Source organism: Actinomadura montaniterrae (genome assembly GCF_008923365.1).
Lineage (GTDB): Bacteria > Actinomycetota > Actinomycetes > Streptosporangiales > Streptosporangiaceae > Spirillospora > Spirillospora montaniterrae.
This window is the reverse complement of sequence record NZ_WBMR01000072.1, coordinates 1-41,898: the sequence shown is the minus strand read 5'-3', so window position 1 is coordinate 41,898 and position 41,898 is coordinate 1. Positions and strand designations below refer to the sequence as shown.

General features: G+C 74.1%; 39 protein-coding genes and 1 riboswitch. Of the genes, 20 read left to right on the top strand and 19 right to left on the bottom strand.

All coding sequences use genetic code 11. From position 1 onward, the window contains the following. Positions 1 to 33: 33 nt before the first annotated feature. Positions 34 to 1,047, bottom strand: coding sequence for an AfsR/SARP family transcriptional regulator (locus tag F9B16_RS23760; RefSeq protein WP_151542321.1), 1,014 nt, complete (start codon positions 1,045 to 1,047; stop codon positions 34 to 36). A gap of 192 nt (positions 1,048 to 1,239) precedes the next feature. Here F9B16_RS23760 and trxA point away from each other — a divergent pair, with 192 nt between their 5' ends. Next, a complete protein-coding gene (gene trxA / locus F9B16_RS23755) occupies positions 1,240 to 1,605 on the top strand; it encodes a thioredoxin (protein WP_151542320.1) in 366 nt (121 codons plus the stop codon). A gap of 120 nt (positions 1,606 to 1,725) precedes the next feature. Next, complete coding sequence (locus tag F9B16_RS52840; protein ID WP_225991893.1) at positions 1,726 to 3,225, top strand: serine/threonine-protein kinase; 1,500 nt, start codon at positions 1,726 to 1,728, stop codon at positions 3,223 to 3,225. A gap of 15 nt (positions 3,226 to 3,240) precedes the next feature. On the opposite strand, the gene F9B16_RS23745 is transcribed toward F9B16_RS52840, so the two are convergent. Then, entirely contained in the window at positions 3,241 to 3,726 is a 486-nt protein-coding gene (locus F9B16_RS23745; protein ID WP_151542319.1) for a cupin domain-containing protein, read from the bottom strand. 35 nt (positions 3,727 to 3,761) lie between these two features. Then, positions 3,762 to 5,138, bottom strand: a complete 1,377-nt coding sequence (locus tag F9B16_RS23740) for an NADP-dependent succinic semialdehyde dehydrogenase (protein ID WP_192808959.1) — start codon at positions 5,136 to 5,138, stop codon at positions 3,762 to 3,764. A 248-nt stretch (positions 5,139 to 5,386) separates the two neighbouring features. Between F9B16_RS23740 and F9B16_RS23735 the strand changes: the two genes are divergently transcribed. Continuing rightward, entirely contained in the window at positions 5,387 to 6,658 is a 1,272-nt protein-coding gene (locus F9B16_RS23735) for an MFS transporter (RefSeq protein ID WP_151542317.1), read from the top strand. 21 nt (positions 6,659 to 6,679) lie between these two features. Here the strand turns inward: F9B16_RS23735 and F9B16_RS23730 are convergent, their stop codons facing one another. Beyond that, on the bottom strand, positions 6,680 to 7,669 hold the full coding sequence (locus tag F9B16_RS23730; protein ID WP_151542316.1) for a hypothetical protein: 990 nt from the start codon (positions 7,667 to 7,669) through the stop codon (positions 6,680 to 6,682). A gap of 53 nt (positions 7,670 to 7,722) precedes the next feature. Further along, the gene (locus F9B16_RS23725) at positions 7,723 to 8,529 is read right to left on the bottom strand and encodes an acyl-CoA thioesterase (RefSeq protein WP_151542315.1); all 807 of its coding nucleotides are present in this window, start codon (positions 8,527 to 8,529) and stop codon (positions 7,723 to 7,725) included. A 220-nt stretch (positions 8,530 to 8,749) separates the two neighbouring features. Here F9B16_RS23725 and pgi point away from each other — a divergent pair, with 220 nt between their 5' ends. Further along, positions 8,750 to 10,381 (top strand): glucose-6-phosphate isomerase, encoded by a 1,632-nt coding sequence (gene pgi, locus F9B16_RS23720; protein ID WP_151542314.1) that lies wholly within the window; start codon positions 8,750 to 8,752, stop codon positions 10,379 to 10,381. Between the two features lie 69 nt (positions 10,382 to 10,450). On the opposite strand, the gene F9B16_RS23715 is transcribed toward pgi, so the two are convergent. Next, positions 10,451 to 10,681 (bottom strand): EF-hand domain-containing protein, encoded by a 231-nt coding sequence (locus tag F9B16_RS23715; protein WP_151542313.1) that lies wholly within the window; start codon positions 10,679 to 10,681, stop codon positions 10,451 to 10,453. A gap of 49 nt (positions 10,682 to 10,730) precedes the next feature. Here F9B16_RS23715 and F9B16_RS23710 point away from each other — a divergent pair, with 49 nt between their 5' ends. Then, the gene (locus tag F9B16_RS23710; protein WP_151542312.1) at positions 10,731 to 11,267 is read left to right on the top strand and encodes a hypothetical protein; all 537 of its coding nucleotides are present in this window, start codon (positions 10,731 to 10,733) and stop codon (positions 11,265 to 11,267) included. A 36-nt stretch (positions 11,268 to 11,303) separates the two neighbouring features. Here F9B16_RS23710 and F9B16_RS23705 read toward each other — a convergent pair whose 3' ends face one another. From F9B16_RS23705 to F9B16_RS53660, 5 genes are all read right to left on the bottom strand, one after another. Further along, positions 11,304 to 12,047, bottom strand: coding sequence for a sugar isomerase domain-containing protein (locus tag F9B16_RS23705; protein WP_151542311.1), 744 nt, complete (start codon positions 12,045 to 12,047; stop codon positions 11,304 to 11,306). Then, positions 12,040 to 12,477, bottom strand: a complete 438-nt coding sequence (locus tag F9B16_RS23700; RefSeq protein ID WP_225991892.1) for a PTS sugar transporter subunit IIA — start codon at positions 12,475 to 12,477, stop codon at positions 12,040 to 12,042. The genes F9B16_RS23705 and F9B16_RS23700 overlap by 8 nt, the downstream gene beginning before the upstream one ends. Next, complete coding sequence (locus F9B16_RS23695; protein ID WP_192808958.1) at positions 12,474 to 12,776, bottom strand: PTS sugar transporter subunit IIB; 303 nt, start codon at positions 12,774 to 12,776, stop codon at positions 12,474 to 12,476. Before F9B16_RS23695 ends, F9B16_RS23700 begins: the two co-directional genes overlap by 4 nt. A 53-nt stretch (positions 12,777 to 12,829) precedes the next feature. Continuing rightward, on the bottom strand, positions 12,830 to 14,263 hold the full coding sequence (locus tag F9B16_RS23690) for a PTS ascorbate transporter subunit IIC (protein ID WP_151542309.1): 1,434 nt from the start codon (positions 14,261 to 14,263) through the stop codon (positions 12,830 to 12,832). A gap of 105 nt (positions 14,264 to 14,368) precedes the next feature. Next, the gene (locus F9B16_RS53660; protein WP_264159771.1) at positions 14,369 to 15,100 is read right to left on the bottom strand and encodes a GntR family transcriptional regulator; all 732 of its coding nucleotides are present in this window, start codon (positions 15,098 to 15,100) and stop codon (positions 14,369 to 14,371) included. 186 nt (positions 15,101 to 15,286) lie between these two features. On the opposite strand from F9B16_RS53660, the gene F9B16_RS23680 reads away from it, so the two are divergent. Beyond that, on the top strand, positions 15,287 to 16,654 hold the full coding sequence (locus tag F9B16_RS23680; protein WP_151542308.1) for a hypothetical protein: 1,368 nt from the start codon (positions 15,287 to 15,289) through the stop codon (positions 16,652 to 16,654). A gap of 150 nt (positions 16,655 to 16,804) precedes the next feature. Beyond that, positions 16,805 to 16,954, top strand: coding sequence for a hypothetical protein (locus F9B16_RS51095; RefSeq protein WP_192808957.1), 150 nt, complete (start codon positions 16,805 to 16,807; stop codon positions 16,952 to 16,954). On the opposite strand, the gene F9B16_RS23675 is transcribed toward F9B16_RS51095, so the two are convergent. Continuing rightward, positions 16,932 to 17,327 carry a peptidase inhibitor family I36 protein gene (locus F9B16_RS23675; RefSeq protein ID WP_151542307.1) on the bottom strand — a complete coding sequence of 132 codons (396 nt, stop codon included), beginning with the start codon at positions 17,325 to 17,327 and terminating at the stop codon, positions 16,932 to 16,934. The two genes, F9B16_RS51095 and F9B16_RS23675, sit on opposite strands and share 23 nt — an antisense overlap. A 280-nt stretch (positions 17,328 to 17,607) precedes the next feature. Between F9B16_RS23675 and F9B16_RS23670 the strand changes: the two genes are divergently transcribed. Genes F9B16_RS23670 through F9B16_RS23660 form a run of 3 tightly spaced genes read left to right on the top strand, consistent with a single transcriptional unit; the run spans position 17,608 to position 22,748 of the window. Then, positions 17,608 to 18,579 carry an ABC transporter ATP-binding protein gene (locus F9B16_RS23670; protein WP_151542306.1) on the top strand — a complete coding sequence of 324 codons (972 nt, stop codon included), beginning with the start codon at positions 17,608 to 17,610 and terminating at the stop codon, positions 18,577 to 18,579. Further along, positions 18,576 to 19,949, top strand: a complete 1,374-nt coding sequence (locus tag F9B16_RS23665) for an ABC transporter permease (RefSeq protein WP_151542305.1) — start codon at positions 18,576 to 18,578, stop codon at positions 19,947 to 19,949. Before F9B16_RS23670 ends, F9B16_RS23665 begins: the two co-directional genes overlap by 4 nt. Before the next feature lie 3 nt (positions 19,950 to 19,952). Then, a complete protein-coding gene (locus F9B16_RS23660; RefSeq protein ID WP_151542304.1) occupies positions 19,953 to 22,748 on the top strand; it encodes an alkaline phosphatase family protein in 2,796 nt (931 codons plus the stop codon). A gap of 82 nt (positions 22,749 to 22,830) precedes the next feature. On the opposite strand, the gene F9B16_RS23655 is transcribed toward F9B16_RS23660, so the two are convergent. Continuing rightward, positions 22,831 to 23,781 (bottom strand): AraC family transcriptional regulator, encoded by a 951-nt coding sequence (locus F9B16_RS23655; RefSeq protein ID WP_151542303.1) that lies wholly within the window; start codon positions 23,779 to 23,781, stop codon positions 22,831 to 22,833. Positions 23,782 to 23,870: 89 nt separating this feature from the next. Between F9B16_RS23655 and F9B16_RS23650 the strand changes: the two genes are divergently transcribed. Together F9B16_RS23650 and F9B16_RS23645 are read left to right on the top strand one after the other, a co-directional pair. Beyond that, a complete protein-coding gene (locus tag F9B16_RS23650; RefSeq protein ID WP_151542302.1) occupies positions 23,871 to 24,758 on the top strand; it encodes an NAD(P)H-binding protein in 888 nt (295 codons plus the stop codon). 96 nt (positions 24,759 to 24,854) lie between these two features. Beyond that, a complete protein-coding gene (locus tag F9B16_RS23645; RefSeq protein WP_151542301.1) occupies positions 24,855 to 25,691 on the top strand; it encodes a metallophosphoesterase family protein in 837 nt (278 codons plus the stop codon). 4 nt (positions 25,692 to 25,695) lie between these two features. Here F9B16_RS23645 and F9B16_RS23640 read toward each other — a convergent pair whose 3' ends face one another. Both F9B16_RS23640 and thiC read right to left on the bottom strand, forming a co-directional pair. Then, positions 25,696 to 26,349, bottom strand: coding sequence for a TetR/AcrR family transcriptional regulator (locus F9B16_RS23640; protein ID WP_151542300.1), 654 nt, complete (start codon positions 26,347 to 26,349; stop codon positions 25,696 to 25,698). A gap of 162 nt (positions 26,350 to 26,511) precedes the next feature. Further along, on the bottom strand, positions 26,512 to 28,236 hold the full coding sequence (thiC, locus tag F9B16_RS23635; protein ID WP_151542299.1) for a phosphomethylpyrimidine synthase ThiC: 1,725 nt from the start codon (positions 28,234 to 28,236) through the stop codon (positions 26,512 to 26,514). Further along, positions 28,232 to 28,345, bottom strand: a riboswitch (TPP riboswitch). (Overlaps the previous gene by 5 nt.) A gap of 90 nt (positions 28,346 to 28,435) precedes the next feature. On the opposite strand from thiC, the gene tsaA reads away from it, so the two are divergent. From tsaA to F9B16_RS23615, 4 genes are all read left to right on the top strand, one after another. After that, entirely contained in the window at positions 28,436 to 28,873 is a 438-nt protein-coding gene (gene tsaA / locus F9B16_RS23630) for a tRNA (N6-threonylcarbamoyladenosine(37)-N6)-methyltransferase TrmO (RefSeq protein WP_225991891.1), read from the top strand. 77 nt (positions 28,874 to 28,950) lie between these two features. Next, complete coding sequence (gdhA, locus tag F9B16_RS23625; RefSeq protein WP_151542298.1) at positions 28,951 to 30,327, top strand: NADP-specific glutamate dehydrogenase; 1,377 nt, start codon at positions 28,951 to 28,953, stop codon at positions 30,325 to 30,327. Positions 30,328 to 30,466: 139 nt separating this feature from the next. Then, positions 30,467 to 31,033 carry a dihydrofolate reductase family protein gene (locus F9B16_RS23620; RefSeq protein WP_151542297.1) on the top strand — a complete coding sequence of 189 codons (567 nt, stop codon included), beginning with the start codon at positions 30,467 to 30,469 and terminating at the stop codon, positions 31,031 to 31,033. Between the two features lie 148 nt (positions 31,034 to 31,181). Further along, positions 31,182 to 32,426 (top strand): sensor histidine kinase, encoded by a 1,245-nt coding sequence (locus F9B16_RS23615; protein WP_225991894.1) that lies wholly within the window; start codon positions 31,182 to 31,184, stop codon positions 32,424 to 32,426. Here the strand turns inward: F9B16_RS23615 and F9B16_RS23610 are convergent. Next, positions 32,413 to 32,946: an NUDIX hydrolase gene (locus F9B16_RS23610; RefSeq protein ID WP_151542295.1), complete on the bottom strand. Its 534-nt coding sequence runs from the start codon at positions 32,944 to 32,946 to the stop codon at positions 32,413 to 32,415. The genes F9B16_RS23615 and F9B16_RS23610 overlap by 14 nt on opposite strands. 135 nt (positions 32,947 to 33,081) lie before the next feature. Here F9B16_RS23610 and F9B16_RS23605 point away from each other — a divergent pair, with 135 nt between their 5' ends. Continuing rightward, positions 33,082 to 33,753 (top strand): CDP-alcohol phosphatidyltransferase family protein, encoded by a 672-nt coding sequence (locus tag F9B16_RS23605; protein WP_318839255.1) that lies wholly within the window; start codon positions 33,082 to 33,084, stop codon positions 33,751 to 33,753. Next, on the top strand, positions 33,750 to 36,248 hold the full coding sequence (locus F9B16_RS23600) for a mannose-1-phosphate guanyltransferase (protein ID WP_151542294.1): 2,499 nt from the start codon (positions 33,750 to 33,752) through the stop codon (positions 36,246 to 36,248). The genes F9B16_RS23605 and F9B16_RS23600 overlap by 4 nt, the downstream gene beginning before the upstream one ends. 29 nt (positions 36,249 to 36,277) lie before the next feature. Here F9B16_RS23600 and F9B16_RS23595 read toward each other — a convergent pair whose 3' ends face one another. From F9B16_RS23595 to F9B16_RS23585, 3 genes are all read right to left on the bottom strand, one after another. Beyond that, positions 36,278 to 37,714 carry an aminotransferase class V-fold PLP-dependent enzyme gene (locus F9B16_RS23595; protein ID WP_225991890.1) on the bottom strand — a complete coding sequence of 479 codons (1,437 nt, stop codon included), beginning with the start codon at positions 37,712 to 37,714 and terminating at the stop codon, positions 36,278 to 36,280. Positions 37,715 to 37,797: 83 nt separating this feature from the next. Next, positions 37,798 to 39,447 carry an ABC transporter ATP-binding protein/permease gene (locus F9B16_RS23590; protein WP_225991889.1) on the bottom strand — a complete coding sequence of 550 codons (1,650 nt, stop codon included), beginning with the start codon at positions 39,445 to 39,447 and terminating at the stop codon, positions 37,798 to 37,800. 105 nt (positions 39,448 to 39,552) lie between these two features. Next, positions 39,553 to 40,893 (bottom strand): aminotransferase-like domain-containing protein, encoded by a 1,341-nt coding sequence (locus F9B16_RS23585; RefSeq protein WP_151542292.1) that lies wholly within the window; start codon positions 40,891 to 40,893, stop codon positions 39,553 to 39,555. 73 nt (positions 40,894 to 40,966) lie between these two features. On the opposite strand from F9B16_RS23585, the gene F9B16_RS23580 reads away from it, so the two are divergent. Next, the gene (locus F9B16_RS23580; protein ID WP_151542291.1) at positions 40,967 to 41,611 is read left to right on the top strand and encodes a LysE family translocator; all 645 of its coding nucleotides are present in this window, start codon (positions 40,967 to 40,969) and stop codon (positions 41,609 to 41,611) included. A gap of 49 nt (positions 41,612 to 41,660) precedes the next feature. After that, positions 41,661 to 41,898 (top strand): hypothetical protein (locus F9B16_RS23575; RefSeq protein WP_225991888.1); only part of this gene is annotated, 238 nt, incomplete at its 3' end.

Sequence of the window (41,898 nt, the reverse complement as noted above, 5' to 3'; positions counted from 1 at the left end):
GGCGCCCGGCCCACGTCCGGGCCGGGCGCCGCGTCAGCGTGCGTCCAGGGCGCGCAGCAGCTCGCCGGCCGCGTCGTCGAGCGCGGCGATGAGCCGGCGGCCGGCGAGGATGCTGTGGCACAGCGCGGCCCGCTCGGCGTCCGCCGCCGGCAGGTCCGCGTCCAGCGCCCGCATGAACCGCTCGAGGATCTCCGCCGGGCGCGCGGGCGGCGCGAGCGCCGGGTCGCCCGCGAGGATCGCCCGCTGCAGCTCCCGCAGGCCCGGGCCGGGGTCCAGGCCCGCCTCCTCGGCCAGCACGCGGCGCGCGTCGCCGAACGCGCGCAGCGCGTCCGCCCGCCGCCCGGACCGGTACAGCGCCGTCATCAGCCGCGCCCACAGCTCCTCGCGCAGCGGGTGCCGCGCCGTCAGCGCGGACAGCTCCGGCACGAGCGCCGCGTGCCGGCCGAGCCGCAGCTCCGCGTCGATCCGGTCGCGCAGCGCCCCGAACCGGGCCTCGGCGAGCCGCTGCGCCTCGGCCCGCACCAGCGGGACGTCCGGCACGCCCGCGTAGGCGTCCTCGCCGCGCCAGGCCACCGCCGCGTCGCGCAGCAGCCGGGCCGCGCGGGCGTCGTCGCCCTCCCGCGCCGCCGCGCCGCCCTCCCGGACGAGCCGCTCGAAGGCGTGCGCGTCCAGCTCGCCCGGCCGCACCCGCAGCAGGTAGCCCGGCCCCGTCCGCAGGATGCGGTCCGGGTCGCCGAGCGCGCGGCGCAGCCGGTGCACGTACGACTGGATGTTCTTCGTGGCCGACTTCGGGGGCTCCTCGCCCCACAGGCCGTCGACCAGCGTCTCCAGCGCCACGGGCCGGTTCGCGCCGCACAGCAGCGCCGCCAGCAGCCCGCGCGTCTTCGGGGTGCCGAGCGGGACGGGCCCGGCCGCGCCGCGCACCCGCAGCGCCCCGAGCACCTCGAAGCGGACGGCCGGCCGCGCCGCGCCCTCCGGGACGCCCGGTGCCCCCGTGGCGGTGATCCCCGCATCGCTCGCTCTTACCAGGACTCTTGTACCCGACATGAGCCGCCTTCCAGGACGGGATGAGCCTCGTCCCGGACCGTAATGAACACCGATTTCGTCTCGCTTACACGGCGCTCCGACAGGCCCGGACGGCCGTAATCGCCGGGCCGCCGCGCCCGCGCGCCCCGCGGGGAATCGCACCGCCCGGGCCGGTGTTGCCGTAGCCGTAAGGCCCCTGAGAGGAGAACGGTGATGGCAACGAAGGCCCTGACGCGCGAGACGTTCGACGAGACGGTCGGCGGCGACGGCATGGTGCTGGTCGACTTCTGGGCGTCCTGGTGCGGGCCGTGCCGCCAGTTCGCCCCGGTCTACGAGCGGGTGTCGGAGCGGCACCCCGACGTGGTGTTCACCAAGGTCGACACCGAGGCCGAGCAGGACCTCGCCGCGGCCTTCCAGATCAGCTCGATCCCGACGCTGATGGTCGTCCGGGACCGCGTGGTGCTGTACTCCCAGCCGGGCGCGCTGCCCGAGGAGGCCCTCGAGGACCTCATCGCGCAGGCCCGCGCCCTCGACATGGACGAGGTGCGGCGCGAGGCGGAGGCCCACAAGAGCGCCTGACCCGTTCCGGACCCGACCCGCGCGGGCCCGCCCATGGCCGCCATCGGACGCTTCGCGCCCGCGGCGGCCACAGGACGCCCGCGTTGTGCACCATGTGAGCAGGCGGCCGGGGGAGGCGACATGGTCAGGCGCGACGCGCCGCTCGGCCCGCTGGAGGCGGGCGACCCCGTCTCCACGGGGCCGTACACGCTCCTCGGCCGGCTCGGGTCGGGCTCCATGGGCCGCGTCTACCTGGGCCGTTCCGCGGCGGGGCGGCTCGTCGCGGTCAAGACGATCCGCGCCGAGCTGGCCCGCGAGGCCGACTTCCGCACCCGGTTCGCGCACGAGGCCGCGGCGGCCCGGCGGGTCAGCGGGGTCTACACCGCCTCGGTCGTGAACGCCGACCCGGACGCCGAGGTGCCCTGGCTGGCCACGGCGTACGTCCCGGCGCCCTCGCTGGAGCTGCTGGTCGCGGAGGCGGGGCCGCTGCCCGTCGCGGCGGTGCGGTGGCTGGCGGGCGGATGCGCGGAGGCGCTCGAGTCGATCCACGCGGCGGGCCTCGTCCACCGCGACCTCAAGCCGTCCAACGTGCTGGTGTGCGCCGACGGGCCGCGCGTCATCGACTTCGGGCTGGCGCACGCGCGGGAGCGGGCCCGGGTGACGCTCAGCCGCGTCGCGGTCGGCACCCCCGCGTTCATGGCGCCCGAGCAGGCGCAGGGGTCGCGGGTCGTGACGGCCGCGAGCGACGTCTACGCGCTCGGCGCGACCCTGCTGTACGCGGCGACCGGCCACGGCCCCTACCGGGGCGAGGGCGCGCTCGAGCTGATGGCGCAGCTCGCCACCCTGCCGCCCGACCTCTCCGGGCTCGCCGTCGAGCTGGAGACGCTGGTGCGCGGCTGCCTGGCGCGCGACCCGGCGCGGCGGCCGTCGCCCGGCGACGTGCTGGCGTCGGTGTCGGACTACCTGCGCCACGGGCGGGCCGAGCCGGGCCTGTCGGGGACGGCGCTGAACCTGGTCAGGGACTACGCCGAGGGGCCGCGGCTCCCGGTCGGCGAACCGGCCCCCGCCGGCCCCGCGCCGCGGCCGGAGGGCCCGGCGGCGGTCCCGGAGCGTCCGCCGGTGGTCATCGGAGGCGTGCGGGACGGCCGGTCGTCGGTCTCCTCCGCGCGGACGTTCTTCCGCGAGCCGCGCAACACGATCGCCTCGGTGAGCGCGATCGTGCTGATCGGCGTCGGCGCGCTGCTGGCCCGGACGTTCTGGTCGGGCGGCGGCTCGGCCGGGGCGGACCCCGCCGAGGGACGGCCCCCCGTCGGCCGGGCGGCGGAACCCCCGGCCCCGCTGGGCGGCGCCGGGGACCGTCCCACCGGGAATCCGAGGATCGTGGTCAACCAGCCGCAGGGCGACGGCGTGACGGTGTTCGTGGTCCACGGGACGGGCTGGCGGCCGGGGGACCAGGTCCAGGTGAGCCTGGACGCCTACGGCGCGCGTCCCGGCCCCGTCGTCGACCACATGGGCACCTTCAACTACGCGGTGAACCAGGCCCACGAGTTCGTCGCGGGACCGTTGCCGCTCGGCGTGCACACCTTCGCCGCCCGCACCGGCGGCGCCCCCGCCCGCACGACGTTCCGCGTCGTGCCCTGAGTCAGGAGCCGCGGCTCAGGAGCGGGCCTTGGTCCACTCGGGGCTGTCGAGGAAGTGGTTGTCGAACCGTTCCTGCGACTCCAGCAGCTCCTCCAGCGTCGCCTCGCCCCTGCCGAGCCGGCCGAGCAGCCGGAAGTACTCGAACCGCTCGACGCCCGGCGTGATGACGATCAGCAGGTCCGCGGTGCTGCCGGGCGGGGCGGCGAACGCGTGCGCCATCCCCGGCGGCACGACGACGAGGTCGCCCTCGCCGGCCTCCAGGACCTGCTCGCCGGCCAGGATCTGCGCGGTGCCGCCCAGCATGTAGAACAGCTCCGTGGACCCGGCGTGGTAGTGCGGCGTCGCGCCGTTCCCGCCCTCGGCCAGCGTCACCCGCTGCGTGCTGAGCGCGCCGCCGGTGCTGCTGGAGTCCGCGAGCAGCCGCACCGCCGCGGGCACGTCCCCGATGGTCTCGGCCTCGTCCCCGCGTACCACGACCGCGCCCGGCTCGATCTGCGTCATCGCGCCACCTCCGCGGCCAGCCTAGCCCTCGACGATCAAGCCGCCCACACGGTCTTGGCGTTGCAGAACGCGTGCATGCCCTGCGAGGACAGCTCCCGCCCGTACCCGGACCGCTTGACGCCGCCGAACGGCAGCTCCGGATACGACGTGGTCATCCCGTTCACGAAGACCTGCCCCGCGTCCAGCTCGCGGACGAACAGCTCCCGCTCGGCCGGGTCGCGCGTCCAGGCGTTGGACCCGAGGCCGAAGCCGGTGGCGTTGGCCAGCGCGATCGCCTCGTCCGCCCCGTCGACGCGGAACAGCGACGCCACCGGCCCGAAGACCTCCTCGTGGAACATCCGCATGTCCCGCGTCACCCCGCCGATCACCGTGGGCGGGTAGTACCAGCCGGGGCGGTCCGGGCGCTCGCCGCCGCACAGGACGGCCGCCCCCTTGCCGACCGCGTCCGCTACCAGCTCCTCGACGTCGGCGCGGCCCTGCTCGCTGACCAGGGGGCCGACGTCGGTGTCCTCGTCCATCGGGTCGCCGACCTTCAGGGCCCGCATGTTCTCCACGAACAGCCGCTCGAACTCGTCGGCGCAGCCGCCGTCGACGATGAACCGCTTGGCGGAGATGCAGCTCTGCCCGTTGTTCAGGCACCGGGAGGTGGCCGCCGCCTCCGCGGCCGCCGCGATGTCGGCCGACGGCATCACGACGAACGGGTCGCTGCCGCCGAGCTCCAGCACCGTCGGCTTGATCTCGTCGCCGGCGATCGCGGCGACGGACCGCCCCGCCGGTTCGCTGCCGGTCAGCGTGGCCGCCTTGACCCGCGGGTCGCGCAGCACCCGCTCGACCTTCGCCGACCCGATCAGCAGGGTCTGGAACGCGCCCTCGGGGAACCCGGCGCGGCGGAACAGGTCCTCCAGGAACAGCGCCGTCTGCGGGACGTTCGAGGAGTGCTTGAGCAGGCCCACGTTGCCAGCCATCAGCCCGGGCGCGGCGAACCGGATCACCTGCCAGAGCGGGAAGTTCCACGGCATCACCGCCAGCACCGGCCCGAGCGGCTGGTAGTGGACGTAGGCGTCGCGGGCGCCCACGGCCTCGGGATCGGCGGGGCGGTCGGCGAGGAACTCCGCGGCGTGCTCGGCGTAGTACCGGCACGCCTTCGCGCACTTCTGTGCCTCCGCGATCGCGGCCTTGAGGGTCTTGCCCATCTCGGTGGTGAGCATCGCGCCGATCTGCCCGGCCTCGTCGTCCAGGATCCGGGCGGCGGCGTTCATCCACTCCGCCCGCCGCCCGAGGTCGGTCGTGCGGTACGCGGCGAACGTCTCGGCGGCCCGTCCGATGCGCCGGTCGACCTCCTCGTCGGCCAGCTCGTCGAAGGTCTTCTCCACGTGCCCGGTCGCGGGGTTCGTGGTGGCGATCGTGGTCATGTCCGGATGCTCCCTGGGTGTCCGCGTGTCCCCCGGGACGTGCCCGTGCGCCCTCCCGGGAAACACGGCGCCCGGGCGGCCGCGCCGCGCCGGAACCCCCGTGCGGCGGGGGCTGCGGGCCAGTGTCCGTTTCCTGGTGCTGAGCTGGGCAAACGTGACATGCCTCATACACTTCTCTTGACCGGAACGTTCCACGGAACCGGTGGCGTTTAACCCCCTTTGACACTGCCTTTGAAGGGGAGAGGACCTTGGCGATCCCGGTGATGCTGCGCTCGATGCGCCATCACAACTACCGGCTGTGGGCCACCGCGGACTTCGTCTCGATCACCGGGACGTGGATGCAGGTCCTGGCGATGAACTGGCTCATCCTGTCCATCACCCACTCGGCCACCAGCGTCGGGCTCGGCCTGGTCCTGCAGGCGCTGCCGACCATGCTGCTCGGCCCGTGGGGCGGCGTGATCGCCGACCGGCTCCCCGCCCGCTACGTCGTCGCCGCCGGGCAGATCGCGCAGGCCGCGCTGTCGACCGTGCTCGCGGTGATCGCCGCTGGCGACCCGTCCGGCACCGGCGGCCTGTACGCGATCTCGCTGGCGTCCGGCATGGTCACCGCGATGACCTCGCCCGCGCTCGGCCGGTTCGGCGCCGAGGTCGTCGGCCCCGAGGACCTGTCCAACGGCCTGGCGCTCGGCTCGGTGCTGAGCTCCGGCGGCCGGATCCTCGGCATGAGCCTCGCCGGCGTGATCATCCCGCTGGCGGGCGTGCCCGGCGCGTTCGCCGCGAACGCGGTGAGCTTCCTCGGCGTGCTGCTGGCCATCGCGCTGATGCGCACGAAGGAGCTGCACGTGCTGCCGCCCGCGAAGCCGGGCGAGCGCGGCATCGTGGCCGGGTTCCGGTACGTCCTCGGCAACCCCCGGCTGCTGATCATGTTCGGGCTCGCCTTCGCGCTCGGCAGCCTCGGCCGCAACTACCAGGTGACGATGGCGGCGATGAGCGAGGGGCCGCTGCACGGCGGCGCCGGCGGCTACGGCGCCCTGTCGGTGCTCTTCGCCGTCGGGACCGTCCTCGGCGGCGTGTACGCCGCGTCCCGCACCCGGCTCCCGCTCCGGCTGCTGCTGATCACCGCGACGATCTGCTCCGCCGGCCAGCTGCTCAGCGGCTTCGCGCCGTCCCTGCCGCTGTTCGGCGCCGCGATGCTGCCGATCGCGGCCGGCGCCGTCGTCCTGGACACCACCGTCGCCACCCGCGTCCAGCTGGACAGCCCCGGCCACCTGCGCGGCCGCGTCATCGCCGCGCAGGGCATGGTCGGCGCCGCGTCCGGCGCGGTCGGCGGCCCCGCGCTCGGCGCGCTCTGCGACACCCTCGGGCCCCGCACCGCGCTCATGCTGGCCGGGACCGTCTGCCTGGCGGTCGCGCTCGCCGCCGCCTACGGCTTCGCCCGCGTCCGCCGCACCCGTCCGGCCACCGCCGCGACCGTCCCCGCCGCCGAGCCGTTCCCCGGCCTGGTCGCGGCCGAGGCCTGACCGGCCCGGCCGCCGGCCCGGTCACGGCGCCGCAGCCAGCCGGGCGCGCACGCCGGCGGCGGCGCGGAGCACGGCCTCCCATTCGGCGGGCGAGGCGTCGACCGGACGGTGCGCGGTGAAGAGCGGGTTCAGCTCGACCCGCCGCTCCCCGGCGACCTCGCGGGCGAAGTCGAGCATCCGCCGCGCCGGGTCGTCGCCGCGCCGCGCGCCGAGCGTGGCGACGACCTCGTCCAAGGCGGCGGCGAGGTCCGCGCCGGGAGCGGTGACCGCCCCGCCGCAGCGGGCGAGCTGCTCCTCGTAGCGGTCCTCCCAGAACTCCACGCGCCATCCCGGCCACAGCCCGCCGAGCGCGGGCACCAGGCCCTTGCAGGACCCCTGGATCCAGACGCCCGCCGTCCGTGCGCCGGTGTCCACGTGCAGGCCGCCGGACGGGATCTCCGGCAGGTCCAGCCGGGGGAGCCCCCCGGCGGGCAGCCGGTCCAGCAGGGCGGGGCCCTGCCAGGCGGTGTGCACGTACCACCCGAGCGGGTAGGCGACGCACCCCTCCGGCGTCCGGACGGTGAGGAGGTGGACCTCCCCGTCGAGGTCGGTGTCGGTCTCCGCCGGCAGGAGCCGCTCCTCCTCGTCGGGGGCGCGGACGGCCGACCGGTCGAGGCCGGCCGCCGCGGCGAGGTCGCCGATGCCGTCGTAGGCCCAGCGGACCGTCCAGCCCGGCCACATCGGCTCCAGCAGCGCCAGGAAGGCCCGCTTGCACGGCAGTTCCAGCATCAGCTGGTCGCCGTAGAACACCAGCCGCCGGGTCGTTCGGTCGACAACGGCACCGCCCTCGGCCCAGGCGTCGTTCATCCAGTCGCGCTCCGGGTCGTCGCAGCGGTGCTGCGCGGCGATGAACCGGGCGGCCGGGCCCGGGCCCGCGGCCAGGGCCGAGCACACCACGTCGGCTCCCCAGTGGGAGTAGTGCAGGCGTATGCCGCCGTTGTCGATCAGGACGAAGTTGGCGCGGGCACCCATGTGCGGTGACGGTACCGGCCACCGGCGTCGGTTTCCGGTGGTTTTCGCGGTGGTCAGCCGGTGGCGGGGCGGAGAAGGGCCTCCTGGGCGATGGACGCGACGAGCGTGCCGTCCGCCGTGTGGAGCGTTCCGCGCGCGAGGCCCCGCGCGCCGTGGTTCGTCACCGGCTCCACCGAGTAGAGCAGCCACTGGTCCACGCGCGGCGGACGGTGGAACCACATCGCGTGGTCCAGCGTGACGGCCGTGACGAGCCGCTTCGGGGAGCCGGGCGCGCGGGCGCTGCTCACCACCCCCATGTCGGACAGGTAGGCCAGCAGGCACGCGTGCAGCGCCGGGTCGTCGCCGACCGGCCGGTCCGCGCGGATCCAGAACGGGTGCGGCATCGGGAACTCGCCCTCGCCCGGCGGGTTAACCACGCGGATCTCGAACCCGATCGGATGCTTGAAGAACCCCGGCAGCGTCGGCTCCGGCAGACCCTCCGGAGCCGGCGTCCCGGACGGGCCGGGCGGCTGCCAGTCGAAGCCGTCCTCCGGGTCGTGGAACGAGGCGATCAGCTCCAGGATCGGCTTGCCGCCCTGGCTCGCGGTGACGTGCCGGGTGGAGAACGAGCGCCCGTCGCGGGTGCGGGCCACCTCGAACCGCAGCGGCTCCTCCGGGGCGCCCGGACGGATGAAGTAGGCGTGCAGCGAGTGCGGCGGCCGCCCGTCCGCGGTGCGGCAGGCGGCCCGCAGCGCCTGCCCGGCGACCTGGCCGCCGAACAGCCGGGGCCGTCCCACCGACGGGGAGTCCGCCACGAAGACGTCGCCGCCGAGCGCCGTCAGCTCGAACAGCCGCGCCATGTCCCGCGGGGCGTCGCCCATGAACCCTCCCCATGAACCGGTCCGGAGCCCGTCGGGCCGCGTACGGCGCCGACCTTATCCGCGCGGCCGGACGTATCGGTCATCCGGGTGGGAACACTCCGCGGTTGGGGAGAGCGGTGCGAGCGCCGCGCGCCGCCGACCTATGATCGCCGTGGGGGACGGCGGAGCGCCCGGGGGCCGTCGGCGCTCGCCCGGTCCCGCCGAGGAGATGAGAGAGGCAATGGCTGATATCACCGAGGCGCCCGAGTGGACGGCGCTGGCCGAGCACCAGGCGGCGCTGGCGGGCCGGAACCTGCGCGAGTTGTTCGCCGAGGACCCGGGGCGCGTCGAGCGCATGACCGTGACCGCCGGGGACCTCTGCCTGGACTACTCCAAGCACCGGGCGACCGCCGAGACGCTGGGGCTGCTCGTGGCGCTGGCGGAGCGGGCCGGGCTGCGCGACCGGATCGCGGCGATGTTCTCCGGGGAGCACATCAACGTCAGCGAGGACCGCGCCGTCCTGCACACCGCGCTGCGGCTGCCGCCGGGGGAGGCGCTGACGGTGGACGGCCAGGACGTCGCCGCCGACGTGCACGCCGTCCTGGACAGGATGTCCCGGTTCGCCGAACGCGTCCGCTCGGGGGAGTGGACCGGGTTCACCGGCAAGCGGATCACCACCGTCGTCAACATCGGCATCGGCGGCTCCGACCTCGGCCCCGCGATGGCCTACGAGGCGCTGCACGACTACGTGGACGCGGGGATCTCCTGCCGGTTCGTCTCCAACATCGACCCGGCCGACATCGTCGGCAAGCTCGCTGGGCTCGACGCCGAGCAGACGCTGTTCGTCATCAGCTCCAAGACGTTCGGCACCCTGGAGACCCTCACCAACGCCAAGGTCGCGCGGCAGTGGCTGATCGACGCCCTCGGCGACGGCAAGGCCGTCTCCCGGCACTTCGTCGCGGTGTCGACCAACGCCGAGCGCGTCGCGGACTTCGGCATCGACACCGACAACATGTTCGGGTTCTGGGACTGGGTCGGCGGCCGGTACTCCTTCGACGGCGCGATCGGCCTGTCGCTGATGATCGCGATCGGCGGCGAGGCGTTCCGGGAGATGCTGGCCGGCTTCCGCGTGATCGACGAGCACTTCCGCACCGCGCCGTTCGAGGCGAACATGCCGGTGCTGATGGGCCTGCTCGGCGTCTGGTACACCGACTTCTTCGGCGCGCAGACCCGCGCGGTGCTGCCCTACAGCCAGCGGCTGTCGCGCTTCCCCGCCTACCTCCAGCAGCTGACGATGGAGTCCAACGGCAAGTCGGTGCGGGCCGACGGCGCGCCGGTCGTGGCGCAGACCGGCGAGATCTTCTGGGGCGAGCCCGGCACCAACGGCCAGCACGCCTTCTACCAGCTGCTGCACCAGGGCACCCGGCTGGTCCCGGCCGACTTCATCGGGTTCGCCGAGCCGTTCGAGGACCGGGCGGGCATGCACGACCTGCTCACCGCGAACCTGCTCGCGCAGACGTCCGCGCTGGCGTTCGGCAAGACCGCCGACGAGATCGCCGCCGAGGGGACGCCCGCCGCGGTCGTGCCGCACAAGGTGATGCCGGGCAACCGGCCGACCAGCACGATCCTGGTCCCGAAGCTGACCCCGAAGACGCTCGGCGAGCTGGTCGCCCTCTACGAGCACATCGTGTTCGTCGAGGGGTCGATCTGGGGCATCGACTCCTTCGACCAGTGGGGCGTCGAGCTCGGCAAGGTGATGGCGCAGGACCTCGCGCCGGCGCTCACCTCCGAAGAGCCGCCTACGGACGCGCCCGACGCGTCCACCGCGGCGCTCGTCCGCAGGTACCGCGAGATGCGCGGCCGCCGGGTCTGACCGGCGCGAACGGAACGGGCCCGCCGGTACGCCCGGCGGGCCCGTTCCGTTTCCGTTCGCGGTCCGGGGTCAGGCCCAGCCCTGCTCCTCCAGGATGGCCCGGTACTCGGCGTAGGAGATGAACCCGTCGAGGTTGGCGTCGGCCTTCTCGAACCGGTCCTGCGTCTCCGCGCGCGTCCACGCGAGCCCGAGGTGCTCCAGGACGAGCGTGAACTCCATCAGGTCGAGCCGCTCGTCCTTGCCGAGGTCCGCCCTGGTGAACACGGCGAGAAGATCGTCCTCGGTCGGCCTGGTGGTCATCTCGCTCCTCTGAACTGGTCCGATATGCCCCGCATCATAGACTCCGGGCATGCGCCGATCGAGCAGCACCGTGGTCGTCGTGGCGGGGGAGCGGGCCGGGGACGTGGTCGCCGGGCTGGACGGGCTGCACAACGTCCGCGCCCTCGTCCGCGGCGACGCCCCGCACGCCGAGTTCGCCGCGCTGGTGGGCCGCGCCGGCGGCACCTACGTGGTGCACGACGACGACCCGCTCGCCGCCGTCCGGGACGCCTGGACCGCCTTCTTCGACGGGGTGTCCGCGCCCGGCCCGCTGGAGGTCGCCGTCGAGGAGGCCCTCGCCGCGCTGCGCGCGGACCGCGTCCAGCTCCCCGACTACTACGTCGTCCTCGACCCCGAGGAGCTGCCCGAGACGGTGCGGCACTGGTGGCTGGGCGTGCTGGCCGGCGCCGCGCCCGCCCGCGTCGTCCCGGCGCCGTCCTCGCCGCCGCGGGTCGCCGCCGAGCTCGGACGGCTGTCGCCCGGCCGCTGGTGGCCGGACGACCTGGCGTCCTGGCTGCAGGAGCTGCCTCGCACCGTCCCCGACCGCGCCGGCCTCCCCGCGGGCTAGCCGGCAGCGCGGGCGCCGCCCCTCACGCGCCGCCGGTCACTGGCCGCCGGTCAGTTCGGGGACGCGGTGCCGGTACCGCTCGATGAGCGCGGTGTTCCGCTCGTCGCCGCCCGGCACGTTCGCGCTCGTCCACCGGGGCGCCTCCACGCCGCGCGCGGCGGCGAGGTCGTCCAGGTCGGCGAGGATCCGCGACCACGCGTAGGCGGCGAGGATCGTGGAGACCGCGGCGGTCCGCGGCGCCTCCGGCGGGTGCAGGACGTCCCCGGGCGGCACCCGGGTGTCCACCACGATCGCGGCGTGGTCGGCGAGCACGGTCGCGGCCCGGGCGGCGGCGCCGCTCGCGGCACGGGCCGAGGTCACCGCGACCACCGGGACGTCCCGGGCCGCGCACTCCTCGGCGATCTCGACCGGGTACGGGTTGCTGCCGCTGGTGGAGAACACCACCGCGACGTCCGGAGGGGCGGGCGCGGCCTCCTTGACGACGGCCCGGCCGACGCCGGTGCGCCGTTCGGCGCGGGTGCTGCGGACGGCGTCGTCCAGCGGGAGCACGTCCGGCGCCCAGATCGGGCGGACCGCGGCGAGCCCGCCGGCCCGGTAGAACGTCTCGCACACCATCACCAGCGAATGCCCGGCCCCGGCGACGTGCACGATCCCGCCCGCCTGGACCGCGTCGAGGAGCAGCGCCGCCGCCGCGCCGATCGCCTCGCCGGAGGCGGCGTCGAGGTCGTCGAGCAGGGCCCGCACCCGGCCGGGGAGCCGCTGCCGCGCGGCGTCAGGCATCGGGCACGGCCTCCTTGAGGACGCCGGCGAGATCCTCGCGGCCGGGCGCGGCGCGCAGCCGGTCGGCCAGGCCGCCCGACAGCGACCGGGCCAGCGCGGAGAGCGTGCCGACGTGCGCGTCCGGGTCCGGCGTGCAGAACGCCAGCAGCAGGTCGACCGGGTCGTTGTCGGGATGCCCGAACTCCACCGGCGCGGCCAGCCGGGTCACGCCGACGCCGACGGCCAGCCCCCCGTCCTCGGGACGGGCGTGGACGAGCGCGAGGCCCTTGGCCAGCACGATGTACGGGCCGTGCTCCTCGACGACCCGCTCGCACGCCGCCGGGTAGCCGTCGCCCGCGGCGCCCGCGTCGACCAGCGCGGAGGCCGCCTCCCGGACGGCCTCGCGCCAGTCCCGCGCGGCGACGTCGTCGTTCGCGGCGATGACGGTCACGGCATCCACCCCTGCTCGGTCAGCCGCTCCTTCAGCTGCGCGGCCAGGCCGTCCTTGTCGAGGAAGTCGCTGATCGTGATGACGACGGGCGCGAGGTCGGCGATCTCGCCGGTGTGCATGCCCTGCCCGATCACCACGTCCGGGGACATGCCCCGCGCGGACGACACGTCGGTGTTCTCGACCCGGGCGTCCACGCCGAGCGCGCCGAGCGCGTCCTCGGCGGTCATCTTCAGCATCAGGCTGGAGCCCATCCCGACCCCGCATACCGCGAGGACCTCCAGCCGCCTGTCCAGTGCCATCTCGGTTCCCTCCGTTGTGGGTCGTTCACGCCTTCGCGGTCAGGCCTTCACGGTCAGGCCTTGGCGGTCGCCGCGTCGGCGGGCGCGGTCTCTGCCTCGACGGCCGCGCGGCGCCGGTCGGCGCGGCCGAGCAGCACCAGGGTGACCACGGTCGCGGCGAGCGCCACGACCGGCACGAGCCAGACCGAGCCCTTGCCGACGACCGGGTCCGTGGCCTTGAGCAGCCAGCCGATCGCGTACCAGTCGGGGTCGGCGAGCGTGGACAGCTCCGGCGCCGTCCGCTCGTACAGGCCCCAGGTGAAGCCCTGCCCGACCGCGAGGACCAGGCCGGAGATCACGCCGCCGAGGACGGCGCCGCGCCAGCCCGCCACGACGTTGCCGAAAAGCCCGGCCGCGCCGCCGACGAAGAACAGCATGATCATGGGCGGGGCGAGGGTGAACCAGCCGGCCGCCGCGGAGACCGCGAGGCAGGCCAGGAACACCACCGTGGACGTCACGAACCCGAGCATGACCGCGGTCGGCGCGACGGGGAAGACGGTCGGCGCGTCCAGCGCGGGCCGGGTGCCCGGGATGACCCGGTCGCTGAACCCCTTGAACGCCGGGACGATCTCGCCGAGGAACATCCGGACCCCGTACAGCAGGATCGCGATGCCGCCCGCGAACCGCAGCCCGACCAGCAGCCCCCACACCCATGGGGACAGCTTGTCGTCCATCTCGGCGGCCGCCCTGGTCACCACGCCGTGGTCGGCGAACGCGACCCCCAGCAGCATGATCACCGAGATGATCAGCGCGGTGCTGATGTTCACGTCCTTGAAGAACGACAGCTGCCGGGGCAGCGTCAGCTTCTCGGTGTCGTGCTTGTCGCGGCTGCCGAGCGGCCGGGCGGCGTAGCCGGTGATGAGGCAGGCCAGGGAGCTGGTGTGCGCGTACCCGAAGCGGTCGTCCGGCATGACGCGGCGCATCAGCGGCCGCATCCACAGCGGCTGCAGCGTCCAGTACGCGGCGACGAACCCGGCCCCGCACAGCACGAGCGTGAGCTGGTTCGCGCCCGGTGCGATCGTGACGAGCGACGCGACGGTGACCGTGCTGATCCAGAACATCAGGTGGCCGGTCAGGTACAGGTACCGGGCGGCGGGAAAGAGCCGCACGATGAGCACGTGCGCGAGGAACGCCACCGTGATCACGAGCGCGATCGTCCCGCCCTGCTTCGACAGGAAGTCGGTGAGCGAGTGGTCGGCCTTCGGCGGCGTCGTGCCCATCGCGCTCGCCAGCACCGTCTGGAAGCTGGCGAGCCCGCCGGTGAACACGTCGACGCCGATGAAAAGGATCACCACGCCGATCGTGGCGCGCAGCGCGCCCGCGACGACGTCCTCCGCCCGCTTGCGCTGCAGGATCAGCCCGGCGAGCGTGATGAGCCCGATCAGGATCGGGACCTGGCCGAAGACGTTGTTCGCCAGGAACGTGAGGATGTCCTTGATGACGCCCATGGTGAAGTCGCCTCACTTCTCAGGGTGGAACGTGCGCTGCGGCCCCCGCCAGCGCTGATGGACGGTCGTGCCCCGGCCGCGTTCGCAGGCGCGCCGGGGGAGCGGTCAGTGGGACGGGGGGCGGAGGTCGAGTTCGAGGCGGTACCGGTCGCCCCGGTAGAGGGACCGGACGTACTCCAGCGGCCGGCCGTCCTCGTCCCGCGTCACCCGCTCGAACAGGAACGCCGGCGTGTGCACCGGAACTCCCAGCTCGGCGGCCTCCTCCAGGGTGGTGACGGTCGGCTCGATCGTCTCGGTGCCCGACGCGATCACGATGCCGGCGCCGCGCAGCAGGTCGTAGAACGACCGGCCCTCCAGGACGTCCCGGCGCAGCCCGGGCATCAGCGCCCGGGGCAGGTAGAGCGTCTCGATCGCCATCGTGGCGCCGTCCGCCAGCCGCAGCCGCCGAATGGTAAACACCTCTTCGGTCGGCGGGAGGGCCAGCCGCCTGCCGATCCGCGCCCCCGCGGTCTCCGTGCGGAACGACAGCACGCGGCCGCCCGGCTTCATCCCCCGCCGGATCATGTCCTCGGTGAAGGAGGTCATGGTGAGCGGCACCGCGATCCGCGGTTCGGCCACGTAGGTGCCGCTTCCGTGCCGCCGTTCGAGCAGCCCTTCGGCGACGAGGCCGTCCACGGCCTGCCGTAACGTGGGCCGGGAGACGCCGAGGTCCTCGACCAGCCGGCGTTCGGACGGCAGCGCGTCACCGGGCTCCAGGTCCTCGAGCATGGCGAGCAGCTCGCGGCGGACCGCCTGCCGCTTCGTGTTCCCGCTACGGCCCTCACCGCCAGTCCGCACGTCTGCACCCTTCCATGGAACCGATCTCGTCGTCGCACACGCTACGTCCGATCATGGCGACTGGTCAATACCACTTTGTCGATGTTTGCCATGGCGGCGGGCGCGGCCCCGGCCTACCGTCACCGAAGATCGTCCTGACACCGGCCGAGCGCCGCGCCCGGGCGGCGCGGCGGGGGAGGCGGCGATATGAAGCGGCGCGTTCGTGCGGGCCTGGCGCTCGCGGTCCCGCTCGTCCTGTCCGTTCCGGCGGGCGCGGCGGCGGCCGGGGCGGGCACCGGCCCGCCGGGCGACCGGCCCGGCTGGCGCCTCGTCGCCGCGGAGACCTTCGACCGGCGGCTGGACGACACGCGGGTGCCGTGGAGGCCCGACGACGACGGGCCTGGCAGCCCGTACGACGTCGACATGTACGACAACGACGGCGCGTACTTCGCCACGGTGGGCGGCCCGGCGTTCCGGACGCAGCTCGCCAAGGTCCGCACGTACCGCAAGTCCTTCGCGTTCGGCCGGCGGGGCTGGCTCACCGCGGAACTGGCCGCCCGGGACCGCGACGGCGACGGCCGTCCCGACGGTGCGCCGACCCTCACGTCCGGTCACGGCGTGGCGAACCTCGACGAACCCGACTACCGCGGCGGCGTCGTCATCCGCTCGACGCGCGACCTGCCTTCCGAGTACCGCGTCGAGATGACGCTGCGCGGCCTCGACTTCGGCGGCGAGCGCAATGGCTCATGGGACTATCCCGACGGCCGGATCAACGGCTATGCGCCGGGAGGCTGCAAGACCGTCTTCCCGTGGGCGTCGGGCGGCGACTTCTCCAGGCCCGAATGCCAATGGGCCGACGCCCGCACCGACTCCAACGGCTTCTACTACATGTCGATCATGGATTACCGGCGGGTCGCGCCGCACAACAACATCTTCGTCCACGGCCACCGCAAGGTCGCTATGGACGGCTACAACAGGTACAAGTACACAGGCTCCGGGCTCAAATACTGCAACCCCGCCACCAGGCAGTACGAGCCGTACTCCGCCGGGACCGGAAACGGCGTCAACGCCATTTTCATGACCGACGACCGCCGGTATCCGTCCATGCCCGGCACCGAGTACCTGATGCAGAGCGAATGCGGCTTCGTCAAAGGCGGCGCGATCGTGTCGACGGTCGACCTGCGGCCGGAACTGCTGCCGCACAACCCGTACACCTTCGCGATCGAGCGGCGGAACGGGGCCTACACGATGGAGATGTCGGGCGTCTTCGCGCACGTGGGCCGGGCGACGTTCCGGTACACCCGGAAGTTCGTCCAGGACGGCGAGCCGATCTGGCACTACAACCAGAGGTCCGACGCCTACGACGGCCGCTACGACGCCGACTGGACCTGGAAGGGGCCCGGCGGCACCCTCGTCGACCGCGGTACCTGGCCCGCCGGCTCCGCCTATCCGGACCGGTTCATGATCGGCGACCCGCACATGAACTTCTACGAGGGCACGGCGAAGGTCGACGACATCCGCCTCTACACGCCGGAGAACCGTTCGGCCGTCCCGAGCGCAACGCCCGCCGGGTGAGCCTCTACCAACCGGATGCCCGGCGGGGCCGCCGACCTGCCGAGACCAAGTCGCGGAACAGGTGTTCTGCGGCATTCCTCCGGCGTTCACTCCGCGGCCGGGATCCGCTCCTACCGTGGGCCGTGCCGTCTCCGGAGGGAGAGGATCCCGATGCCGCGTCCCCGCCGGCTCCTCGCCGTGGTCGCCGCCGCCGGACTCGCCGGCCTGGCGATCGGATACTGGGCTCCGGGCCCCGAGGGGGCCGCGACGGCCCTCGCGTCGGTCCGGGCCGCCCGGTTCAGCAGGGCTTCAACGAGCTGATCTTGTAACCGAACTCGGTGGTGTTCCCCTTGGAGCCCACCAGCGGCTCGCGCGCGGCGGCGCGCTTGTCGCCCTTGTAATGGGCGTGCTCGTAGAGGCACCAGCGGCGCCCCGTGCGGTTCCACGCCGACAGGACGTGGTCGTTGAGCCCGCCCTCCAGCTCGCTGAGATCCCGCGCCTTGTGCGCGAAGGACAGGCGGGCTCCGCCGCCGTTCCTGTCGTGCCAGATGCACATCCGGCCGCGCGGGCAGGCGTCGTAGCCCGCCACCGACGGCGCCGCCACCGACGTCGACGCCGACGCCGTCACGACCGGCGCCCCCGCCACCAGCGCCGACGCCATGAGGACCAGTCCGGCCCGAGTTCCGACTCGCACACCCGCCGCCTTACGGCCACCCGATCATGACCCTGGAGAACGACTCGGTCACGGATCGTAGCTCGCCGGCCTGCCGGGCCACCGCCCGCGCCGCCACGGGTGAGACAGGTGTGGCCGGGGCGTGACGCCGGTCGCGCGCACGGGGCCCGGGCGCGGTCGCTGTTCGCACGGAGCGGCCCCGGGGGGTTCGCGATCATTCGCCCTCCGTTCGGCTGCGCGCCCCGTCGGCGCCACCCGCGATCTCTAAGTTCCTGCGGCGGCGTCTAAGACGGGAACCGACATGGGCAGAAGCAGGGCCGTCCGGGCTCGCGGCATCACGAAGTCGTTCGGCGAGGTGGTCGCGCTCGACGACGTCGATCTGGAGGTCGAGGCCGGGCAGGTGCACGGCCTGGTGGGCCCGAACGGCGCCGGCAAGACGACGCTGCTCGGCCTGCTGCTCGGCCTGGCGGTCGCGGACCGCGGCCGCCTGGAGATCCTCGGGACGCAGGTCGGCCGGACGCTCGCCGTCCCCGACGGCGTCGCGGGCTTCGTGGACGGGCCCGGCCTCTACCCCTCGCTCACCGCGCGGCAGAACCTCACCGCCCTCGCGAGGCTGCGCGGGCACGACTCCGCCGGCGGTGTCGGCGAGGCACTGGAGCAGGTGGGGCTCACCGACGTCGCGGACGACCGGGTGCGGGGCTTCTCGCTCGGGATGCGGCAGCGGCTCGGGCTGGCCGCCGCGCTGCTCACCCGGCCGCGGCTGCTCGTCATCGACGAGCCCGCCAACGGCCTCGACCCTGCGGGCAAGCGGCACGTGCACCGGGTCATCACCGGGCTCGCCGCGGACGGTGCCGCCGTCGTCATGTCCAGCCACCGGATGGACGACCTCGCCGCCCTCTGCCCGGAGGTCACGATCCTCTCGACCGGGCGGGTCGTGTTCTCGGGCCCGGTGAGCAAGCTCGCCGCCGAGGTCGGCGACCTCGACCACCGGCTGCGGACCTCCGACCCGGCGGCGGCCCGCGAGGTGGCGGAGGGGACGCCCGGCCTGCGGATCGTCCGCGGCCCGGGCGACGGCGCGGACGCCGGCGTGCTCGTCGTCCGCGGGCCGGTGGAGGCCCTCGACGACCTGGTGGTGCGGCTGGTCGGAGCCGGTGTCGCGGTGCGCGGGCTGGCGCCCGTGGTCCCGCCGCTGGAGGCCGCCTTCCTGGCGCTGACCGGGATCGGGACCGAGCCCGGGACCGGGCCCGGCGAGACCGAGGAGGACCCCCGATGACCGCCACCGCTGCCCCCGCCGGGCCCGCCGCTGACGAGGCCCGTCCCGCGCCGCTGCCGCGCGGCTACCGCTTCGAGCTGGTCAAGCTGCTGTCCCAGTGGCGGATCCGGCTGGTGCTCGCGGTGTGCTGGATCGGTCCAGCCGCGTTCGTGGCCGCGGTGAGCCTGCAGACCTCGCTCCCGGCCGACACGGTCTTCGGCCGCTGGATGCACGCGTCCGGCTGGGCGGGGTCGCTGGTGGTGCTGGGCTTCTCGTGCAGCTGGGCGCTGCCGCTGCTGACGTCGCTCGTCGCGGGCGACGTGTTCGCCGCCGAGGACCGGCTCGGCACCTGGCGCCACCTGCTCGTCGCGGTCCGCTCCCCGCGCCGGATCTTCGTGGCGAAGGCCCTCGCGAGCCTCACCGTGATCCTGGCGATGACCGCCGGGCTGGCCGCCTCGGGCATCGCCGGGGGGCTGGCCGCCGTCGGCGGCCACCCGCTCGCCGGCCTCGACGGCCACATGCTGTCCTCGGCGGACGCGGCCACGACGGTGCTGATCGCGTGGTGCTGCGCGCTCGCGCCGACGCTGGCGTTCGCGGCGGTCGGGCTGCTCGGCTCGGTGGCCCTCGGCCGCTCGCCGATGGGGCTGCTGATGCCCGCGCTCCTCGCCGTCGGGCTGCAGCTCGCGCAAATGCTCCCGCTGCCGGTCGCCGTGCGGATGGCCCTCCCCAGCGAGGCGTTCCTCGCCTGGCGCGGCTTGTTCACCGACCCCGCGCAGACCCGCCCGCTGCTCATCGGCGTCGCGGTCGGCCTTGTGTGGGCGGCCGCCGCGACCGCGCTGGCCTACCGGCTGTTCATGCGCCGCGACTTCACCGACCTGGCCTACGACGGGTCGGGGCGCCGCGTCACCGTGAGCGGGGTGCTGCCGCTGGCCGGCCTCACCGTCCTCACCGTCGCGGTGATCGCCTGGACGACCCCGGCGCACGGATCGGGGATCGAGCGGGTGAAGCTCGAGCGGTCCCTCGCCACCTCGTACGCGCACCTCTACCGGCTGCAGACCCGCGAGCTGCACCGTCCCGCCGTCACCGAGGCGCAGCTGAGGGCCACCGCGTCCTGCGACAAGGGCGGCGACCGCGTCGCCGACGAGGGGCCCGGCAACGACTGGCGGTGCGTCGTGACGTGGCACCTGCCCGGCGTGGCGTCCGCGGGCACCGCCATCTACCAGCTCGACGTCACCGCGGACGGGCGGTACGTCGCCGACGGCGACGGTCCGAAGGAGGTGAACGGCTACTTCCAGGTGCGCACCTCGAGCGGGGATGCGCCCAACCCCCTGTGGCAGTTCGACGGCGACGTCGATCTGCTCGCAAGCCCCGCCAGTGCTCAGAAGGGTTAGTCCATGCACGTCACACGTCAACGCCGGAGCCCCGCGGAGAACCGCTCCGGGGTGTTCCGGCGGCTCGGCGGCCGCCGGGTCCGGATCGTCGCGGCCGGTACGGCCGCGCTGGCCATCGCGGCGAGCGGAGGTGTCGCCTACGCGTCGACGCACGCGTTCGGCACCCACAAGGTCGGCGACACGACCGGCCTCGGCACGCTGCTCGCCAGCGACCAGTTCAACAAGCCGCTCGGCGACCGGCTGCTCGTCGACAACGGGAAGCTGCTGTCCTCGACGGTCAGCCCGGACGGCCGGTACCTCGCGGCCCTGACCACCGACCGGTCGATCGCCCTGACGATCGTCGACCTGAAGGACTACAAGGTCCTCCAGCAGGCGGGCACCGCCGCCGACGCGGACCTGAAGATCAGCAACAACAACGTCGGGCAGGAGGGGCCGACCTACTCCCCGGACGGCAGGACCCTCTGGATGCCGCAGGTCAACGGCTTCGACCGGTTCCCGGTGAACGCCGACGGCACCGTCGGCGCCCCGACGTTCGTCACGATCCCGAACGACGGCTCGAAGCACCCGCTGCCCGCCCAGGCGGTGTTCTCCGCCGACGGCGCCACCCTGTACACCGCCGTCAACGGCCAGAACCGCGTCGTCGCGCTGGACCCGGCCACGGGGACGATCAAGCAGAGCTGGACCGTCGGGAACGCTCCACGCGACCTCGCCCTGGTCGGCGGCAAGCTCTACGTCAGCAACGAGGGCGGGCGTCCCGCGAAGGACGGCGACCAGACGCTCAACTCCTACGGCACCCAGGTCCCCGCCGACCCGAAGACGGGCGCCGTCACCACCGGGACGGTCAGCGTCATCGACCTGGGCGGCTCGGGCGGCTCGGTCAAGTCGATCGACGTGGGGCTGCACCCGACCGCGCTGCACGCCGCGAACGGGGTGCTGTTCGTCGCCAACACCGGCAGCGACACCGTCTCCGTCGTCGACACCTCGAAGGACGCCGTCGTCCAGACCATCACGACCCAGCCCTGGCCCGGGGCCAAGGTCGGGTACGAGCCCGACGGCGTCACCCTCACCGCCGACGGCCGGCTGCTGGTCACCCTCGGCCGCGCCAACGCCCTCGCCGTCTACCGGTACAAGAGCCCCAAGGAGCCGGTCGGGTACGTCGGCCTGCTGCCGACGGACTACTTCCCGGAGAACGTGACGACCGTCGGCGGGCAGGTGGTCGTCACCAACCTGCGCGGCATCGGCGAGCGCGGCCCCACCCGCACCATCGACAAGGGCGCCGGCACGTCGCCGGCGACCGGCCACAACACCCACGACTCGACCGGCTCCCTGCTGCGGTTCAAGCTGCCGGACGACCGCATCGTCCGGGCCTACACCGCCAGGGTGTTCCAGCAGAACGGCTGGGACGCCGCGTCGCTGATCGGGCTGCGCACCGGCGGCCGGGCGAAGGCCGTGCCGGTCCCGGTCCGGCTCGGCGACCCGTCGACCATCAAGCACGTCTTCCTGCTCGTCAAGGAGAACCGCTCCTACGACCAGGTGTTCGGCGACGACAAGCGCGGCAACGGCGACCCGTCGCTCGCGCAGTTCGGCGAGAACGCGACGCCGAACCAGCACGCGCTGGCCCGCCAGTTCGGGCTGTACGACAACGCCTACGACGTCGGCACCAACTCCGCTGAGGGCCACAACTGGCTCATGCAGTCCGACAACCCGGAGTACACCGAGTCGGGCGCCGGCCTGTACACGCGCAGCTACGACACCGAGGACGACGCGCTCGGCCACCAGCGGTCCGGCACGCTGTGGAGCGGCGTCCAGGCGGCGGGCGGCAGCGTGAAGAACTACGGCGAGTTCCTGCAGTTCGAGACCAAGCCGTCCGGCGCGACCTGGCAGCAGTTCTACTGCGACGCGAGGACGATGGCGGACACCGGCCAGAACACGGCCATCAAGACCGACTCGTCGTCGCCGATCCCGTCGCTGAACGACGTGACGGCGCACGACTACCCGAAGTTCGACACCAACATCCCCGACATCTACCGGTACGAGATCTGGAAGCGCCACTTCGACGCCGAGGGCCCGGCCTCCCTCAACATGTTCTGGCTCTCCAGCGACCACACCGGCGGCGCGCCCAACCCGATCGCGCAGGTCGCCGACAACGACCTCGCGGTGGGCCGGATCGTCGACCACATCTCGCACAGCAAGTACTGGAAGGACAGCGCGATCTTCGTCATCGAGGACGACACCCAGGACGGGGTCGACCACGTCGACGGAGCGCGCGGACCGGTGCAGGTCATCAGCCCCTACGCCAACCACGGCAAGGTCGACAGCCACTACTACTCGCAGATCACGGTGGTCCGCACCATCGAGCAGATCCTCGGGGTCCGCCCGATGAACCAGAAGGACAGCGCGGCCACCCCGATGTACACCGCGTTCACCGGGCGGCCCGACTACACGCCGTTCACCGCCGTGCAGAACCGCGTCCCGCTGACCTACGGGCTCAAGACGCCCCCGGCCTGCGGCGACGACCCCGTCCCGACGGCGAAGGCGTCGCTGGCCCCGGCGCAGTCGCCGACCCCGGCGGTACCGGCGGGGGAGAAGGGCGTCGCGAACCTGTGGGACGCGTGGAACCGGCAGCAGCACCAGAACGACCAGAACCCGATGCCGGACCGCGCCAACCCCGACCAGATGGACCACTACACGTGGTACCTGACCCACGGGTTCACCAAGCCGTACCCGGGTGAGAAGAAGATCCTCACCCCGGCGGAGGTGCCCGGCCGCTACCTGCCGTCGCCGGACGCCGACGGCTGACCCGGACAGAACGCGCAGCACAGGCGGCCCGCCGGGGGACTCCCGGCGGGCCGCCGCGCGTCAGGCGGTGGTGGCGGGTGCGTCAGGCGGTGGTGGCGGTGGCGGCGCCCGAGCGGTACTCCTGCGGGCTCATCCCGTGCTCCCGCTTGAACGCGGTGCTGAGCGCGAACGCGGTGCCGTAGCCGACCTGCCGCGCGACGGCGTCGAGCGTGGCGTCGCTCTCGCGCAGCAGGTCGGCGGCCTGCGCCAGCCGGACCCCGGTCAGGTACGCCATCGGCGGCTCGCCGACGAGCTTGCCGAACCGCTGCGCGAGCGCGGCCCGGGAGACGCCGACCTTCGCGGCGAGGTCCGCGACCGTCCAGGGATGCGCGAGATCGTCGTGCAGCAGCCGCAGCGCGGGCCCGACGACCGGGTCGCCGTGCGCCCGGTACCAGCCGGGCTGCTCGGCCTCCGGGCGGGAGAACCAGGCGCGCAGCGTCTGGATCAGCAGCAGGTCCAGCAGCCGGTCGAGCACGACCTCCTGGCCCGGCTCGTCCTTGACGATCTCCTCGTCGAGCAGCCCGACCAGCGGCGACCGCCAGGTGTCGCCGCGCACGACCGCGAGCGGCGGCAGCGCGGCCAGCAGCCGCTGCGTGACGGCGCCGCGCGTCTCGTAGGTGCCGACGAGCATCACCGCCCGGCCGCCCGGGTCCGTCCCCCAGGCGCGCACGCCCAGGTCCATCGCCTCCGACAGGCTCGTCCCGTCCGGGGTGGTGCAGCGCTGGCCCGGGTGGATGACGATCTGCGGTTCGGTGGACGGGTCGTCCGCGACGACGTACGGGTCCGGGCCGCGGCAGATCACCAGGTCGCCGGCCCGGACGTGCACGGGCGCGCCCTTGTCGGGGATCACCCACGCCTCGTCGCGGACCACGGCCACCAGCGTCAGCGGTGCCTCGTCCTGGATCCGCATCGACCACGGCGGGTTCAGCATCGAGCGGATCATGAACGCTCCGTGCGCGCGGGGTCCGTCGAGGAGGTCGGTGAGGGCGTCCATGCGATCAGCGTAAAGGCGTGGACGCTCGCGTATGGAGTCCGGCTTCTCAACGATGTTGGACGAGAGGCCCCGGCGGTTGACTCGAGGGCATGACGAACACCACCACCACCAACACCATCACGAACACTCAGGCGATCAGCGCGGCGGGCACCGAGGAGGGCGGCCTCGTCCTCGTGCTCGGCGGGACGGGCAAGACCGGCCGCCGCGTCGTCGAGCGGCTGGAGGCCCTGGACGTCCCCGTCCGGATGGGCTCGCGGTCGGCCGACCCGCGCTTTGACTGGACCGACGAGACCACCTGGGCGCCCGTCCTGCACGGCGTCGAGGCGGTGTACCTGTCCTACTACCCCGACCTCGCCGCCCCCGGCGCGCCTGAGGCGATCGGCGCCTTCACCTCCGCGGCGGCGGCCGCCGGAGTGCGCCGGGTCGTGCTGCTTTCGGGACGCGGCGAGGAGGAGGCGCAGGCCTGCGAGCGGGTCGTTCAGGACTCAGGCATGGAGTGGACCGTCGTGCGGGCCGCGTGGTTCGCGCAGAACTTCAGCGAGGACTACCTGCTCGACCCGGTCCGGGCCGGCGAGGTCGTCCTGCCGGCCGGTGATGTGCCCGAGCCGTTCGCCGACGCCGACGACATCGCCGACGTGGCCGTCGCCGCCCTCACCTGCGACGGGCACGCCGGCGAGGTCTACGAGGTCACCGGCCCGCGCGCGCTCACCTTCGCCGAGGCGGTCGCCGAGATCGGCCGCGCCGCGGGACGCGAGATCGCCTACGTCCGGGTCGGCGCGGACGACTACGCGGCGGCGCTCGAGGAGCACGGCCTGCCCGGCGAGGTCATCGGCCTGCTGACGTACCTGTTCACCACCGTCCTGGACGGCCGCAACGCCGAACCGGCCGACGGCGTCCGCCGCGCCCTCGGCCGCGAGGCGCGCGACTTCGCCGCCTACGCCCGCGAGACCGCCGCCACCGGCATCTGGACGGCCTGAGCCCGCCCGCCGGCGCCCGGGACCCGATCCCCGGACCGCGGCCCGCGCTCGCCCGCCGAGCGTGGGCCGCGCCCGGCTTGCGCTTACGATCACTGGATGAGCGGTGTGTACGCGATCAGCGACCTGCACGTCGGATTCCCCGAGAACCGCGCCTTCGTCGAGGCGCTGAAGCCGGAGGCGCCGGGCGACTGGCTGATCGTGGCGGGCGACGTCGCCGAGAGGTTCGCCGACGTCGAGTGGGCCCTGGGCGTGCTGGCCGGGCGGTGGGAGCGCGTGCTGTGGGTCCCCGGCAACCACGAGCTCTGGACGGTCAAGAACGACCCGGTGGCGCTGCGCGGCGAGGCCCGCTACCGGCGGCTCGTCGACATGTGCCGCCGGCTCGGCGTGCTGACGCCCGAGGACCCGTACCCGGTCTGGGAGGGCGAGGACGGCCCGGTCACCGTCGCCCCGCTGTTCCTGCTGTACGACTACACGTTCCGGCCGGACGGCGCGTCCACCAAGGAGGAGGCGCTGGCGATCGCGCACGAGTCCGGAGTCGTCTGCACCGACGAGGTCTACCTGCACCCGGACCCGCACCCCACCCGGGACGCCTGGTGCGACGCCCGGATCGCCTACACCGAGGAGCGGCTCGCGGCCCTCGCCCCCGGCACCCGGACCGTCCTGGTCAACCACTGGCCGCTCGTCCGCGAGCCGACCCACGTGCTCTGGTACCCGGAGTTCGCGCAGTGGTGCGGGACCGAGCGCACCGCCGGCTGGCACTCCCGGTTCGGCGCCGTCGCCGTCGTGTACGGGCACCTGCACATCCCGCGGACGATCTGGACGGACGGCGTGCCGCACATCGAGGTGTCGGTCGGCTACCCGCGCGAATGGCGAAGGCACGGCGGCGAGCCGAAGGGACCGCGCCGCGTCCTCCCCGTCCCCGCCCGGTCCTGACGCCTCAGCCGGACGCGTCCGGCGCGCCGCCGGGCTCGCCGGAACCGCCGGGCACCATGCCGGGCGCGCCGGGGGCGATGCCGGACGCGCCGGGGGCGATGCCGGACGCGGCGAGGGAGAGCAGGCGATCGGCGGCGCCGGGCTCGCTCTCGGCGGCCATGGCGATCCCGCCGGCCAGCTTCAGCACGTCGAGGAACGCGGCCCCTTCGGGCGCCTCCCCGGCCTGCTGCGCGCGCGCGAAGAGCGCCTCGCCCGCGTCCCGCATCGCCCGGCACGACCGGAACGCCTTCGGTCGCTCGCCTTGCAGGGACACCAGGACGGACGGGGCCGTCCCCCGGAACTGCGTCACGGCGGCGACGAAGCCGTCCAGCCAGGTGAGGAGCGCCCGCCCGGGCTCCGGCGACGCCAGCAGCTCGCGGCCCCGCTCGGCGAGCGCGTCGTAGGCGTCGGCGAGCAGCGCCTCCAGGAGGTCCTGCCGGGTGGGGAAGTGGCGGTAGAGCGTCCCGACGCCGACGCCCGCGCGGCGGGCGACCCCCTCCAGCGAGGCGCCCGCGCCGTCGCGCAGGAACAGCTCGCGCGCGGCGGCGAGCAGCCGGGCGCGGTTGCGCCGGACGTCCGCGCGCGGCGCACGGGTGCGCGGCGTGTCGTCGCTGGTCACCTGGGTCCCCGGTCCTTCCTGACGCGTGCGCGACCGCGGCGTGCAGGGGATGGCCCGCGGTGTTGGAACGTTCCCTGAAGTCTAGTCGCACCGCGTCGCGCCGCCCCGGGCAGGCGGCCGCCGGACCCCCGGCCGGGGGTCCGGCGGCGGCGTGGCGGGCGGTCAGGAGCCGCCGGGGGCCAGTGGCAGGTAGACGCGCCCGCCCGCGGCCCGGAACTCCCCGGCCTTCTCCCGCATCCTGGCGGCGAGCGCCTCCTCCTCGGCCAGGCCGCGCTCGCCCGCGTACCGGCGGACGTCCCGGGTGATCTTCATCGAGCAGAAGTGCGGCCCGCACATCGAGCAGAAGTGCGCGGTCTTCGCGGGCGCCGCCGGGAGCGTCGCGTCATGGAACTCCCGCGCCGTGTCCGGGTCGAGCGCGAGGTTGAACTGGTCCTCCCAGCGGAAGTCGAACCGCGCGTCCGACAGCGCGTCGTCCCACGCCTGCGCGCCCGGGTGCCCCTTGGCGAGGTCGGCGGCGTGCGCGGCGATCTTGTAGGCGATCACGCCGGCCTTGACGTCGTCGCGGTCGGGCAGCCCGAGGTGCTCCTTCGGCGTGACGTAGCAGAGCATCGCGGTGCCGTGCCAGCCGATCATCGCGGCGCCGATCGCCGAGGTGATGTGGTCGTAGCCGGGCGCGATGTCGGTGGTCAGCGGTCCGAGCGTGTAGAACGGTGCGCCGCCGCACCACTCCTGCTGCAGGTCCACGTTCTCCTTGATCTTGTGCATCGGGACGTGGCCCGGGCCCTCGTTCATCACCTGGTTGTCGAACTCCGCCGCGATCCTCGTCAGCTCGCCCTGCGTGCGCAGCTCGGCGAACTGCGCCTCGTCGTTGGCGTCGGCGATGCAGCCCGGGCGCAACCCGTCGCCGAGCGACCAGGTGACGTCGTAGGCCGCGAAGATCTCGCACAGCTCGCGGAAGTGGGTGTACAGGAAGTTCTCCTCGTGGTGCGCCAGGCACCACGCCGCCATGATCGACCCGCCGCGCGAGACGATGCCGGTCTTGCGCCGCGCGGTCAGCGGCACGTAGGGCAGCAGCACGCCCGCGTGCACGGTCATGTAGTCGACGCCCTGCTCGGCCTGCTCGATCACGGTGTCGCGGAAGACCTCCCAGGTCAGCTCGGCCGGGTCGCCGCCGACCTTCTCCACCGCCTGGTAGAGCGGGACGGTCCCGACCGGCACCGGCGAGTTCCGCAGGATCCACTCGCGGGTGGTGTGGATGTCCTTCCCGGTCGACAGGTCCATGATCGTGTCGGCGCCCCAGCGCGTCGCCCAGGTCATCTTCTCGACCTCGTCCTCGATCGAGGACGCCACCGCCGAGTTGCCGATGTTCGCGTTCACCTTCACCAGGAAGTTCCGGCCGATGATCATCGGCTCGATCTCCGGGTGGTTGACGTTCGCGGGCAGCACCGCACGCCCCGCCGCCAGCTCGGCGCGCACGAACTCCGGCTCCACCCCCTCGCGCAGCGCCGCGAACTCCATCTCGGCGGTGATCTCCCCGCGCCGTGCGTACGCGCGCTGGGTCACCGCGCCGCCGCTCGACCGGCGCGGCCGGCGGGGGAGCAGCCCGTCGGAGAGGGGCGCGGAGCGGCGCCCGTCGTCCTCGGGACGCGCCGGCCGCCCCTCGTACGGCTCGGTGTCGCCGCGCTCGGCGATCCACCCCTCCCGCAGCGCGGGCAGGCCCCTGCGGACGTCGGTCTCGTGCTCGGGGTCGGTGTACGGCCCGGACGTGTCGTACAGGACGACGACGTCGCCGTTGGTCAGCGGAACCTCCCGCATGGGAACGCGCATCCCCGGGCGGGAGCCCTGGAGGTACGTCTTGCGGGCAGCTGGAACCACGGATTCGGTCATGACGACTCGATCTCTCCCTACGCCGGCATTACCCGGTCAGGTTCATGCGGTCAGCGGCCGTCCCAGCCGCTATCTCAGCCCGGTTCGCCGGGCCCCCGCGATCTGTCGTGCTCGACGGTAACCCGCCGCACCCCCGTTGCCGCAACCGCCGTCCATGGGTTAGAACGCGCCCGCGCGTCCGGGTTGAGAGGATCACGGCATGGAGAACCACGGCATGGCGAACCTCCGCGGTGACCTCGCGCTCAGGCCGGTCGGGCACGTGTCGTCGCCGCTCAAGGACCGGGCCTCCGCGCCCAAGCAGGGGACCGAGGGCGCCCCCGACGCGTGGCTGGTGTTCGAGCCGTCGTACCAGACGGCACTCGAAGGCCTCGCCGTCGGCGACCGGATCATCGTGCTGACCTGGCTGCACCAGGCGTCCCGGGACGTGCTCCGGACCCGGCCGCGCGACGACCCGCGCAACCCCGAGACCGGCGTGTTCGCGACCCGGTCCCCGGACCGGCCGAACCCGGTCGGCCTGCACCCGGTCGAGATCCTGCGGGTCACCGGGCGGCGGGTCCTGGTCCGCGGGCTGGAGGCGCTCGACGGCACGCCGGTGGTCGACGTCAAGCCCGTACTCAAGGGCGATACGGGAGCTTGACCGGCCCATGCGCCAGGCCGGGCCGGTCCACGTCCTAGAGTGGGAATGCATGATCACCGTCTGAGGAAGGACCCGGCATGCCCGTTTCCCCCCGGCCGCACAGCGCGACCGGCACGCAGAACGTGCTGGAGAGGACCTACGAGCGCGTCCTGGTCCGCGACCCGGGGGAGCCGGAATTCCACCAGGCCGTCCACGAGGTGCTGGAGTCGCTCGGCCCCGCGGTCGCCGGCCGTCCCGAGCTCGCCGGCCACGGGGTGCTGGAGCGGCTGGTCGAGCCCGAGCGGCAGATCGTGTTCCGGGTGCCGTGGACCGACGACTCCGGCGCGGTGCACGTCAACCGCGGCTTCCGGGTGGAGTTCAACAGCGCGCTCGGGCCGTACAAGGGCGGGCTGCGCTTCCACCCGTCGGTGAACCTCGGCATCGTCAAGTTCCTCGGCTTCGAGCAGATCTTCAAGAACGCGCTGACCGGGCTCGGCATCGGCGGCGGCAAGGGCGGCAGCGACTTCGACCCGCACGGCCGCTCGGACGCCGAGGTGATGCGGTTCTGCCAGTCGTTCATGACCGAGCTGCACCGCCACATCGGCGCCGACACCGACGTCCCGGCCGGGGACATCGGCGTCGGCGGCCGGGAGATCGGGTTCCTGTTCGGGCAGTACCGGCGGATCAGCAACCGCTGGGAGGCGGGCGTCCTCACCGGGAAGGGCCAGCCGTGGGGCGGCTCGGCGTGCCGGACGGAGGCCACCGGCTACGGGAACGTGCTGTTCACCGCCGAGATGCTCCGCAAGCGCGGCGAGGAGCTGGACGGCCAGACGGTCACCGTGTCCGGCTCCGGCAACGTCGCGATCTACAGCATCGAGAAGGCGCAGCAGCTCGGCGCCAACGTGATCACCGTGTCCGACTCGGGCGGCTACGTGGTCGACGAGAAGGGCATCGACCTCGAACTGCTCAAGCAGGTCAAGGAGGTCGAGCGGGGGCGGGTCGCCGACTACGCCGAGCGGCGCGGCGCGTCCGCCCGGTTCGTCCGGGGCGGCAGCGTCTGGGACGTGCCGGCCGACATCGCGCTGCCGTCCGCGACGCAGAACGAGCTGGACGTCCAGGCCGCGCGCATGCTGGTCCGCAACGGCGTGAAGGCCGTCTCCGAGGGCGCCAACATGCCCACCACGCCGGAGGCGGTCCACGTGCTGCAGGAGGCGGGCGTCGCGTTCGGCCCCGGCAAGGCCGCCAACGCCGGCGGCGTCGCGGTCAGCGCTCTGGAGATGCGGCAGAACGCCGGGCGGGAGATGTGGACGTTCCCGCAGGCCGAGGCGGAGCTCGCGGAGATCATGACGCGGATCCACAACACCTGCGACGAGACCTCCGAGCGCTACGGCGCGCCCGGCAACTACGTGGTGGGCGCCAACATCGCCGGGTTCGAGCGCGTCGCCGAGGCGATGCTCGCCCAGGGCCTCATCTGACCGAGGCTCATCTACAGGGGCTCATCTGACCGGGCCACCGGCGCGCCGCCGCCGCCCGCGCGGGCGGCGCGCCCGGGCCCGGCGGGAACGCCGTTCTGTCGGTGGCGGCCGCTAGCTTCCCGGGGGAGAGGGGGAGGCGATGAGGAAGATCATTGTGTCCATCACGACGTCCCTGGACGGGTACGTCGAGGGGCCGGGCCGCGAGATCGACTGGCACATGGTCGACGAGGAGCTGCACCGGCACTTCAACGACCGGCTCCGCGGCATGAGCGCGTTCATCTCCGGGCGCGTCACCTGGGAGCTGATGGCCGGGTACTGGCCGACCGCCGACGCCGACCCGGACAGCACCCCGGCGGAGCGCGACTTCGCCGGCGTCTGGCGCGAGATGCCGAAGATCGTCTTCTCCCGGACGCTGCCGAGCGCGGGATGGAACACCGAGATCAGGCGCGAGGTCGTCGCCGAGGAGATCCGCGAGCTCAAGGAGCGGCCGGGCGGCGACATGGTGCTCGGCGGCCCGGACCTGGCCGCCTCCTTCCGCGCCCTCGACCTGATCGACGAGTACAGCGTGTACGTCGACCCGATCCTGCTCGGCCGGGGCAAGCCGCTGTTCACGGACTTCGACCACCGGACGGCGCTGACCCTCGCCGAGACCAGGACGTTCGGCAACGGCGTCGTGCTGCTCCGCTACGAACGCGACAGAAGCTGACCGCGCGGGCGCCGCCTGACGCGGCGGTGCGAGAGCTTCGTGCAGGACGCGTACCGAGTGCGCGGGGCGCGCGGCGCTCGCCGTGCTCGCGGTGCGGGGGCGGATGCGCGCGGGCCGCGGAGTCGGGGAGGATGGGCACGTGCTGACGATGCCCCGGCCCGGCGCCACGACCCGCGACGCCCTGCTGACGACGGTGCTCGCCGCGGCGGCGGTCGCCGTGGCGCTCGCCTGGCCGGGCACGCGTCCGCTGGACGCCGGCGGCGTCCTGCTGCTGGCCGGCGCGCACGTGCCGCTCGCGCTGATCCGGCGCCGCCCGGGCCTCGCGCTCGTCGTGCTCGTCCTGCTGACGCTGCCGTACCACCTGCTGCAGTACCAGCACCACGCGCTGATCCCCGCCGAGGTGATCGCGCTGTTCGCCTACGCGGTGTTCGGCCGCCGGGTACGCGCGGTCCTCACCGTGGTGGGCGCCCTGCTGTCGGTCTGCGTGCTGATGATGGCGCTGCGCGCCGGGGGCGGCTCCGTCCGCGAGCAGATCGCCGTGATCGAGGCCGTGGTGTCGGTGGTGATCGCGGTGCAGGTCTTCCGGTCGCACCGGGCCCGGCTCGCGACGATCACCGAGCGGGCCGAGCGGGCCGAGCGCACCCGCGAGGAGGAGGCCCGCCGCCGGGTCGCCGAGGAGCGCCTGCGGATCGCCCGCGACCTGCACGACCTGCTCGCGCACAGCATCACCGTGATCGGCGTGCAGGCGGGCGCCGCCGCCCACCTGCTCGCCGGCGACCGGCCGCTCGACCGCGCCGAGCTGGCCGAGGCCCTCGGCTCGATCGCGGCGACCTGCCGCGAGGCCCGCACCGAGCTGCGCGGCACCCTGCAGGTGCTGCGCGGCACCGACGTCGGCGCGCCCGCCGAGCTGCCCGGCCCGGACGCGATCCCCGGCCTCGTCGACGCGGCCCGGTCCGCCGGCCTGGAGGTGACGCTGAGCGCGGAGGGCGCCGCCGCGCCGCCGCCGGAGATCGGCGTCGCCGCGTACCGGATCGTCCAGGAGGCCCTGACCAACGTTGTCAAGCACGCCGCCGCGCGGCGCGTCGCGGTGACCCTCGCCCGCGCGGACGGGAGCCTCGTCGTCCGCGTCGCCGACGACGGCCGGGGCCCCTCCGGCACCGGGCCGGACGGCTTCGGGATCCTCGGCATGATCGAGCGGGCGCGCAGCGTCGGCGGGACCCTGGACGCGGGCCCCGGCGAGGACGGCGGCTTCGTCGTCACCGCCGTCCTCCCGTCCGCCGGCGCCGAGTCCGGTGGCACGGCGCCCGGCGGCACGCCCGCCGACCCGGCGGGCGCCCCGCCCGACGCGCCTCCGGACGCGCCGCCCGGCCGGGAGCCGGTCAGCCCGCGCTGACCGACCGGGCGTACAGGAAGAGCAGGCCCGACAGCGTCGAGCCGGACCCGATCTCGCCGCGCGCCGCCAGCTCCGGGACCGACGCCAGCGGCACCCACTCGATCCGCTCCGCCTCCACGTCGGTCGGTTCGCCGACCCGTTCGGCGCCGTCCGCCCGGAAGACGTGGTGCACGCCGTCGTGCAGTCCCGGCGACGGGCGCACCGCCAGCAGGTGCTCCAGCGGCCCGGCGCGGTAGCCGGTCTCCTCGACCAGCTCGCGCGCCGCCGACTCGGCCGGGTCCTCGCCGTCCTCGACCCGCCCGCCCGGGATCTCCCAGCCCCAGGCGCCGGTGATGAACCGGTGCCGCCAGATCAGCAGCACGCGGCCCGCGCCGTCGACCGCCGCCACGCCCGCCGCGGGCCGCACCCGCACGAGATGGTGGTCGAAGCGCCGCCCGTCCGGCAGTTCCACGTCGGCCAGCCGCACGTCCATCCAGGGGCTGTCGTAGATCGATCTCTCGCCGTGCACCGTCCATCGCATGGCCGGACGCTATCGGGGGCTTTCAAACCCTTACCGGTAGGGTCAGGATCAAGGGGACGGCGCGGCCTCCGGGGGCGGACCCCCGGACCCCGGGGCCAACGCCCGGAGGGCGCTGTCAGGGAGGGGTGCGCAGCGGTGAGCACGGAGGCCGGCGGGGTGCCGGAGGCGGCGCGGGACCGGGTCTTCACGGTGCCGAACATGCTCAGCATGGCGCGGCTCGTCGGCGTCCCGTTCTTCCTGTGGCTGGTGCTCGTCGAGCAGGACTGGTGGGCGCTCGGGCTGCTGGTGTTCGCCGGCCTGTCGGACTGGCTGGACGGCAAGCTCGCGCGCGCGCTGAACCAGACCAGCAAGCTGGGCATGCTGCTGGACCCGGCCGCCGACCGGCTCTACATCTTCGCGACGCTGGTCGGCCTGACGATCCGCGACATCATCCCGCTGTGGCTGCTGGCCGCGCTGGTCGCGCGCGAGCTGGCGATCACCCCGATCGCGCCGATCGTGCGGCGGCTCGGGTACGGCGGGACGCTTCCCGTGCACTTCATCGGCAAGACGGGCACGCTGTGCCTGCTGTACGCCTTCCCGCTGCTGCTGCTGGGCGACCATGACGGGGCGGCGGGCACCGCGGCGAAGATCATCGGGTGGTCCTTCGCCATCTGGGGGACGGCGCTGTACTGGTGGGCGGCCGTCCTGTACTGGGCGCAGACGCGGCAACTGGTGCTGGCCGGCCGCGGCGCGCCACCCGACGGCGCGCCCGGTCCGGGCGCGCGGCCCCCGGCCGGCGAGCAGAAGGGAGCTGAGACCCCCCGATGAAGGCCGTCGTGATGGCGGGTGGCGAGGGGACGCGGCTGCGTCCGATGACCGCCAACCAGCCCAAGCCGCTGCTGCCGCTCGTCAACCGGCCGATCATGGAGCACGTGCTGCGGCTGCTGAAGCGGCACGGGTTCAGCGAGACCGTCGTCACGGTCCAGTTCCTGGCGGCGCTGATCCGCAACTACTTCGGGGACGGCGAGGAGCTCGGCATGTCGCTGAGCTACGCGACCGAGGAGGTGCCGCTCGGCACCGCGGGCAGCGTGAAGAACGCCGAGGCGGCGCTGCGCGACGACCGGTTCCTGGTGATCTCCGGGGACGCGCTGACCGACATCGACCTGACCGACATGGTGCGCTTCCACGAGCGCAACGGCGCCCTCGTCACCATCGGCCTCAAGCGGGTGCCGAACCCGCTGGAGTTCGGGATCATCATCGTGGACGACGAGGGCCGCGTGCAGCGGTTCCTGGAGAAGCCGACGTGGGGGCAGGTGTTCTCCGACACCGTCAACACCGGCATCTACGTGATGGAGCCGGAGGTGCTCGACCACGTCGCGGCGGGCGAGTCCGTCGACTGGTCGGGCGACGTGTTCCCCAAGCTGCTGGCCGAGGGCGCGCCGCTGTACGGGTACGTGGCGGACTGCTACTGGGAGGACGTCGGCACCCACGAGAGCTACCTGAAGGCGCAGGCCGACATGCTGTCCGGGCAGGTCGGCATCGAGCTGGACGGGTTCGAGATGTCGCCGGGCGTGTGGGTCGCCGAGGGCGCCGAGGTCGACGCGGAGGCCGTGCTGAAGGGCCCGCTGTACATCGGCGACTACGCGAAGGTCGAGGCGGGGGTCGAGCTGCGCGAGTACACGGTGCTCGGCAGCAACGTCGTGGTGAAGGAGGGCGCGTTCCTGCACCGCGCGATCGTCCACGACAACGTGTTCGTCGCGCCGTCGACGAACCTGCGCGGCTGCGTCGTCGGCAAGAACACCGACATCATGGCGGGCGCGCGCGTCGAGGAGGGCGCGATCGTCGGGGACGAGTGCGTCATCGAGGCGGAGGCGTACGTCTCCAGCGGCGTGAAGGTGTACCCGTTCAAGACGATCGAGGCGGGCGCGGTCGTCAACACGAGCGTGATCTGGGAGTCGCGCGGGCAGCGCAACCTGTTCGGGCCGCGCGGCGTGTCCGGGCTGGTCAACGTGGAGATCACGCCGGAGCTGGCGGTGCGGCTGGCCAGCGCGTACGCGACCACGCTGAAGAAGGGCACCACGGTCGTCACCGGCCGGGACGTCTCGCGCGCCGCGCGGACGCTCAAGCGCGCGGTGATCAGCGCGCTGACCGCCAGCGCGATCAACGTGCAGGACCTGGAGGCGACGCCGCTGACCGTCGCCCGGTTCGAGACGGGCCGGGAGGACTGCGCCGGCGGGATCTACATCCGCACGACGTACGGGGAGACCCAGGGCGTCGACATCATCTTCCTCGACCCGGACGGCGCGGACCTGTCGCAGGCCGCGCAGCGCAAGCTGGAGCGGGTGTTCGGGCGGCAGGAGTACCGGCGCGCGTTCCCCGGCGAGATCGCCGAGCTGACCTACCCGCCGCGCGTGGTGGAGACCTACACCCGCGACCTGCTGGACCGCATCGACATCAGCGGCGTCCGCGAGGCCGGGCTGAAGATCGTGCTGGACTGCGCGGGCGGCGTCGCGTCGCTGGTGCTGCCGAGCCTGCTCGGCCGGGTCGGGGTGGAGGTGCTGACCCGCAACAACGCGCTGGACGAGGCGAACCCGACCGAGACCCTGCCCGAGCGGATGCGCGACCTGGAGCGGCTCGGCGCGCTGGTGTCGTCGTCGCGGGCCGCGTTCGGCGTCCGGTTCGACCCGGTCGGCGAGCGGATCTCGCTGGTGGACGAGAACGGCGAGCTGGTCGCCGACGACCGGGCGCTGCTGGTGATGCTGGACCTGGTCGCGGCGGAGCGGCGCGGCGGGCGGGTGGCGCTGCCGGTGACGACGACGCGGGTGGCCGAGCAGGTCTGCCGGTTCCACGGCGTCCAGGTGGAGTGGACGTCCACCTCGCAGGACGTGCTCACCAAGGCCGCCGCGCGCCCCGACGTGGTGTTCGCGGGCGATGGGCGGGGCGGGTTCCTGATGCCGGAGTTCAGCGGCACCGTGGACGGGATCGCGGCGTTCGTCCGGCTGGTCGGGCTCGTCGCGCGGACGCGGCTGACGCTGTCGCAGATCGACCGGCGGATCCCGGTGGCGCACCTGCTGCGCCGGTCCGTCCCGACGCCGTGGGCGGCGAAGGGGAGCGTCATGCGGCATGTCGTGGAGGCCGCCGGGAGCCGGACCCTCGACACCACCGACGGGGTCCGCGTGGTGGAGGACGACGGCGGCTGGGTGCTGGTCCTGCCGGACCCGGCGGAGGCGGTCACGCACCTGTGGGCCGAGGGCCCGGACGCCGACGCCGCGCAGGAGCTGCTGGAGGAGTGGGCCGTCGTCGTGGAACGCGCGGGCTCCTAGCGTGGGAATGCGCGGGCCGCGCGGCGGGCTCAGCAGCGTTCGCGCGGCCTGAGGCCTCTGGCATCGGGCTCCCGGTCCCCGTAGGTCTCCTCCAGGAACGAGACGAGGCGCTCGACGTCGGCGACGTTGGAGACCAGGCCGAGCGACGCGCGGACGGCGCCGCCGCTCGGCAGGTGGAGCAGGTCGAGGTACTCGTCGAGGTTCCGCATGCCGCCGCGCAGGGTCCGCCGGTCGCGCAGCGCCTGCTCGGAGATGTGGAAGGCGCCCTCCCCGGCGCCCGGGTTGCAGAAGCAGCCGGTGCGGACGGAGATCCCGGCGGCGGTGGTGTCGCGCGCGATGATCCGCTCGTCCACGATCCGGCCCCGCGCGTCCAGGACGTTGAACGCGACGGTGCCGCCGCGCCGGTCCGTACCGGTGGGCCCGTACACGCGGACCATGGCGGAGCCCGCGCCGTGCCGGAGGCCGGTCAGGCGGTGCAGCAGCCACGAGGTGAGGCGGGCGACCCGGCGGTGGATCAGGTCCATGCCGATGCCCTCGATCCAGCGGATGCCGAACTCCACGTCCGGGATCGACAGGAAGTTCAGGGTGCCGTCCTCGAACGCGGTCTCGTCGCGGGCCAGGACGTGCCAGCCGCCGACCGCGCTGACCGCCTGGATCGTGCCGCCCGCGAACCAGGGGCGGCGCAGCCGGGCGAGCGCGGCGCGCCGGGCGACCAGGGCGCCGACGCCGGTCGGGTAGCCGAACACCTTGTACCAGCTCACCGGGACGAAGTCGGGCCGCGTCCGGCTGAGGTCCAGGCGGTTCGCGGGGACGAACGCGGCGGCGTCCAGCAGCACGTCGTATCCGCGCGCATGCGCGAGGCCGACCCACTCCAGGGGGTGCTGGACGCCCGTGAAGTTGCTCTGCGCCGGGTAGACGAGCAGCCCGCGGCGGCGGCCGAGGGCGCTGCGGAGGTCGTCCTCAGGGACGCGAAGCTCGGCCCCTCGGACGGGCACGTTGACCACCTGCGCGCCGCGCGCGCGGGCGAACTCGCGGATCCCGTTGACGGAGTTGTGGTTGTCACCGGTGAGGACGAGCCGGGACCCGCGCCCGAACGGGTAGGCCTCGCCGACCAGCCGGCACGCGCCGGTCGCGTTCGGCGTGAAGACCACCGCGTACTCGTCGGGGGAGGCGTTGAAGAAGCCGAGGATCGCCGCGCGGGTCCGCTCGACCAGCTCGGTGGACGCGCTGGACGTGGGGTTCTCCGAGTGCGGGTTGCCGTAGCAGTGCCCGGTGAGCCGCCTGGCGTGCGCGCGGATCTGCGCGTCGGCCGCCACGCCCGCGCCCGTGTAGTCCAGGTAGGCCTGGCCGTCGAGATGGCGGTACTCGGCGGCCCTCAGGTCGTCCAGCCGGCTCGTCGAGGCGTACTCGGCGTCAGTACCGGGCGTCGCCCCCGCCGCCCAGGAATCGGTTGAAGCGGACATCATGCACCCCCGCGTACAAAGCCGCATCCTCCTCTAAGAACGGTCCAAAATCGGAGAACGGCATGCAAGGGGATGTTCTGACCTTTTCAGGACGAGATGCCTGTGTTTGGGGGTGTTCCGGCGGTCTCCCGGGACGCGTCCTCCGCGGGGCGCCGCGTGCGGCGGGCGAGGACGGCGGCCGTCCCCGCGAGGAAGAGCGCCGCGAACCCCGCGAGGATCGCCCAGTCGGCGGCCACGGAACGGGAGAACGTGGCGCCGTAGGAGGCCAGCAGCGGCGGACCCAGCGGCGACCGGCCCGACGCCCACAGCCGGTCGACGCCGAGGCTGTGCCCGAGCCCCTCGAACGCCCACCGGTTCGACATCGCGCAGCTCAGCCACCGTCCCGGCGCCGCCATCACCGGGACGGGCAGGATCGCGCCGACGAACAGCACCTGCGGGAAGCACAGCATCGGCAGGGCCATCGTCGCCTGCGCCGGGTCCGTCACCGCCGCCGACACCAGCAGCCCGAGCGCCAGCGCCGCCACCGAGCACAGCAGCAGCGTCGCGAACAGCTCCCCGTACGTCCGCCAGCCCATCGGCGGCAGCCGGTCCAGCCCGCGCAGCACCCCGAGCATCAGCGCGTCCACCACCGCCAGCAGCGGCAGCAGCACGGCCGCCTTCGCCAGCACGTACGGCCCGATCCGCAGCCCGGTGAGCCGCTCGCGCCGCAGCACCGGCAGCTCGGTGCAGATCTGCAGCAGCCCGTAGGTCAGCCCGAAGAAGAACCCGCCGAACGCGATCCAGAACAGGATCATCACGGTGGCGCTCGGGCTCGGCGACTCCGGCGCGAACGCGCCCGGGCGGAACAGCACCGCGAACATCGCGAGCACCATGAGCGGCGACCCCGCCAGCACGGCGAGGGTCAGCCGGTTCCCCGCCAGCAGGTCCAGGTTGCGCCGGGTCAGCAGCGCCCACTGCCGCAGCGCGCCGACGCCCGGGCCCGGCGCCGTACCCTCGCCGCCCGGGCGGCGGAACCGGTTCTCCCAGTCGGCCTGCGCGCCGCCCGCGAGCCGCAGGTAGATCTCGTCGACCGCGGTGGCCCCGAACTCCTGCAGGGCCTCCTCCGGCGGGCCGTAGAACGCCAGCCGCCCGTCCGGCGCCAGCACCGCCACCCGGTCGCAGACCGCGACGTCCGGCGGGTGGTGCGTCGTCATGACGACGGTCGTCCCCGCGTCGGCGAGGCCGCGCAGCAGCCGCATCAGGTCGGCGGCGGTGGCCGGGTCGAGGCCCGACGTCGGCTCGTCGAGGAAGAACACCCGGGGCCGCGTCAGCAGCTCGACGGCGATGCTGGCCCGCTTGCGCTCGCCGCCGCTCAGCCGCCCGACGCGCTGCCCGGCTCGGGCGGTGAGGGCGAGGGCGTCCAGCACGTCGTCCACGGCCTTCTCCGCGTCCTCCGGCGGCGTGCCGGCAGGCAGCCGGAGGCCCGCCGCGTACCGGAGGGTGCGCCGCAGCGGCAGCTCCTTGTGGACGATGTCGTCCTGCGGCACGTACCCGAGCGACCCGCCGCCGCCCGCGTAGCGCACCTCGCCCTCGGCGGGCGGCCGCACCCCCGCGATCGCGTCCAGCAGCGTCGTCTTGCCGGCGCCGCTGGCCCCCATGATCGCCACGAGCTCGCCGGCGCCGATCGTCAGCGACACGTCCCGCAGCGTGCGGCGCCCGCCGTCCACCCGCTGCCCGACCTCGCGCACCTCGATCACGTGACGCCCCCTCGTCTCCGGAGGGCGCGACCGGCCCCCAGAAGAACATGAACGACGCCGGGGCCCCGAGTCCAGAGGCGATCTTCGCCCGGCCCGGGCTCCCCGTCAGTCGACGGGGACGTCGTCCGGCGTGCCGCCCGCGATCTCCGCCAGCACGTCGAGGGCCCTGGCGAGGACGTCCTCCGGCGGCGACGCCAGGCCGAACCGCACCGCCCGCGGCGCCGCCGCGCCGCCCACCACGAACGCGGCGGCGGGCGTGACGGCGATGCCGCGCCGGGCCGCAGCCGCCACGAACGTCTCCGCGCGCCACGGCGGAGGCAGCTCCCACCAGCAGAAATACGAGCCGGGATCGGACCGGACCGCGGCGCCCGCGAGCCGCGCCGCCGCGATCCGCTGCCGGGACGCGGCGTCCGCCCGCTTCGCCTTCACGATCGCCTCGACCGTCCCGTCGGCGACCCACCCGGACGCCGCCTCCAGCGCGAACCCCGCGGGACCCCACGCGCCCGAGCGCAGCGCCGCGGCGACCCGGCCCGCCAGCCGCCGCGGGACGGCGGCGAACCCGGCGCTCAGCCCCGGCGCCAGCCGCTTGGAGAGGCTGTCGACCGGGATCGCGTGGTCCGGCGCGAACGACGCCAGCGGCGGCGGGCCGTCCTCGCGCAGGAACGCCCAGATCCGGTCCTCGATGGCGCACAGCCCGAGCCGTTCGAGGAGCGCGCCCAGCTCGGCGCGCCGCGCCTCCGGCATCGTCGTCCCGGACGGGTTGTGCAGCGTGGGCTGGAGGTAGACGCCGCCGAGCGGCGCGGCGCGGTGGGCGTCGGCGAGCGCGCCGGGGACCATCCCGTGCCCGTCCACCGGCACCGCGACCGGCGTGACGCCGAGCCGCGCCGCGATTCCCTTGATCACGGGGTAGGTGAGGGCCTCGACCGCGAGCCGCCCGCCCGGCGGGACGAGCGCGGCCACGGCCGCGGCGATCGCCTGCCGGCCGTTCCCGGCGAACAGCACGTCGTCCGGCGCCGGAGCCCAGCCGCCCCCCGCGAGCAGCGCGGCCGCGGCCTCGCGCACGGCCGGCGTGCCCGCGACGCCCACGGGGGCGAGCGACGCGTCGAGCACGTCCGGCCGTATCAGGCGGTCCAGCCCGGCGGCCAGCAGCGGCGCCTGCTCCGGCACCACCGGATAGTTCAGCTCCAGGTCGACGCGGGCGTCCGCCGGCTCGGCCAGGGCGGGGGCCGCCCGGCGCTCCGCCGCGAGCACGAACGTGCCGCGCCCGACCTCGCCGACCACCAGGCCGCGCCGGCCCAGCTCGCGGTAGACGCGGGCGGCCGTCGAGGCGGCGATGCCGCGGCGGCGGGCGAACGCGCGCTGCGGCGGCAGCCGGTCGCCCGGACGCAGCCGCCCCGCCGCGATGTCGGCGGCGACGGCGTCGGCCACCCGCCGGTAGTCGTCCATACGGCTCCCAGGATTGCACCGAGTTCAATGTCATTATTGCACCGAACAAATCCCGGCGCCTAGCATCGGTGCAATGATCTCCCCAGCCGCCCTGGCGGCCATCGCCCTCGTCGCGCTCGGGCTCGTCCTCACCCCCGGGCCGAACATGATCTACCTCGTGTCGCGGTCGGTGACGCAGGGCCGCCGGGCCGGCCTCGTCTCACTCGGCGGCGTCGCCCTCGGCTTCGTCCTGTACGTCGTCGCCGCCACCGCCGGCATCACGACCGTCTTCCGGCTCGTCCCGCCCGTGTACACGGCGCTGAAGCTCGCCGGCGCCGGCTACCTGCTCTGGCTGGCCTGGCAGGCCCTCCGGCCCGGCGGGACCGCCGTCTTCGCCCCCAAGGAGCTGCCCGCCGACCCGCCGCGGCGGCTGTTCGCCATGGGCCTGGTGACCAACCTGCTCAACCCCAAGATCGCGATCCTGTACGTGTCGCTGCTGCCGCAGTTCGTCGACCCGTCCCGCGGCCACGTCGCCGCGCAGAGCCTGCTCCTCGGCCTCACCCAGATCACCGTCGCGATCACCGTGAACGGCCTGATCGTCCTCGGCGCCGGGAGCATCGCCGCGTTCCTCGCCCGCCGCCCGGCCTGGCAGCGCGTCCAGCGCTACCTGATGGGCACCGTCCTGGCCGCCCTCGCGGTGCACATCGGCCTGGACCGCACCCGCGCCGCCGTCGCGTAGCGGCGCGCCGGACCCGGCCCGATTTGGCGGGCCTTGCCATCATGGTCCGGTGGTCGCGCGACGGCGGGAACGGGACGAGGCGGAGCGGGCGGGCGGATGGCGCCGCCCCGACGCCTCCATGTCCCTGCTGTCGGACCTGTTCGCCGGCAAGCTGCTCGACCCCGGCTACGCCGAGGCCGCGGCGCGGCGCGCGGCGTCCGGCCGGACCCGCCCGCGCGGCGGGCGGGCGCTGAGCGGCGCCGTCCTCGCCGTCCTGGTGGCCGTCGGCGTCCTCGTCGCCGTCGCCG

Excerpts from the sequence above, each read along its gene's own strand:
- F9B16_RS23760 (WP_151542321.1), bottom strand. The coding sequence starts at position 1,047 with ATGTCGGGTACAAGAGTCCTGGTAAGAGCGAGCGATGCGGGGATCACC.
- trxA (WP_151542320.1), top strand. The coding sequence starts at position 1,240 with ATGGCAACGAAGGCCCTGACGCGCGAGACGTTCGACGAGACGGTCGGC.
- F9B16_RS52840 (WP_225991893.1), top strand. The coding sequence starts at position 1,726 with ATGGTCAGGCGCGACGCGCCGCTCGGCCCGCTGGAGGCGGGCGACCCC.
- F9B16_RS23745 (WP_151542319.1), bottom strand. The coding sequence starts at position 3,726 with ATGACGCAGATCGAGCCGGGCGCGGTCGTGGTACGCGGGGACGAGGCC.
- F9B16_RS23740 (WP_192808959.1), bottom strand. The coding sequence starts at position 5,138 with ATGACCACGATCGCCACCACGAACCCCGCGACCGGGCACGTGGAGAAG.
- F9B16_RS23730 (WP_151542316.1), bottom strand. The coding sequence starts at position 7,669 with ATGGGTGCCCGCGCCAACTTCGTCCTGATCGACAACGGCGGCATACGC.
- F9B16_RS23725 (WP_151542315.1), bottom strand. The coding sequence starts at position 8,529 with ATGGGCGACGCCCCGCGGGACATGGCGCGGCTGTTCGAGCTGACGGCG.
- pgi (WP_151542314.1), top strand. The coding sequence starts at position 8,750 with ATGGCTGATATCACCGAGGCGCCCGAGTGGACGGCGCTGGCCGAGCAC.
- F9B16_RS23715 (WP_151542313.1), bottom strand. The coding sequence starts at position 10,681 with ATGACCACCAGGCCGACCGAGGACGATCTTCTCGCCGTGTTCACCAGG.
- F9B16_RS23710 (WP_151542312.1), top strand. The coding sequence starts at position 10,731 with ATGCGCCGATCGAGCAGCACCGTGGTCGTCGTGGCGGGGGAGCGGGCC.
- F9B16_RS23705 (WP_151542311.1), bottom strand. The coding sequence starts at position 12,047 with ATGCCTGACGCCGCGCGGCAGCGGCTCCCCGGCCGGGTGCGGGCCCTG.
- F9B16_RS23695 (WP_192808958.1), bottom strand. The coding sequence starts at position 12,776 with ATGGCACTGGACAGGCGGCTGGAGGTCCTCGCGGTATGCGGGGTCGGG.
- F9B16_RS23690 (WP_151542309.1), bottom strand. The coding sequence starts at position 14,263 with ATGGGCGTCATCAAGGACATCCTCACGTTCCTGGCGAACAACGTCTTC.
- F9B16_RS23680 (WP_151542308.1), top strand. The coding sequence starts at position 15,287 with ATGAAGCGGCGCGTTCGTGCGGGCCTGGCGCTCGCGGTCCCGCTCGTC.
- F9B16_RS51095 (WP_192808957.1), top strand. The coding sequence starts at position 16,805 with ATGCCGCGTCCCCGCCGGCTCCTCGCCGTGGTCGCCGCCGCCGGACTC.
- F9B16_RS23670 (WP_151542306.1), top strand. The coding sequence starts at position 17,608 with ATGGGCAGAAGCAGGGCCGTCCGGGCTCGCGGCATCACGAAGTCGTTC.
- F9B16_RS23665 (WP_151542305.1), top strand. The coding sequence starts at position 18,576 with ATGACCGCCACCGCTGCCCCCGCCGGGCCCGCCGCTGACGAGGCCCGT.
- F9B16_RS23660 (WP_151542304.1), top strand. The coding sequence starts at position 19,953 with ATGCACGTCACACGTCAACGCCGGAGCCCCGCGGAGAACCGCTCCGGG.
- F9B16_RS23655 (WP_151542303.1), bottom strand. The coding sequence starts at position 23,781 with ATGGACGCCCTCACCGACCTCCTCGACGGACCCCGCGCGCACGGAGCG.
- F9B16_RS23650 (WP_151542302.1), top strand. The coding sequence starts at position 23,871 with ATGACGAACACCACCACCACCAACACCATCACGAACACTCAGGCGATC.
- F9B16_RS23645 (WP_151542301.1), top strand. The coding sequence starts at position 24,855 with ATGAGCGGTGTGTACGCGATCAGCGACCTGCACGTCGGATTCCCCGAG.
- thiC (WP_151542299.1), bottom strand. The coding sequence starts at position 28,236 with ATGACCGAATCCGTGGTTCCAGCTGCCCGCAAGACGTACCTCCAGGGC.
- tsaA (WP_225991891.1), top strand. The coding sequence starts at position 28,436 with ATGGAGAACCACGGCATGGCGAACCTCCGCGGTGACCTCGCGCTCAGG.
- gdhA (WP_151542298.1), top strand. The coding sequence starts at position 28,951 with ATGCCCGTTTCCCCCCGGCCGCACAGCGCGACCGGCACGCAGAACGTG.
- F9B16_RS23620 (WP_151542297.1), top strand. The coding sequence starts at position 30,467 with ATGAGGAAGATCATTGTGTCCATCACGACGTCCCTGGACGGGTACGTC.
- F9B16_RS23615 (WP_225991894.1), top strand. The coding sequence starts at position 31,182 with ATGCCCCGGCCCGGCGCCACGACCCGCGACGCCCTGCTGACGACGGTG.
- F9B16_RS23610 (WP_151542295.1), bottom strand. The coding sequence starts at position 32,946 with ATGCGATGGACGGTGCACGGCGAGAGATCGATCTACGACAGCCCCTGG.
- F9B16_RS23600 (WP_151542294.1), top strand. The coding sequence starts at position 33,750 with ATGAAGGCCGTCGTGATGGCGGGTGGCGAGGGGACGCGGCTGCGTCCG.
- F9B16_RS23595 (WP_225991890.1), bottom strand. The coding sequence starts at position 37,714 with ATGATGTCCGCTTCAACCGATTCCTGGGCGGCGGGGGCGACGCCCGGT.
- F9B16_RS23585 (WP_151542292.1), bottom strand. The coding sequence starts at position 40,893 with ATGGACGACTACCGGCGGGTGGCCGACGCCGTCGCCGCCGACATCGCG.
- F9B16_RS23580 (WP_151542291.1), top strand. The coding sequence starts at position 40,967 with ATGATCTCCCCAGCCGCCCTGGCGGCCATCGCCCTCGTCGCGCTCGGG.